The sequence below is a fragment of the uncultured Leifsonia sp. genome, assembly GCF_945957465.1.
GTDB lineage: Bacteria > Actinomycetota > Actinomycetes > Actinomycetales > Microbacteriaceae > Leifsonia.
In genome coordinates this window covers 1-57,671 of sequence record NZ_CAMFLC010000011.1, presented here as the reverse complement: position 1 = coordinate 57,671, position 57,671 = coordinate 1, and the positions used below count along the sequence as shown (strand labels likewise).

32 protein-coding genes and 1 tRNA gene (1 of these 33 running past the window's edge) are annotated in these 57,671 nt (G+C 70.6%); 13 read left to right on the top strand and 20 right to left on the bottom strand.

Features of this window, described 5'->3' with window-relative positions; translation table 11 throughout:
* Positions 1–22,946 carry the 5' portion of a hypothetical protein gene (locus tag Q0Q23_RS07600; RefSeq protein ID WP_295121639.1) on the bottom strand. 7,735 nt of this gene lie to the left of the window's left edge, so only the first 22,946 of its 30,681 coding nucleotides appear in the window; its start codon is at positions 22,944–22,946; the stop codon falls past the left edge of the window.
* Positions 22,947–22,965: 19 nt separating this feature from the next.
* On the opposite strand from Q0Q23_RS07600, the gene Q0Q23_RS07595 reads away from it, so the two are divergent.
* Positions 22,966–23,946: a hypothetical protein gene (locus Q0Q23_RS07595; protein ID WP_295121637.1), complete on the top strand. Its 981-nt coding sequence runs from the start codon at positions 22,966–22,968 to the stop codon at positions 23,944–23,946.
* A gap of 942 nt (positions 23,947–24,888) precedes the next feature.
* On the opposite strand, the gene Q0Q23_RS07590 is transcribed toward Q0Q23_RS07595, so the two are convergent.
* A complete protein-coding gene (locus tag Q0Q23_RS07590; protein ID WP_295121635.1) occupies positions 24,889–25,764 on the bottom strand; it encodes a YDG/SRA domain-containing protein in 876 nt (291 codons plus the stop codon).
* 229 nt (positions 25,765–25,993) lie between these two features.
* Here Q0Q23_RS07590 and Q0Q23_RS07585 point away from each other — a divergent pair, with 229 nt between their 5' ends.
* Together Q0Q23_RS07585 and Q0Q23_RS07580 are read left to right on the top strand one after the other, a co-directional pair.
* Complete coding sequence (locus Q0Q23_RS07585) at positions 25,994–26,314, top strand: nucleotide pyrophosphohydrolase (protein ID WP_295121633.1); 321 nt, start codon at positions 25,994–25,996, stop codon at positions 26,312–26,314.
* Positions 26,301–28,019, top strand: a complete 1,719-nt coding sequence (locus tag Q0Q23_RS07580; protein ID WP_295121631.1) for a DNA/RNA helicase domain-containing protein — start codon at positions 26,301–26,303, stop codon at positions 28,017–28,019. The genes Q0Q23_RS07585 and Q0Q23_RS07580 overlap by 14 nt, the downstream gene beginning before the upstream one ends.
* A 100-nt stretch (positions 28,020–28,119) precedes the next feature.
* Here the strand turns inward: Q0Q23_RS07580 and Q0Q23_RS07575 are convergent, their stop codons facing one another.
* Positions 28,120–28,485, bottom strand: coding sequence for a hypothetical protein (locus tag Q0Q23_RS07575; protein ID WP_295121629.1), 366 nt, complete (start codon positions 28,483–28,485; stop codon positions 28,120–28,122).
* 323 nt (positions 28,486–28,808) lie between these two features.
* Between Q0Q23_RS07575 and Q0Q23_RS07570 the strand changes: the two genes are divergently transcribed.
* The gene (locus Q0Q23_RS07570) at positions 28,809–31,091 is read left to right on the top strand and encodes an HAD-IC family P-type ATPase (protein WP_295121627.1); all 2,283 of its coding nucleotides are present in this window, start codon (positions 28,809–28,811) and stop codon (positions 31,089–31,091) included.
* Here the strand turns inward: Q0Q23_RS07570 and Q0Q23_RS07565 are convergent.
* Positions 31,049–31,735, bottom strand: a complete 687-nt coding sequence (locus Q0Q23_RS07565) for a DUF805 domain-containing protein (protein ID WP_295121624.1) — start codon at positions 31,733–31,735, stop codon at positions 31,049–31,051. The two genes, Q0Q23_RS07570 and Q0Q23_RS07565, sit on opposite strands and share 43 nt — an antisense overlap.
* Positions 31,736–31,854: 119 nt before the next feature.
* On the opposite strand from Q0Q23_RS07565, the gene Q0Q23_RS07560 reads away from it, so the two are divergent.
* Positions 31,855–32,343 carry a GyrI-like domain-containing protein gene (locus tag Q0Q23_RS07560; RefSeq protein WP_295121622.1) on the top strand — a complete coding sequence of 163 codons (489 nt, stop codon included), beginning with the start codon at positions 31,855–31,857 and terminating at the stop codon, positions 32,341–32,343.
* A gap of 314 nt (positions 32,344–32,657) precedes the next feature.
* Here the strand turns inward: Q0Q23_RS07560 and Q0Q23_RS07555 are convergent, their stop codons facing one another.
* A complete protein-coding gene (locus Q0Q23_RS07555) occupies positions 32,658–33,362 on the bottom strand; it encodes a hypothetical protein (RefSeq protein WP_295121620.1) in 705 nt (234 codons plus the stop codon).
* A gap of 271 nt (positions 33,363–33,633) precedes the next feature.
* Between Q0Q23_RS07555 and Q0Q23_RS07550 the strand changes: the two genes are divergently transcribed.
* Both Q0Q23_RS07550 and Q0Q23_RS07545 read left to right on the top strand, forming a co-directional pair.
* Positions 33,634–34,209, top strand: coding sequence for a helix-turn-helix transcriptional regulator (locus tag Q0Q23_RS07550; protein WP_295121617.1), 576 nt, complete (start codon positions 33,634–33,636; stop codon positions 34,207–34,209).
* Positions 34,202–34,801 (top strand): hypothetical protein, encoded by a 600-nt coding sequence (locus Q0Q23_RS07545; protein ID WP_295121615.1) that lies wholly within the window; start codon positions 34,202–34,204, stop codon positions 34,799–34,801. Before Q0Q23_RS07550 ends, Q0Q23_RS07545 begins: the two co-directional genes overlap by 8 nt.
* A 119-nt stretch (positions 34,802–34,920) precedes the next feature.
* Here Q0Q23_RS07545 and Q0Q23_RS07540 read toward each other — a convergent pair whose 3' ends face one another.
* From Q0Q23_RS07540 to Q0Q23_RS07510, 7 genes are all read right to left on the bottom strand, one after another.
* Positions 34,921–36,165, bottom strand: coding sequence for a TIGR02679 family protein (locus Q0Q23_RS07540; protein ID WP_295121613.1), 1,245 nt, complete (start codon positions 36,163–36,165; stop codon positions 34,921–34,923).
* Positions 36,162–40,274 carry a TIGR02680 family protein gene (locus Q0Q23_RS07535; protein WP_295121611.1) on the bottom strand — a complete coding sequence of 1,371 codons (4,113 nt, stop codon included), beginning with the start codon at positions 40,272–40,274 and terminating at the stop codon, positions 36,162–36,164. The genes Q0Q23_RS07540 and Q0Q23_RS07535 overlap by 4 nt, the downstream gene beginning before the upstream one ends.
* The gene (locus Q0Q23_RS07530) at positions 40,271–41,443 is read right to left on the bottom strand and encodes a TIGR02678 family protein (RefSeq protein WP_295121609.1); all 1,173 of its coding nucleotides are present in this window, start codon (positions 41,441–41,443) and stop codon (positions 40,271–40,273) included. The genes Q0Q23_RS07535 and Q0Q23_RS07530 overlap by 4 nt, the downstream gene beginning before the upstream one ends.
* Positions 41,440–43,032, bottom strand: a complete 1,593-nt coding sequence (locus Q0Q23_RS07525) for a TIGR02677 family protein (protein ID WP_295121607.1) — start codon at positions 43,030–43,032, stop codon at positions 41,440–41,442. The genes Q0Q23_RS07530 and Q0Q23_RS07525 overlap by 4 nt, the downstream gene beginning before the upstream one ends.
* Positions 43,033–43,105: 73 nt before the next feature.
* Positions 43,106–44,128, bottom strand: coding sequence for a restriction endonuclease (locus tag Q0Q23_RS07520; RefSeq protein WP_295121605.1), 1,023 nt, complete (start codon positions 44,126–44,128; stop codon positions 43,106–43,108).
* 369 nt (positions 44,129–44,497) lie between these two features.
* Positions 44,498–44,572, bottom strand: a tRNA-Arg gene (locus tag Q0Q23_RS07515).
* A 53-nt stretch (positions 44,573–44,625) separates the two neighbouring features.
* Positions 44,626–45,123: an HNH endonuclease gene (locus tag Q0Q23_RS07510; RefSeq protein ID WP_295121603.1), complete on the bottom strand. Its 498-nt coding sequence runs from the start codon at positions 45,121–45,123 to the stop codon at positions 44,626–44,628.
* Positions 45,124–45,197: 74 nt separating this feature from the next.
* On the opposite strand from Q0Q23_RS07510, the gene Q0Q23_RS07505 reads away from it, so the two are divergent.
* Complete coding sequence (locus tag Q0Q23_RS07505; RefSeq protein WP_295121602.1) at positions 45,198–45,338, top strand: hypothetical protein; 141 nt, start codon at positions 45,198–45,200, stop codon at positions 45,336–45,338.
* A gap of 172 nt (positions 45,339–45,510) precedes the next feature.
* Here Q0Q23_RS07505 and Q0Q23_RS07500 read toward each other — a convergent pair whose 3' ends face one another.
* Both Q0Q23_RS07500 and Q0Q23_RS07495 read right to left on the bottom strand, forming a co-directional pair.
* Positions 45,511–46,440, bottom strand: coding sequence for a C40 family peptidase (locus tag Q0Q23_RS07500; RefSeq protein WP_295121600.1), 930 nt, complete (start codon positions 46,438–46,440; stop codon positions 45,511–45,513).
* A 223-nt stretch (positions 46,441–46,663) separates the two neighbouring features.
* On the bottom strand, positions 46,664–47,353 hold the full coding sequence (locus Q0Q23_RS07495; RefSeq protein WP_295121598.1) for a metal-dependent transcriptional regulator: 690 nt from the start codon (positions 47,351–47,353) through the stop codon (positions 46,664–46,666).
* 129 nt (positions 47,354–47,482) lie between these two features.
* Here Q0Q23_RS07495 and serC point away from each other — a divergent pair, with 129 nt between their 5' ends.
* The gene (serC, locus tag Q0Q23_RS07490) at positions 47,483–48,598 is read left to right on the top strand and encodes a phosphoserine transaminase (RefSeq protein ID WP_295121596.1); all 1,116 of its coding nucleotides are present in this window, start codon (positions 47,483–47,485) and stop codon (positions 48,596–48,598) included.
* A 12-nt stretch (positions 48,599–48,610) separates the two neighbouring features.
* The gene (locus Q0Q23_RS07485; RefSeq protein WP_295121594.1) at positions 48,611–48,856 is read left to right on the top strand and encodes a DUF2530 domain-containing protein; all 246 of its coding nucleotides are present in this window, start codon (positions 48,611–48,613) and stop codon (positions 48,854–48,856) included.
* On the opposite strand, the gene Q0Q23_RS07480 is transcribed toward Q0Q23_RS07485, so the two are convergent.
* Positions 48,806–49,813: a DUF3027 domain-containing protein gene (locus Q0Q23_RS07480; protein ID WP_295121592.1), complete on the bottom strand. Its 1,008-nt coding sequence runs from the start codon at positions 49,811–49,813 to the stop codon at positions 48,806–48,808. The genes Q0Q23_RS07485 and Q0Q23_RS07480 overlap by 51 nt on opposite strands.
* Positions 49,806–50,186 (bottom strand): cold-shock protein, encoded by a 381-nt coding sequence (locus Q0Q23_RS07475; protein ID WP_295121590.1) that lies wholly within the window; start codon positions 50,184–50,186, stop codon positions 49,806–49,808. Before Q0Q23_RS07475 ends, Q0Q23_RS07480 begins: the two co-directional genes overlap by 8 nt.
* 56 nt (positions 50,187–50,242) lie before the next feature.
* Here Q0Q23_RS07475 and Q0Q23_RS07470 point away from each other — a divergent pair, with 56 nt between their 5' ends.
* Genes Q0Q23_RS07470 through Q0Q23_RS07460 form a run of 3 tightly spaced genes read left to right on the top strand, consistent with a single transcriptional unit; the run spans position 50,243 to position 54,209 of the window.
* Positions 50,243–50,569, top strand: coding sequence for a hypothetical protein (locus tag Q0Q23_RS07470; protein WP_295121588.1), 327 nt, complete (start codon positions 50,243–50,245; stop codon positions 50,567–50,569).
* 22 nt (positions 50,570–50,591) lie between these two features.
* A complete protein-coding gene (locus Q0Q23_RS07465; protein WP_295121585.1) occupies positions 50,592–52,559 on the top strand; it encodes a helicase-associated domain-containing protein in 1,968 nt (655 codons plus the stop codon).
* 6 nt (positions 52,560–52,565) lie between these two features.
* Positions 52,566–54,209 (top strand): DNA repair helicase XPB, encoded by a 1,644-nt coding sequence (locus tag Q0Q23_RS07460; protein WP_295121584.1) that lies wholly within the window; start codon positions 52,566–52,568, stop codon positions 54,207–54,209.
* A gap of 645 nt (positions 54,210–54,854) precedes the next feature.
* Here the strand turns inward: Q0Q23_RS07460 and Q0Q23_RS07455 are convergent.
* The 4 genes from Q0Q23_RS07455 to Q0Q23_RS07440 form a co-directional block, all read right to left on the bottom strand.
* Complete coding sequence (locus Q0Q23_RS07455; protein WP_295121583.1) at positions 54,855–55,727, bottom strand: aminoglycoside phosphotransferase family protein; 873 nt, start codon at positions 55,725–55,727, stop codon at positions 54,855–54,857.
* Complete coding sequence (locus tag Q0Q23_RS07450; RefSeq protein WP_295121582.1) at positions 55,724–56,479, bottom strand: pyrimidine reductase family protein; 756 nt, start codon at positions 56,477–56,479, stop codon at positions 55,724–55,726. The genes Q0Q23_RS07455 and Q0Q23_RS07450 overlap by 4 nt, the downstream gene beginning before the upstream one ends.
* A complete protein-coding gene (gene folP, locus Q0Q23_RS07445; protein ID WP_295121691.1) occupies positions 56,472–57,368 on the bottom strand; it encodes a dihydropteroate synthase in 897 nt (298 codons plus the stop codon). The genes Q0Q23_RS07450 and folP overlap by 8 nt, the downstream gene beginning before the upstream one ends.
* 31 nt (positions 57,369–57,399) lie before the next feature.
* Positions 57,400–57,671, bottom strand: a 272-nt coding sequence (locus Q0Q23_RS07440) for an oxidoreductase C-terminal domain-containing protein (RefSeq protein WP_295121581.1), incomplete at its 5' end; no start/stop codon positions are given.

Below are 57,671 nucleotides of genomic sequence, written 5' to 3'. Positions count from 1 at the left end.
TCCGCGGTGACCGAGAGTCCCTGGCTGTGGACGGAGTCGGCCAGTTCGGCGCGGGTCTCGTCGGCGACCAGCGCGGTGGAGGCGTTCGCCGCTCCCGCGTACAGACCGATGCTGGCGGCATCGGTGCGGGTCGTCGCGCTGTTCGCACCGGTGGCGACGACCTGCACGGTGCCGTTGGAGGTGAGGCTGCCGCCGGTCGCGATGGCCACGACACCGGCGGTCGACTGGACCTCCGCGTCGACGAGCGCGAGCGTGACGGTGAGGAGCCCGAGGCCGGCGCTCGTGCTGGAGGCGTCGGCCGTGCTGTCCCCCGCCGCCTTCACGAGCACGGAGCCGGAGGCGAGGACCGGGGCGCGCAGTTCGGCCGTCGTGGCGCCCGCCAGCAGCGCGCTCGCGACGAACGCGCCGGCGCTGATGAGCCCGCCGCCGCCGCTGGTGACGGTCGCCTTCGCGTAGTCGCCGTGGCTGCCGTCCGAGACGATGGTCGCGGTGACCGACACCGCGCCGACGCTGCTGAGGCTCGCGGTCGAGCCGACGCTCGCGAGCACATCAGCGGCCTGGGTGACCGAGGCGAGAGCGCTGACGCCCTGGCCGCCGCCGAGCAGGCTGACCGTGACGACGAACGCGTCGGCGATCGCCTGGTTCTGGCCGCTCGCGGCGACCGTGATGGATCCGGAGGCGCTGACCACGCCGTCCAGGTGCGCCTCGGTGGCTCCGGTGACCGTCGCGATGGGCAGCAGGAGGCTGAAGCCGATCAGGCTGAGCGCCGCACTCGGGGTCTGGGCGCTCGCGTGGTTGGTGGATGCGGCGCTCACCGTCACCGCGCCTCCCGCGGAGACGCTCGACCCGCCGGCGAACCGCGCCGTCGTCGTGCGGTTCGTGATCGCCCGGGCGACGTTGATCCCGGAGGTGATCGCGCCGGTGGCGACGCTCAGCGTGGAGGTGGTCGGGGTGTTCACTCCCACCGCCGAGATGGACGCGCCGCCGCTCAGGGTGGCGTGCCCGCTGTAGGCCGCGGACGTGGCTCCGTCGATCGTGGCCACCGCCACGGCGCCCGAGATGCCGCCGCCGATCCCCGCCGCGACCGAGTACGCCTGCACCGGCGCCACGATGGTCGACTGCGCCCGCTCGACGATGCCGCCGGCCGGGGCCAGCGAGCCGATCGCGACGTTCCCGATGGTGGCCGTGGTGTCGCCGTCGATGGTCGCCACGGCGACGGAGGCTCCGGCGGCCACGGCGCCGATCGAGCCGCCGATCGAGAGCGGCGAGACGGTGCGGGTGGCGAGCGCCTCGACGTCGACGACACCGCCGGCGGTCGGGATGACCGCGCCGGAGTCGATGTGCGCGTTCTGCGTGGCGTGGCTGGTGATCAGCACGACCTGGCCGAACACGGCAACCAGGCCGCCGACGCCGGCGAAGCCGAGGCCGTCGTCCGTCTCGGTGAGTGCGGTGGCGACCCGGACGCCCCCGCCTGCGGTGACGCTGACGCCGGTCTGGATCGACGCCTCGACGTTGCTGGTGATCCGCGCGATCAGGATGGACCCGCCGACCGCGACGGCCCCGCCCGCGGCCGTTCCCGCGACGCCGGCGAAGCCGAGGTCCTCGGCCGCGCCGACGTTCAGGCCGCCGCCGATGACGATGACCGTGTTCGCGCCGATCGTGGCCACGGTCCCGGCGGCGACGCTGTTGCTGAACTCGCTGCTGACGATGTTCGAGCCGGGTGCCGCTGCGTGCACCGTCTGGTTGGCCGCGACCAGCGAGGGCTGCATCCGGCCGTTGGTGTTGTCGGAGGTGTTGTGCATGTTCGCGGTGCCGTCGAGGATGCCCTGGAAGCCGCCCTGCCCGGCGCCGTTGGCGTGGCCGCCCGCCTCCGTCGCCGCATCCGGGCTGCTCGAGGAGGTGTTCAGGGAGTCGGTCGAGCCCTCCCAGGTGCCGCTCGCGTCGCCGACCGGGTTCACGCCGGTGTTGTTGCTCGTGGCGCCATAGCGCTTGCCGTCGGAGCCGGTGACGACGTCCCCCTGCTTGTAGGCGGTCGAGCCCGACCAGGTGCCCCTGTCGGTGCCGTAGCTCCCCTCGTTGTACGACCCGGTCGGCTGGGTGCCGACGCCCCAGACCGAGACGGAGCCGGCCGCGCCGACGAACCCGCCCCCGACGCTGATCGCGTAGGTCTGGATCTGCTTGCTCGTCAGCGCGAAGAACGAGACGTCCTTCGCCGCGTGCACGGTGGCGTACGACCCGATGTAGGCCTGAGCCGTGACGTCGGCCACGCCGATGTCGATGCCGCCGGCGACACCGACGAAACCTGCCGCGAGGCCGCCGCCGATGGTGAAGGTGGTCACCAGGTCCGCCGCCGAGACGTTGATCGATTGGAGGGAGCCGGCGCCGGGCAGGAGGTCGATGCGCGTGCGGTTCAGCGCGTTGCTGTCGATGAAGGCGAGCGTCGTCGTGTGCACCAGCGTGACGTTGAGCGCTCCGGCCACCCCGACGAATCCGCCGCCGGCCGTGACGGCCATCCCGAACACGTTCTCGCTCGAGCCGGCCTGCACGGCCAGGCCGTGGAAGGCCGGGAGCACCCCGAACCCGGTGGCGCCGACCGTTCCGTCGAAGACGCCCGCGAGCGCGACGCCGGGCTGCTGCGCGAGCGCGTCGACGGAGCTGCCCGCGCCGACGAACGCCCGGGTGTCCTTGCTGAGGGAGGTGACCGCCACGCCGATGCCGACGCCGACGGCGCCGACGGCGAGACCACCGGAGACCACGGTCAGCTTCGAGGCATCGTGCGCCGCGATCAGGACGTTGTTGCCGGCGACGACGGTCACCCCGGCGCCGGTGTCGGCGTAGGTGTGCAGCGCGAGCACGATCACGGCCGCGACACCGGCGACCCCTACGGCTCCGCCCGCGGCGGCTGCGGCCACGGCGGTGACCCGGTCGGAGGCCGTGGCGGAGACGATCACGTCGCGCGCCGCATCCACCACCGCTCCCGCGCCGATGGTGCTGTCCGTGTTGACCGTGACGATGCCGACCGCGGCGTTGGCGCCGACGCCGACCGCTCCGGCGGCGACGGAGGCGGCGACCATGAGGAGCTGGAAGGCGTTGCCCGCGCCGACGATCACGCTCTGCGCCGACGACGCACCGGCGTTGCCGGTGTTGACTTGGGCGATCCGCCCGATCGAGGCGGAGGTGTTCGCCGTGACGATGTTGACGCTGCCGCTGACCGAGACCCCGACCGTGCCGAAGCCGGCCGCGACACCGTAGCCGCCGATGGTGTCGCTGTTGTTCGCCGTGACCGCGACCCCGCGGAAACCGGCGACGGTGTTCGGCGTCACGACGCTGATGCCGGTCACCGACGCTGCGTCGCCCGGAGGCTGGTCGCCCTGGCGGAGGATGCTGTGGGCGCGGTCGGCTCCGGCGGTCGCCGCGTCGAGCGTGATCGGCGTCTGGACGGCGCCGCTGCAGGTGCTGCCGGACGGGTCGGCCTGGCAGGCTGTGGCGGCGAGCTCAAACGAGTGCGGGCCGGTGACGATGGCGTAGTAGGTGCGCCCGTCCACCAGTCCCCCGATGGCGGTGCCGCCGCCCGCCCGGTAGACGACCGGATCGCCGGTGGCGAGGGTCAGGTCGTAGGGCAGCGTGATCACGTTGCCCGACACGTCCAGCGACGGGGTGAAGTACTGACCGGCCGCGACCGGCGCCGCGGCCCGGTCCGTCGGGAGGATGCGCTGCGATTCGCCGCCGCGCACCGGCTGCGTCAGCGCGATGATCGCGCCGCCCTGCGTGGCCGACAGCTGCACCTCGTGCGCCGAGATCACGTGGACGTAGTAGACGCCGCCCTGGGTGAGGCCGCCGATGGAGGCGCCGCCGCCGTTGTCGTACAGCACCTGCTGGCCCTCGGTGAAGCCGTGCGCGTAGCCGAGGTCGATCGTGCGACCGTCCGCTTCGATCGCCGTGGCCGGCGTGAACCGGGTGTCGACGGCCGTGACGGTGAAGCCTCCGGTGCCCGTCGTGATGCCCGCGCCGTTGCCCAGCGCGTTCACGATCGAGTTGTCGCCGATGAAGGCTGTCGTCGTCTTGGTCACCACGGGGACCGCGGCGGAGGCCCCGACGCCCACCTCCCCGCCGATCGCCAGGCTGCCCGCGATGACGCTCAGGGTGAGCTGCTCGTTCGCCGCGATGCGGGCGCTGCCGCCGGCCAGGATGGTGGTGCGGGAGGTCGCGCAGGCGGCGGCCGTGATCGTCCCGGCCGTGCACACCTCGCCGACGAACGCCTCGGTCACGATGGTGAAGACCGGCACCGCCGCGTTGAGTGCGACGCCGACGGCCCCGCCTGCGGAGGCGCCGGCCGAGATCGAGGTGACGTCCTCCTTCGAGGTGGCGTCGACGGTCACCGAGCCGTTCGCCGCCACGAGCACCTGCGGGGCGATCCAGGCCTGGGTGTCCTTGCTCAGCACCTCCACGTCCGCGCCCGCTCCGACTCCGGCGGAGCCGCCGACGGCGAGCTGCCCGGCGATGCCGCGGATGGTGGTCGTGTCGGTCGCGTACAGGGCGACGCCCTCGGTCGCGGAGGCGCCGGTGTTGACGCCGTTGACGGTGACACCGCGGTCGATGTGGGCGTGCGTGGTGTGGTTCAGCACATCCACCGTCGCCGAGCCCGCGACGCCGGCGGAGCCGCCGACCGAGCCGCCGACGGCGATCAGCTCGATGCTCGCGCTCTGCGTGGCGCCGATGGTCAGCCCGGTCGCCCCGTGCGCCCAGATGTCGTCGCCCGCGGCGATGTAGGCGTCCACGATGCTGCTGCGCGAGAGCACCGCCGACGAGATCCCGACACCCGCCGAGCCGCCGACGCTGATCTGCCCGGCGTACAGGCGGAACGAGCCGCCGTCGTCGGAGGCGAGAACGGTGACGTCGCCGCCCGCGTGTACCGTCGTGGAGCGTCCCGCGCCGCCGTCGATGTAGGCGCGCGTTCCCGGCGCGCTCGAGCCCGGGTTCAGCACGAGCACGATGATCGACCCGGTGACTCCGGCGCTCTGCGAGGCCGCCGCGCCGATCGCGATCTCGGTGTAGCTCTCCGGGTCGGTCGCCCGCAGGCTGACGCCTCCGCCGACCGTGGCGTTCACCGACGAGCCGAGGTAGGCCCGCACATCCTTGTTGATGACTCCGACGATGACGCTGATCCCGACGCCGACACTGCCGAGGCTCAGTCCCAGCGAGCCGGCGAGCTCGAACAGCCGGACGTCGTCGGAGGCGGCGATCGTGATCGACTGGCCGGGCGAGGAGGCGATGGTCTGGTTGATCGACGCGTGGTCGGCGATGTAGGCCTGCGTGGTCAGGTCGAAGACGTCGATGACGAAGGCGCCGCCGACCGCGACCCCGCTGGTGCCCGCACCGCCCGCGACGGCGACGCCGCTCACATCCGGCAGCTGCACGGCCGGGATGAGGCTGATGCCGAGCGGGACGATCGAGGCCGTCGCGCTCAGCGAGATGGCGCCGCCGGCGTCGATGACGGTCGGCTGCTGGGCGCTGGAGTCGATGTGGGCGAGCGTGCTGACCGCGAGCACGTTGACGACGATCGCCGCGCCGACGCCGGACCCGTCGAGCGACAGTCCGCCCGCACCGGCGATGGACTGCAGACCCATCGGGTCGCTCGCCGCGAGGACGAGCGCGCCGGCCGCGGCGAGACGCGATCCGGCGCCGACCACGGCCGTGTTCGCGAGCGTGAGCACCTGCACGCCGACCGAGCCGGCCACGCCGACATCCCCGGCGCCGCCCGCCGCCGAGATGCCCCAGACCGTGAAGTCGTTCTCCGCACCGGCCGCCGTGATGCCCTGGACCAGGATGCTGCCGCCGGCGATGGTCGCACCGGCGCCGATCGAGCCCGCGTTGGTCACCGTGGCGACGTTGAGCGCGATGCCCGCGCCGATGTTGTTGCTGTTGATCGCGGTGGAGGTCCCGACCGCCTTGGCGAGCGCATCCGTCGAGTTGACGGCGCTGACGCCGATCGCGCCCGCCGCCGTGATGGTCAGGCCCGCGGCGACGCTCGCGGTGTTGGTGTCGGTGACCACGTTCACGCTGACCGCGGCGCCCACGCCGACGCCCTGGCCCGAGGACTGGCCGGACTGGCCGCTCGATTCGGTGTTCGCGCCGCCGACCGCGCCGCCCGCGGAGGAACTACCGGTCGGCAGCAGACCCTCGTTGCCGCTGGTGCTCGGGGTGTTCTGCACCGCATCCTTCGACTGGCCGTCGGCGCTGCCCCCGGTGCCGGGTGTGGTGCCCTGCGCGCTCGCCGTGACGTCGGCGCTTCCGGAGGTGGTGGTCGTCGCGGTGAGGATGACGGAGGCGCCGGCGATGTTGCGCGCGGTGGCCGCGGTGGTGGTGACGAGGAGGACGTTCACCGCGATGATCGCGCCGACGGCCACGCTGCTGCTCGCCGCCTTCGCGTCGCCGGTGATCGACGCCGAGCCCGTGTGCGTCGCCGTGATCAGCACGGCGCCGGCGGCGGTGAGCCCGCCTGCGGCCGGGGTTCCGGCAGCGCTCGGCGTGCCGAGCCGCGCCGTGGTGACGGGCGTGACGATGTTGATGCCGACGGCCGGGCTGACCGCGACCGACGACCCGGCGGAACCCGCCGTGACCTGGTTGACGACCGGATCGGCGGAGGTGGCGCTCAGGGTCACGGCGCGGCCTCCGGTGAGGACGGCGCCGTCCTCGACCTCGGCCCGGGTCACGTTCGTCGTGAGCACGTTGATGGCGATGGACGCGCCGACTCCGACGGTGCCCCCGCCGCCGATCGACGCGTCGGCGAGCGCCTTCGCCGAGTCGGAGCGGAGGTTCTCCGCGATGAACGCGACGTCGCCCGTCCCGGCGGCCACCGTCGCGGTGCCCGGGATGAACGCCTCGGTCGTGTCGGTGACGATGTTCAGCGCGAGCGCGCCGGCGACGCCGATCTTCTTCGAGCCGGCCCCGGCATCCGCCTCGACTGTGAACGTGTGGGTGGAGTCGGCGCCGAGCGCGGTCATCGTCGCCTGCACCTGCAAGCCGTTGCCGGTGACGCGCGTGCGCTGGCCGAGGAACGAGCGGTTGGTGATGTGGACGAGGTTGAGCGCGACGGCGGCGCCGACGCCCACGTTCGCCGCCTTGACGGCGGTGCCGTCGGCCTTCACCGCGCCGTCGACGTTCTCCGAGCTCTTCAGGCTGACGACGCCGCCCGCGGTGAGGGCCAGGCCGTCCGGAAGGGTGGAGGTCGCGGTGACGTCGGCGATGTTCACCGCGATGGCGGCGGCCACCGAGACCTTGCCGTCGGAGCTGGCGGCCGACGGGCTGGCGCTGGCCGTCGATCCCGAACCGCCGTTCGCCGTGTCGGTGCCGATCGCATTGTCGCGCTCCTTCTGCGCCTGCCCGTCGACGCCTCCCGACGGCGCTCCGGCGTCGCCCTGCTGCGGGGCGCCGCTGGCCGAGGCGCTCGCGGTCGCGCCGTCGACCGACGAGCCGAAGGCGCCGAAAGCGATGCCACCCGCCGCCGTGATGTTGCGGCCGGTGGTGGACGTGACGGTGTGGGTGACGAGGGTGAGGGCGAGCCCGACGCCGATGGAGGCGCTGGAGCCGCCCGTCGCCACGGACCCGGCGCTCGTGGTGGCGCCCGCCGTCTGGCGCGCGATCGCGGAGAACGAGCCGGTCAGCACGATCGTGCCGTTCGCGGCGAGGGTGCCGATGCTCGCGCTGGTCCGGACGTTCGAGATCGTGACGGCGATGGCCGGCGAGACGTCGACCTTTCCGCCGGCGGCGCCCATCTTCGCGTCGGTGGTCGCGATGTCCCCCGCGGTGGCGCTCAGCGCGAAGTCGTGGGCCCCGATCACCGCGATGCCGTCATCGAGGAGTGCCACGGTGGTGTCGGTGATGAGGTTGAGGGCGACGGAGGCGCCGACGCCGACGTTCGTGGCGGTCACCCCGCCGGGGGTGGGCTCGGCGCTGACGGTGGAGGTCGCGTTGCTGGCCGCGGTGACCGCGACATCCCCTCCGGTCAGCGTCACGGTGCCCGAGAGCTCGGCGAGCGTCGCCTGGTTCACGATCGCAAGGGCGACGGATCCGGCGACCGAGATCTTGCCCTGCCCGGCGCCCGAGACGGCCTGCGCACCGTAGGTGGAGGTGGTGTCCGCCCCGTTGGGAGTCACCGTCGCCGAGACGGTGAGGGCGTGCGCGTGGATCGTGTCGCCGACCGGCAGGATCGCCTGGTCGGTGACATTCGCCAGGGTGATGGCGACCCCGGCGCCGATCGTGGCGGTCGCCCCGTGCGACGCGGAGCCGTCGGCCGCACTGGCCGCGTCGGTGTTCGCGCGCGAGGCAAGGGTGACGAGTCCGCCGGCGGTGAGGTCCAGGCCGGTGCGCTCCAGGGTGGCGCGGGCGACGATCGTGGCGAGGTCGATACCGACCGCTGCGGCGACGTTGACCTTGCCGTCGGAGGTGGATGCGCTCGGCGTCGACGCAGCACCGGAGGTTTTGCCGCCGTTCGCCGTCGAGGTCGCATCCGCGTTGTCGCGCTGCGTCTTGACCTGCTGATCGACCCCGTCACCGGCGCCGCCGCCTCCGCCGCTGCCGGACCCGGTCGCACCGTTCTCCGGAGCACCCGACGCGGATGCGGCGGCCGACGCGGACGAGCCGCTGATTCCGGAGGCGACCAGGGCGACGTCGCCGCCCGCGGTGATGCTGCGTGCGGTCGTGGCGGTGACGGTGTGGTTCGCGATCGTCAGCGCCAGTCCGACGCCGACCGCGGCCGTCGTGCCGCCGGAGACGACGGCTCCGGCCGTCGAGGCGGCACCGGCGACCTGCGCCGCGCTCGCCGAGAACGATCCGGTGAGGACGATCGCCGAGCCCAGGACGCCCAGCCGGGCCGAGGTCGTGACGTTCGACAGGGTGACGGCGACCGCGGGGGCGATGTCGACCTTGCCGCCCGCCGCGCCCATCTTGGCCTCGGTGACGGCCGCGTCCCCCGCCGTCGCGGTCAGGGTGACGTCGGCGGCGCCGGTGAGGCTGATGCCGTCATCGAGCGTGGCCGTAGTGGTGTCGGTGATGAGGTTCAGGGCGACGGATGCGCCGACGCCGACGTTCGTGGCGGTGACGCCGCCCGGCGTGGGCTCGGCCTTCACGGTGGATGCGGCGTTGCTTGCGGCGGTGATCGTCGCGTCGCCGCCGGTCAGCACGACATTCCCGGCCAACTCGGCCGTGGTCGTCTGGTTGACCACCGCCAGCGCCAGGGACCCGGCGACGGAGATCTTGCCGCCGCCCGCACCGGAGGTCGCCTGCGCTCCGTAGGTCGAGGTGACATCGGCGCCGTTCACCGTCTCGGTCGCCGACACGGTCAACGCGTGCGCGTGAACGGTGTCCCCGGTCGGCAGCAGCGCCTGGTTCGTCACGTTCGCCAGCGTGATCGCGACCGCCGCACCGATCGTCGCCGTCGCCCCCTGCGACGCGGAGCCGTCGGCGGTGGTGCCCGCGTCCGTGTTCGCCGAGGATGCGAGGGTCACGAGCCCGCCCGCGGCCAACGTGAGACCCGTGCCCACGATCGTCGCCTGCGAGACCGTGGTCGCCAGGTCCAGAGCGATCGCCGCCGCGACGTTCACCTTGCCGTCGGATGTGGATGCACTCGGCGTCGACGCAGCACCAGACGTCTTGCCGCCGTTCGCGGTCGAGGTCGCGTCGGCGTTGCTCCGCTGCGCCGCGACCTGCTGATCGACGCCGTCACCGGCTCCGCCGCCACCCCCGCTGCCCGACCCGGTCGCCCCGTTCTCCGGAGCACCCGACGCCGACGCGCTCGCCGACGCCGACGACCCGCTGATGCCCGACGCCGTCAACGTGAGCGTCGTACCGGCCGAGATACTCCGCGCCGTCGTCGCCGTCACGGTGTGGTTCGCGATCGTCAGCGCCAGCCCCACACCGACCGCCGCCGTCGACCCACCGGAGACGACCGCACCCGCGGTCGTGGAAGCACTGGCGACCTGGGTCGCCGTCCCGGAGAACGCGCCCGACAGGGCGAGACCGGTGCCGAGCGTCCCGACCTTCGCGGTCGTCGTGACGTTCGACAGCGTCACCGCGACCGCAGGGGCGACATCGACCTTGCCACCCGCCGCGCCCATCTTGGCCTCGGTGACCGCTGCATCCCCCGCCGTCGCGCTGAGCGTGACGTCGGTGGCGCCCGTCAGGCTGATGCCGTCGTCGAGGACTGCGGTGGTCGTGTCGGTGATCAGGTTCAGGGCGACCGACGCCCCGACACCGACGTTCGTGGCCGTCACGCCGCCCGGCGTGGGCTCGGCCTTCACGGTGGATGCCGCGTTGCTTGCGGCGATGATCGTCGCGTCGCCGCCGGTCAGCACGACGTTCCCGGCCAGCTCGGCCGTGGTCGTCTGGTTGACCACCGCCAGCGCCAGGGACCCGGCGACCGAGATCTTCCCGCCGCCCGCACCGGAGGTCGCCTCGGCGCCGTAGGTGGCGATCGCATCCGCGCCGTTCGCCGTCACGGTGGCGGAGACCGTCAGCGCCTTCGCGTGCACGGTGTCCCCGGCCGGCAGCAGCGCCTGGTTCGTCACGTTCGCCAGAGTGATCGCCACCGCCGCGCCGATCGTCGCCGTCGCACCCTGCGACGCGGAGCCGTCCGCGGTCGTGGTCGCGTCGGTGTTCGCGCTGGAAGCGAGGGTGACCTCGCCGCCGGCGGTCAGAGCGAGGCCGGTGCCGACGATGGTCGCCTGCGAGATCGTGGTCGCGACATCGAGAGCGATGGCCGCTGCGACGTTCACCTTGCCGTCGGAGGTGGACGCGCTCGGCGTCGTGGCCGCCCCGGAAGTTTTGCCGCCGTTCGCGGCCGAGGTCGCGTCCGCGTTGTCGCGCTGCGTCTTGACCTGCTGATCGACGCCGTCACCGGCTCCGCCGCCACCCCCGCTGCCGGACCCGGTCGCCCCGTTCTCCGGAGCACCCGACGCCGACGCGCTGGCGCCGGCCGACGACCCGCTGATGCCGGAGGCGACCAGGGCGATGCCGCCGCTCGCAGTGATGCTGCGTGCGGTCGTGGCGGTGACGGCGTGGTTCGCGATCGTCAGCGCCAGTCCGACGCCGACCGCGGCCGTCGACCCACCCGAGACGACCGCTCCGGCCGTCGAGGAGGCGCTCGCCACCTGCGTCGCCATCCCGGAGAAGGAGCCGGTCAGGCCGAGCCCTGCGCCGAGGGTTCCGACCTTGGCGGTCGTCGTGACGTTCGACAGCGTCACCGCGACCGCCGGGGCGATGTCGACCTTGCCGCCCGCCGCGCCCATCTTCGCCTCGGTGACCGCCGCATCCCCCGCCGTCGCGGTCAGCGTGACGTCGGCGGCGCCCGTCAGGCTGATCCCGTCATCCAGCACCGCGGTGGTCGTATCCGTGATCAGGTTCAGCGCGACGGATGCGCCCACGCCGACGTTCGTCGAGGTCACGCCGCCCGCGGTCGGCTCGGCCTTCACGGTGGATGCGGCGTTACTCGCGGCGGTGACAAGCGCGTCGCCCCCAGTGAGGACCACCCCGCCCGCGAGCTCCGCCGTCGTCGTCTGGTTCACCACCGCGAGCGCCAGGGACCCGGCGACCGAGATCTTGCCGCCACCCGCGCCGGAGGTCGCCTCGGCGCCGTAGGTCGAGGTGACGTCGGCGCCGTTCACGGTCTCCGTTGCGGAGACCGTCAGCGCCTTCGCGCGCACGGTGTCGCCGGTCGGCAGCAGCGCCTGGTTCGTCACGTTCGCGAGTGTGATGGCAACCGCCGCGCCGATGGTCGCTGTCGCTCCTTGCGACGCCGACCCGTCGGCGGTGGTGGCCGCGTCCGTGTTCGCCGAGGATGCGAGTGTCACGAGTCCCCCCGCGGTCAGCGTGAGACCGGTGCCGACGACCGTCGCCTGCGACACAGTCGTCGCCAGATCCAGAGCGATCGCCGCCGCGACGTTCACCTTGCCATCGGAGGTGGATGCGCTCGGCGTCGTCGCCGCACCGGAGGTCTTGCCGCCATTCGCGGCCGACGTCGCGTCGGCGTTGCTCCGCTGCGCCGCGACCTGCTGATCCACGCCGTCACCCGCACCGCCGCCACCGCCACTGCCCGACCCGGTCGCACCGTTCTCCGGAGCACCCGACGCGGATGCGGCGGCCGACGCCGACGACCCGCTGACCCCCGACGCCGTCAACGTCAGCGTCGTACCGGCGGTGATGCTGCGTGCGGTCGTGGCGGTGACGGTGTGGTTCGCGATCGTCAGCGCCAGCCCCACACCGACCGCCGCCGTCGACCCACCGGAGACGACCGCGCCCGCGGTCGTGGAGGCGCTCGCGACCTGGGTCGCTGTCCCGGAGAACGCACCCGACAGCGTGAGCCCCCCACCGGTGGTCCCAACCCGGGAGGTCGTCGTCACGTTGGACAGGGTCACCGCGACGGCGGGCGCGATGTCGACTTTGCCGCCCGCGGCGCCCATCTTCGCCTCGGTCGTGGCCGTGTCGGTCGCGGTGGACTCCAGGGCCACGTTGGCGGCGCCGGTGAGGCTGATACCGTCATCGAGCGTGGCCGTGGTGGTGTCGGTGATGAGGTTGAGGGCGACGGATGCGCCGACGCCGATACTTGTCGAGGTCACGCCGCCCGCGGTCGGTTCAGCCTTGACCGTCGATGCCGCACTGCTCGCCGCGACGATGCTCGCATCCCCGCCGGTGAGCACCACATTCCCCGCCAGCTCCGCGGTGGTCGTCTGGTTGACCACCGCCAGCGCCAGGGACCCGGCGACGGAGATCTTCCCGCCGCCCGCGCCCGAGGTCGCCTGCGCGCCGTAGGTCGAGGTGACGTCGGCGCCGTTCACCGTCTCGGTCGCGGACACGGTGAGAGCCTTGGCGTGCACGGTGTCATCGGTCGGCAGCAGCGCCTGGTCGGTCACGTTCGCGAGGGTGATCGCGACGGCTGCGCCGATCGTCGCGGTTGCGCCTTGCGACGCGGAGCCGTCCGCGGTGGTCGCCGCATCCGTGTTCGCCGACGACGCCAGCGTCACGAGTCCGCCCGCGGTCAGCGTGAGACCCGTGCCGACGATCGTCGCCTGCGACACGGTCGTAGCGAGGTCGAGGGCAATGGCCGCTGCGACGTTCACCTTGCCGTCGGAGGTGGATGCGCTCGGCGTCGTGGCCGCCCCGGAGGTCGTGCCGCCGTTCGCCGCCGAGGTCGCATCCGCGTTGTCTCGCTGCGTCTTGACCTGCTGATCCACGCCGTCACCGGCTCCGCCGCCACCACCACTGCCCGACCCGGTCGCGCCGTTCTCGGGAGCACCGGACGCGGACGCGCTCGCCGACGCATCCGACGAGCTCACCCCCGACGCTCGAAGGCTGAGGTCGCCACCGGCCGTGATGCTCCGCGCGGTCGTCGCCGTCACGGTGTGGTTCGCGATCGTGAGCGCCAGCCCGACTCCGACGGCGGCCGTCGACCCACCGGAGACGACCGCACCCGCGGTCGTGGAGGCGCTCGCCACCTGGGTCGCCGTCCCGGCGAAGGATCCCGTCAGGCTCAGCCCGGCGCCGAGCGTCCCGACCGTCGCCGTTGTCGTTACGTTCGACAAGGTGACCGCGACCGCCGGGGCGATGTCGACCTTGCCGCCCGCCGCGCCCATCTTCGCCTCGGTGGTCGCCGCATCCGCAGCGCTGGAAGCGAGGGTCACGTTCGCCGCTCCGGTCACGCTGATCCCGTCATCCAGGACGGCGGTCGTCGTATCGGTGATCAGGTTCAGGGCGACGGAGGCGCCCACGCCGACGTTCGTCGAGGTCACGCCGCCCGCGGTCGGCTCAGCCTTCACGGTCGATGTCGCCGCGCTCGCGGCGGTGACGGTCAGGTCGCCGCCGGTCAGGACGACGTTCCCGGCCAGCTCCGCCGTGGTCGTCTGGTTCACCACCGCCAGCGCCAGGGACCCTGCGACCGAGATCTTCCCGCCGCCCGCGCCGGAGGTCGCCTGCGCTCCGTAGGTCGAGGTGACATCGGCGCCGTTCACCGTCTCGGTCGCCGACACGGTCAACGCGTGCGCGTGAACGGTGTCCCCGGTCGGCAGCAGCGCCTGGTTCGTCACGTTCGCCAGCGTGATCGCGACCGCCGCACCGATCGTCGCCGTCGCCCCCTGCGACGCGGAGCCGTCGGCGGTGGTGCCCGCGTCCGTGTTCGCCGAGGATGCGAGGGTCACGAGCCCGCCCGCGGCCAACGTGAGACCCGTGCCCACGATCGTCGCCTGCGAGACCGTGGTCGCCAGGTCCAGAGCGATCGCCGCCGCGACGTTCACCTTGCCGTCGGATGTGGATGCACTCGGCGTCGACGCAGCACCAGACGTCTTGCCGCCGTTCGCGGTCGAGGTCGCGTCGGCGTTGCTCCGCTGCGCCGCGACCTGCTGATCGACGCCGTCACCGGCTCCGCCGCCACCCCCGCTGCCCGACCCGGTCGCCCCGTTCTCCGGAGCACCCGACGCCGACGCGCTCGCCGACGCATCCGACGAGCTCACCCCCGACGCCGTCAAAGTCAGCGTCGTGCCCGCGGTGATCGAGCGGGCCGTCGTGGCCGTAACCGTGTGGTTCGCGATCGTCAGCGCCAGCCCGACACCGACGGCCGCCGTCGTTCCGCCCGAGACGACCGCGCCCGCGGTCGTGGAGGCGCTCGCGACCTGGGTCGCCGTCCCGGAGAACGCGCCCGACAGGGCGAGACCTCCACCGGTGGTCCCCACCCGCGAGGTGGTCGTCACGTTCGACAGTGTGACGGCAATCGCCGGTGCGACATCGACCGTGCCGCCCGCCGCGCCCATCTTCGCCTCGGTCGTCGCCGTGTCGGTCGCCGTGGATGCCAGCGTCACGTTCGCCGCCCCGGTCAGGGTGATCCCGTCGTCCAGCACCGCGGTCGTCGTGTCCGTGATCAGGTTCAGCGCCACCGACGCGCCCACTCCGACGCTCGTCGAGGTCACGCCGCCGGCGGTCGGCTCGGCCTTCACCGTGGATGCGGCGATGCTCGCGGCGGTGACAAGCGCGTCGCCCCCGGTGAGGACCACCCCGCCCGCGAGCTCCGCCGTCGTCGTCTGGTTGACCACCGCCAGCGCCAGGGACCCGGCCACCGAGATCTTCCCGCCGCCGGCGCCCGACGTCGCCTGTGCGCCATACGTGGAGGTCGTATCCGTGCCGTCCGCGGTCTCCGTCGCCGACACCGTGAGCGCGTGCGCGTGAACCGTGTCCCCGGCGGGCAGCAGCGCCTGGTTGGTCACGTTCGCCAGCGTGATCGCGACCGCCGCGCCGATCGTCGCCGTCGCACCCTGCGACGCCGATCCGTCCGCCGTCGTCGCCGCATCCGTGTTGGCCGACGACGACAGCGTCACCAGCCCACCGGCCGTGAGCGCCACGCCCGTCCCCTCCACCGTCGCACGCGAGCCGGTGGTCGCCAGGTCGATCGCGACCGCTGCGGCGGCGTTGACTTTGCCGTCGGAGGTCGACGCGCTCGGGGTGCTGGTCGTGCCCGATCCCGAACCGCCGTTCGCCGCAGCGGTCGCGTCGGCGTTGCTCCGCTGCGCTGCGACCTGCTGGTCGACGCCGTCGCCCGCGCCGCCTCCGCCGCCGCTGCCCGACCCGGTCGCCCCGTTCTCCGGCGCGCCTGAGGCGGACGCCGTCGCCGACGCCGACGACCCGGAGATCCCGGATGCGTTCAGCGTGAGCGTGGTCCCGGCGGTGATCGAGCGGGCGGTGCGCGCGCTGACCGCGTCGGTCGCCAGCGTCAGCGCCAGCCCGATGCCGACCGCGGCCGTCGAGCCGCCGGTCACCACGGCCCCGGCGACGGACGTCGCGGTCGCCCGCTGTGTGGCCGTTGCGGCGAACGCGCCGCTGACGGTGAGTGCCGCGCCGGTTCCGACGCGGGCCGTCGTGGTCACCGTCGCCAGGGTCACGGCGACGGCCGGTGCGACGTCGACTTTCCCGCCGGCCGCGCCCATCCTCGCCTCGGTCGCGGCCGCATCCGCGGCTGTCGCGACCATGGTCAGGTCGGCCGCGCCGGTGACGGCCGCGGCATCGTCGATGGCTGCGCTCGTCGTATCGGTGACGATCGCCAGCGCGACCGATGCGCCCACCCCCACGCCGGTGGAGGAGACGCCGCCCGCGGTCGGCTGCGCCGTGGCGGTCGTCGCCAGGTTCGACACGGCCGTCAGGGCGAGGTCGCCTCCGCTGAGCGCGACGTTCCCGGTGAGCTCGGCGTTCGTGCGCTGATTGACGATGGCGAGCGCGAGCGACCCGGCGACCGAGACCTTTCCGCCGCCTGCGCCGGAGGTCGCCTGGGCCCCGATGCTCGAACCGGTGTCTGCGCCATCGGGGGTCACCGTCGCGCTGAGGGTGAGAGAACGCGCGTCGATGGTGTCTCCGACCGGCAGCACCGCCTCGTTGGTCACGTTCGCGAGCGTGACCGCGACCGCCGCGCCGATCGTCGCCGTCGTGCCCTGCGACGCCGAACCGTCGGCCGTGGTCGCCGCATCGGTGTTCGCCGACGACGACAGGGTGACGGCTCCGCCCGAGCTCAGCACCGCCCCGCTGCCGACCACCGTGGCCCGGGATGTCGTGCTCGCGAGCACGATGGCGACCGCCGCCGCCGCGTTGACCGAGCCGTCGGAGGTGGACGCGCTCGGCGTGCTCGTCGTGCCCGACGTCGCTCCGCCGTTGGCCGCGGCCGTCGCATCCGCGTTGCTCCGCTGAGCCGCGACCTGCTGGTCGACGCCGTCGCCTGCGCCGCCGCCTCCCGAGCCGCCGGCGGTCACGCCGTTCTCGGGAGCGCCGGATGCGCTGGCCGTCGAGTTCGCGTTCGAGCTGCTGGTCCCCGCGGCAGCGAGGGTCAGGGTCCCGGCGGTCAGCGAGCGGGCGGTGGACGCGAGCACGGAATCGGTTGCGATGGCGAGTGCCAGTGCGATGCCGACGGCCGCCGTCGAGCCGCCCGCGACGACGGCGCCCGCGGTGGAGCCGGCCGTCGCGACCTGCGTCGCGGTCGCCGCGAAGGCGCCGCTCACCGCGATCGCACCGCCGCCTCCCGCGACACCGACCCGAACCGCGGTCGTCACCGTCGCGAGGGTGACCGCGACCGCGGGCGCGACGTCGACCTTGCCGCCGGCTGCGCCCATCCGGGCCTCCGTCGTGGCCGCATCCGTCGCCGTCGCCGTGAGGCTCGCACCGGCCGCGCCGGTGAGTGCGGCGCCGTCGTCGATGGTCGCCGTCGTCGTGTCGGTGACGATCGCCAGCGCGACCGACGCACCGACGCCGAGGTTCGTGGAGCTGACGCCGGCCGCCGAGGGCAGCGCGGCTGCCGTCGTCGTCGCCGCCGATCCTGCCGTCAGCGTCAGGTCGCCGCCGGTGAGGTGCGCCGCCCCGGCCAGGAGGGCGCCGGTCGTCTGGTTCACGATCGCCAGGGCGAGCGATCCCGCGACCGAGACCTTTCCGCCGCCCGCGCCCGATACGGCATGGGCTCCGTAGGCGGACGTCGTGTCCGCGCCGTTTGCCGTCTCCGTCGCCGACACGGTCAGCGCGTGTGCTGCCACCGTGTCGCCGGCCGGCAGCGTCGCCGTGTTCGTCGCGTCCGCCAGCGTCACGGCGACGGCGGCGCCGATCGTCGCATCCGTCCCCTGCGAGGCCGACCCGTCGGCGGAGGTCGACGCGTCGGTGTTCGCCGACGATGCGATGGTGACGAGCCCGCCGGACGTGAGCGTCAGTCCCGTCCCTTCGAGCGTCGCACGGGAGGCGGTGGTCGCCACGGCGACGGCGACGGCCGCGGCCGCGTTGACCTTCCCGTCGGAGGTGGATGCGCTCGGCGTCGCCGTCGATCCCGCTCCCGCTCCTCCGTTGGCGGTCGAGACCGCGGACGCGTTGCTCCGTTGCGCGGCCACCTGGTCGTCGACTCCCGAGCCCGCTCCGCCACCGCCTCCGCCGCCGGAGCCTGCGGCTGCGTTCTCGGGCGCGCCGCCCGCCGAGGCCGTGGCGGTCGCCGTGCTCGTGTCCGCGCCGGACGCCGTGAGTAGGATCGCGCCGCCGGCCGTGATCGAGCGGGCGGTCGTCGCGGTCGCCGTGTCGTTCACGATCACCAGGGCGAGGCCGATGCCGACCCCGGCCGTTCCCGCACCGACGGCCGTGGCGCCCGCGGTGGACGTCGCGACCGCGGTCTGCGTCGCCGACACGAGCACCGCTCCGGTCGTGACGAGCGCGGCGGCCCCCGTCCCGATCCGTGCCGCCGTCGTGAGCGTCGCGAGGGTGACGGCGACCGCGGGCACCACGGCGACCTGGCCGCCGGCGGCTCCCATCTTCGCCTCGGCCGTCACCGTGCTGCCCGCCGTCGCCGTGAGGGTCACCGTCGCCGCGCCGGTCACGGTGCCGCCGTCGGCGATCTCCGCCCGAGTGGATGCGGTGACCAGGTCGAGCCCGACCGACGCCCCCACGCCCACGGTGCCCGAGGCCACGCCCGAGCCGTCGGTCGGGTCGGCCGCGACGGTGGCGGAAAGGCTCGATCCGGCGCTGATCGTCAGGCCGCCTCCCGTGAGCGTCACGGTCCCGGCGGCCCGGGCGAGCGTGGAGGCGTTGACGACGGCGAGCGCGAACGACCCGGCCACCGACACCTTCGCGTCGGGAGCCCCGGCTCCGCTCGTCGCCTGTGCGCCGATGGTCGAGGTGTGATCGCCCGCGTCGTCGGCGACGGTCGCCGACACGGTGAGCGCCGACGCGGCGACGGTGTCCCCGACCGGGACGAGCGCCTCGTTCGTCGTGTTGGCCAGCGTGATCGCGACCGCCGCGCCGATCGTCGCGGTGCCGCCGTGCGCGGCCGAGCCGTCTGCGGTGGTGCCCGCGTCCGTGTTCGCCGCGGACGCGATGGTGACCGGCCCGGTCGCAGTGAGGACCACTCCCGTGCCGACGATCGTCGCGCGCGCGACGGTGTTCGCGACGATGACCGCGACCGCCGCCGCGACGTTGATCTTCCCGTCGGAGGTGGACGCGCTGGGCGTCGCCGTCGAACCGGACCCGTTCGCCCCGGTGCCGGCCGCGAGCCCGTCGGCGTTCGATCGCGCCCCCGCCACCTGGTCGTCGACGCCCGAGCCTGCGGCGCCGCCGCCCGCGCCCTGGCCGGAGTCGGCCGGGTTCTGCGGTGCGCCTGCGGACGACGCGGTGGATGCCGCCGCCGTGACGCTGATCCCGGAGGCGCTCAGCCCGATCCCCCCGCCGGCCGTGACCGACCGTGCGGCGGTCGCGACCGCGGTGTGCGTTGCCAGGGTGAGTGCGAGCCCGAGGCCGACCGCGCCCGAACCGCCTGCGACGGCTCCGGTCGCGGAGGTCGCCGCCGTGGCCTTCTGGGTCGCCGCGAGCGTGAGGGTCCCGCTCAGCGCGAGCAGCGTCCCGGTGCCCAGCCCCGCGCTCGTGCTGATGTCGGAGACCGCGACCGCCGCGTACGGCGCCACCGCGACGTTCGCGGCTGCGGCGCCGCCCTTCGCGACGACGCTGAGCGCGTCCTGCGCATCGGCGGTGAACCGGATGTCGCGCGCCCCGGTGACGACCGTGCCGTCGCCGAGCGACGCATCCGTCGTGTCGTTCACGATGCCGACCGCGGAGGCCGCGCCGATCCCGGTGGTCGGTGTCCCGGATCCGCTGTCGGCCATCAGGGCGGAGGTGGTGGTGGCCACGTCGGAGGATGCTGCGGCGATGAGGTCCGCGCTCGCACCGGAGAGGTTCACGGTGATGGCGGTGCCGCTGAGGGAGGCGGTCGTCGTCAGGACAACGGTGGACACGGCCACCGCTCCGGCGACTCCGAGTGTCCCGCCGCCGCCGGCGCCTGCCGTCGCGGTGGTGGTGAAGCGATCAGTGCTGTCGGTGACCCCGGCGGCGTTGCTGGGGTTCACTCCTGCGAAGAGGGCGAGGGACTTCGCGTGGATGGTGGTCTGCGGGCCGACGTTCGCACGGACGGTTGCGTCGGCCAGGGTGAGGGCGATTGCTGCGGCGATGGTGGCGGTGCTCGGTGGGCCGCGGTTCGCCGGGGTCCCGGTGGCGGTCGAGGTCGCCGAGTCGTTGAGGGTGGCGCGCAGGCTGACGTTGCCCGCGGTGATCGCGACCCCGGTGACGGACGCGTCGGCCGACGCCGTGTGGATGGTCAGGGCCAGCGCAGCGGCGGCGGTCACCATGCCCGCCGGGGTGCTCGGCTGCGGCGGGGTCGCTCCGCCGCTGCCTCCGCCGCCGCCCGGCAGCGCGCCGCCCGTGGTCGGGGCCGCGTTGTCGGCGAAGGTGCGCGCGTCCGTGGCCTGCGCCGACGGCGTCGCCTGCGCGCCGTCGCTCGGTGCTCCGGATGCGGAGGCCGACGCGGTCGTCGTGGTCGACGACGCTCCCGTCGCCGTGAAGGACACGTCGCCCGTCGCGGTCACATCCCGCAGCGTCGTCGCCTGCACCAGGTGGTTCGCGAAGGTCAGCGCGATGGCGATGCCGACGGCCGCACCAGACGCATCCACTTCGCCGGTCGCCGTCGTCGAGACCGGAGCCTGCTGGGTGGCCGTCGCCGTGAACGTGCCGGTGAGCACCAGCGGCGTGCCCGTCCCGACGAGTGCGGTCGTCGTGATGTTGGAGGTGGTGATCGCGATGACCGGGGCGATGGCGATGTCCGGGGAGGCCGCTCCGCCGTGCGCCTCCGTGGTCGCCGGCGAGCTCGCGCTCGAGGCGAGCGTCAGATCGTTTGCCCCGCTCAGCACCGCCCCGTTCTGGAGGCCCGCCGACGTGGAGTCGTTGACGATGTTCAACGCGACCGCCGCGCCGATGCCGACCGTCGTGCCGGACACCGTCCCCGGCAGCGCCTGCGCGTTGTTCGCGTTGTTGGACCGTGCGCCGATCGTGACGTTCGACCCGCCGACGTCGACCGCGCCGCCCGGTGCGACGCCGGCACGCGTGTTCAGCGTGACGACGTTGACCGCGAGCGACCCGGCCACCCCGACGCTCGCGGACCCGCCGGCTCCGGAGGTCGAGGTCGCCCCGTAGGTGTTCGCCGTCCCGGTCGTCGGCTGCTGCGCCGTGGCGTCGATGGACACGGTCGCCGGCGTCGGGGCGTTCGGTGCGTCGAGCGTGACGTTGCCCACGTACGACGAGGTGTCGACCCCGGCCACGGTCACCGCGACCGCCGTGCCGACACCGGCCGAGCTGCCGCCCACCCCGCTGCCGTCGGCCGCGCTGGTGGCCGTGCCGGACGATCCGGCGTGCACCGAGATCGGAGCCGAGCCCGCGGTCGGGCCGCTGCTGCCGGAGACCGCGATGACCAGTCCGCCGCCGACCGGCGCGATGTACGCGGTGGTCTGCTGCGACACGTCCGTGAACGCCAGCGCGCCGGCGACGAGGATCGCGCCTCCGGGGGCGTTCGCGTAGCCGCCCGGGTGCGACGCGGTGGATGTGCTGTCGCTGGGGCTGGCGTTGTTGCCGGTCGAGCCGCCCGGGCTCGCCTTGGCGATGGTCACCGCGGTGGTGTCGGAGTCGGCCGCGACGACCAGGCTCCCGGCGTTCACTCCGCTGCTGCTGTGCGTGTCGATGTACGCCGCCGTGTTCGTCGTCACGTGCGAGACGGCGATCCCGGCTCCCGCCGTCGCCGCTGTCGCGTCGCCGGTCGTGGTGACCTGTGTCTGGTTCTTGGCGACCACCATCAGCACGCCGCCGGCGGAGACGGCGGAGGCGTCCGACACGTGGGTGATCGCGGTGCTGTCGATGTCCGCGGTCGCGACGGCCGCATCCACGTTCGTGCTGGCGCCCGTGCCGCTCGACGTGACGTCCGCCTGCATCGTGGACGAGCTGCGCAGCGTGACATCGCCGGTCGCGTCGAGCAGCGACGCGCCGAGCACCGCGACGGTCGCCGCCGATGAGGCGCTGACCGTGTTGATGCCCGGGATGGATCCCGCGCCGGGCGTCTGCGACGCTGTCGCCTCCAGGTCGATCGTCTTCGCGTGGATGGTCGCCCCGTCGATCGTCACGGATGCCGTCGCGGGCGAGGCGCCGGTCTGCGTGTCCGCCGCGGCGAGGGTCACGGTGCCCGTGCCTCCCGCACTGCGGGTGTCGATGGTCACGCCGGAGTCGACGACGATCGTCGGTGCGTCGATCTCGAGGTTCGCGCCGGCGAGGATCAGGTCGCCGATCACGACCACGGTCACCCCGCTCGCCGTGTCGACGATCTTCAGCGACCCGGTCGGGGCCGTGAACGACACCGACTCCATCGCGCCGATCAGGCTCGACACCGTGAGCTGGCCGCCGGTGCCCGGTCCGACCTGCAACGTGTCGTTCGCCGTGTTGCCGGTGACCACGAGGTCGGCGGTGCCGGTGACCGTGATCGGCTCCAGCCCCGCATACGAGATCGTGTGTCCCTCGAAGGTGATCGCGCCGGAGTGGGCGCCGCTCGGCGTGCTGACCACCTGGCCGCTGACACCGTGGAGCACGAGGCTGTCGAAGCCGCTGCTGCCGCCGTCGACCGTGCCGCTGATGCTGCCGCCGTGCTCGAACGTGAAGGTGTCCTTGTTGCCCGCCGCACCGTCCAGGTTCGCGAAGCCGCTGAACTGCTGACCGGCGACCGCTCCCGCGTCGGCGCCGTCGACGGTCCAGGCGGTGTCGCTGCCCGGCCCGCGGAGCGTGCTGCCACTGCCCGCCGCCGTGATGGTCGCCGCCCCCGTGTAGTCGAGAGATGCGAGGCCGGAGCCGCTGACGCTGCCCGCGCCCGCCGCTCCGACGGTCCACTGCAGCTGGTCGCCGATCACCTTCAGCAGGTCGGCGCCCGTGCCCGCGTACGTGACGGGAACCGTGATCGGACCGGCCGACGTGTCGAACGTGATCGCGATCACCTGCCCGCCGACCGTCGTCACGCTGAGCGCCGTCAGGTCGGCCAGCGCCCGCCGCGTCTCGACGCCGTTGTCGGTCACGACGAGGTCGGTGCCGTCGACGCGCACCGAGATGGTGTGTGCGGACGTGCCCGCATCGGGTGCGTACGTCCACTGCGCCGGCGTCGCCGCCGGGGCGGCGAGGGCCGCGAAGGTCGCCGGAGCGGATGCGCTGGCGGGGGCCGACGTGGATGCGGTGGCCGGGTCGGTGGAGCTGGTGGCCGGGTCGGTCGGTGCTGCGGCAGTCGTCGCCGGAGCGGTGGCCGCGGGGTCTGTGGTCGAGGGGGTCGTTGGATCCGTCGTGGTCGGGGTGGTGGTTGCCGGAGCGGCGGTGGTGGCCGGGTCGGTCGCGGCCGGAACGGGATCGGAGGTCGGGGCCGGGGTGGGCGTCGCATCCGTCGCCGGCGCGGGGGCCGGGCTCGTCGTATTCGTCGCCGTGCTCGGGTCGGTCGAGGCACCGGAGTCCGCCGGAGCGCTCGTGGCTCCCGCGGTGGTGTCGGCGGGTGCCGCGGCATCCGCGGGCAGGGCCGTCGCGACGCCGAGCGACGCGAGCGTCACCGTGGACGGCGCGCGCGACAGTCCACGCGAGCCGAGGATGACGCCCGTCGCCGCGCCGGCGTCGTTCGACACCGGGGCCGATGTGTCCGTCGGCGCCGGGGTCGGGGTGGGCGTGGGAGTCGGGGGCGGTGTAGGCGTGGGAGTCGGCGTCGGCGTGGGAGTCGGCGTCGGCGTCGGCGAGGACGTCGGCGTCGGAGTCGACGTGCTGCCGCCCAGCTGCGTCGGCCCGGTCGTGCCCGGCCCGCAGGTCAGGGTGCTGCTCGAGGTCGACGTGCTGGTCGAGCTGGTAACGGTCCCGTTCCCGCTGGTGGATGTCGGCGCCTGCGACGGCGCCGAGCTCGGCGTGCTCCCACTGCTGACGCAATTGGTCCCGCCCGGCGTCGGCGTAGTCCGCGGTGCCGTCGTCGTGGTGCTCGCTGCCGCGCTCCGCTGCCGCGCGAGCTCCGCCGCCGCTGCCGCCACGATCGCCGCGAGCAGCTTCGGATCGACCTTCATGACTCGCCGAACCTGAGTCGTCGGCTGGCCCGGAACCGGCGGCTGGACCGGCGTCCCCGGCACGGTGACCGTGGTCGTCCGGACGACCGCGTACGGGGGCCCGGCAAGCGGCACCAGCCGCAGCTGCTGCGTCGTGGAGTGCGCGCTCACGCTGGGCGAATCAGCCGCGACCGCTGCCCCGGAAACCCCGAGAACGGCCGCCTGCGACACGGCCAACGCGACCGCCGCGAGCATCGCCACGGGCATCCACACGGCCCGGTGCCACAGCCTCAGCGGTGAATCCCCACGACTAGCGCGACCGGCCTCCGGAGCGCGCTCGGTCCCGGCGTCGCGGACGTCACGTCCATTCGAAAGCCGGGACACGTGGCACCCCCAAAAGCCGTCGCTGCGCGGTACCACGACCATCTGGAACGTCTGCGTCGGAAAAACACGCGGCCGTTGGAGGCGCCCGAAAAACCGTGTCTTGAAACCTGTTGAATGGCTACCGGGTGAAGTGCGAGACCCCCGTTTCGCCGAGGCTGAAGATACGCCCGCGCTGTCCGACCGCGCAACAAGAACGTGACGGGTTCTCAGGATCAGGTCGCGGGCGGGTTCGGCTTCATTTCCCCTGATCCAGGCCGAATCGCAGGGTGTTTGATCGCTGGCTCGGTTGCCGTGGAGGCCCCCAAATTGGGGGTAGGACACCGCGGGTTCCGTGGTGTCGATGGTCCGTATGCCTGTCCGGGCATGGACCCATCCACGCCGCCTCGTTCACTGCCCCAGCCAGCCGAGACCGCAGAGCTCTATCGATGCGGCTCCGTCAGGGATGTCCTTATGGATTCGGCTAAATCCGAAACATAATCTGCTGGCCTTCACGCCGACCCGACGCAATGCCGCCGTGCTGGTTCCGCACGACGTGAAAGACGACTCCACTTGATGCCTTCATGCCTTGCGAGCGCGACCACAAGCTGTCACCCCGTTACCCCGCTCCTGAACCTCGAGCCGTAACCCACAGCGTTCGCTGATAACTCAGGTTGGGTGGATCGAGCCGATGCGAGCCGCGGAAGGTTAGCTTTCCAGCCTCGACGCCATCCACCGTAATCACGCGCATGTCATCCATGATGACAATGCCGCCAATGTCCAGTTGAGTGTGATGGTTGGGACAAAGACACAGCAAATTGGACTCCGTGTCGGGGCCGAGGTGCGGGCGACCCAGCGGGCGAACGTGCGCTCCTTCCGAGTAGCTGCGCCCTTGCGATCCAATGATTCGCGTTCCGCAGATCTGACACGAGTCGTCGTACAGTCGTTTCACTCGACGAACCGCGGCCGAGTCCCGAATGCGTCGCGAAATGGTCGTGGTTGAGAAGGAGGGATCCGCTTCGAGGACACCGCCAGCCTCGTGATCGTAATTTCCGTCTAGCGCATCAAGTCGGAATCGCTGAATCACGAAACCATCCGCGCCCGCCTGGGGCCAGTGTCCAGTCACAGTGAAGAGGCCTGCATATAGATAGCCCGAGTCGGGAGCAAAAGACGAATCCTTGTTTGACCCTCTGGTCACTCTGACTGGCAGGCCTTCGAGCCAGCTAGTGATGAGCCCGGCGTTGCCGGGGGCGTCGGGCGACTGGTCCTTGATCTGCCGACCCGTCCGCTGATCCCGTCCACCGTGCCCGGTATAGATGATGTAGTCACCGAAGTCTTCGTCATCGACATAACCTCCCGAAACTACGATGGAGTCTGCTCCGTCAGCCTTCGTTCCGGAAATGCCCGCGTGGACGCCTGCGGCACGCAGAGCCTCGCGGGAGGCAAACCAGTGTCCTTCAAGCACACCGTCAGGCGTTCCGAAAAACCTAGTCACGCGGCCCCCTCGAATGGCAGCATACCGAAATGCATTCATTCTTCCGCGATACGCGTTATGGGGCAGCGGCCACTCAATGCCAGCCCTAAGGGCAGCCAAAGCGGCTGAATCTGTATCGCGGAGGGTCTTGCTCTCTCGACGCGGGCGCGGAGGTAGCCGCCCCCGTAGCTCGCTTGAGAGAAACAGGCCAAGGGCCCGCTGCGACCCGGAGGATTGCTAGCGTGGCCCTGTGACGAACGAGTCTGTGCTGGCAGCGCTGCGCGCCTTCGTGGCGGAACGGGATTGGGCGCAGTTCCACTCCGCCGAGAACCTCGCGAAGAGCGTCTCCATTGAGGCGGGTGAGCTTTTGGAGTGCTTCCAGTGGAGCCCGGACGGTGACCCGGAACGCGTGCGTGAGGAACTCGCCGACGTCCTCACCTATTGCCTGCTGCTCGCGGACAGGCTCGGTGAGGATCCCGACCGGATCGTCCTGGACAAACTCGCCCGAACCCAAGCCAAGTACCCGGTTGATAAGTCGCGCGGCCGGAGCACCAAGTATGACCGGCTTTGACATAGTCCCCTTCGACCGTTCGGGCAGCGCTCTCGACGAAGTCGTGGACCCCCGACTGAAGAACTGGCCGGTGGTCTACGTCATGGACGGTAAACACCAGGTCTATGTGGGCGAGACGCTCAGCCTGGTCTCGAGGATGCGGCAGCACGGCGGCGACCGCCGCAAGGATGCGCTCACTTCCGTTCGGGTCGTCATGCACGACGAGTTCAACAAATCGGCTTGCTTAGACCTTGAGTCGTATCTCATCCGGATGTTCGCGGGTGATGGCCGATACGAGGTGGTCAACGTCGTAGCGGGCATTAGGGATGCGGCCTACTACGACCGAGAGCGTTACCAAGCGCACTTCGATCAGATCTTCGATGAGCTCCGGGAGCGGGGGCTCTTCGAGCGCACCGTCCCGGAGATTATCAACAGCGACCTCTTCAAATTCTCGCCGTTCAAGGCGCTCTCACTCGACCAGGCCGTCGCAGTCGAGAACGTCCTCGAAGCGCTCTTCGATGACATCCAGATCGGATCATCCGAGCCGATCGTTGTTCAAGGCGACCCCGGTACCGGCAAGACCGTCGTCGCCGTGTACCTCATCAAGCTCCTACGAGATATCGCGACTGCATCATTGCAGGATGACCCCGACGTGGAGACGGTGTTTGCCGAGTTCTTCGTACCCGAGAACGCGGCACTGCTGGCCGATTTTCGGATCGGGCTCGCTGTCCCGCAACAATCGCTCCGCGCCACCCTTCAGAAGGTCTTCGCGCGCACGCCTGGCCTCAAGCACGTGTCGGTCCTCACTCCGTTCGAAGTGGGCAAGTCGAGCGAGCACTTCGACCTCCTCGTCGTGGACGAAGCGCACCGCCTCAACCACCGCGCCAACCAGCCCGCTGGCCCGTTGAACGCCGCCTTCGCCACCATCAACGCGGCTCTGTTCGGGCACGACGACGACGAACGCACACAGCTCGATTGGGTGCGCGCCCGAAGTACTCATCAGATCCTTCTCGTTGACCCCGCCCAGAGTGTGCGTCCAGCCGACCTACCTGCACCTGTGGTCAAGGCCCTGGTCGAGAGCGCGAAATCTGCATATCGCTACTTTCCGCTGCGGTCCCAACTGCGCGTGCGAGCCGGCGACGACTACACGTCTTACGTGCGCAGTGTCCTCCGCGGTGAAGGCACCACGGCCAGAGCCTTTCCCGGCTATGACCTTCGGTTCTTCGACGACCTCGGAACGATGCGCAGGGAGATCGAGCACCGCGATGCGGAGACGGGTCTCGCCCGACTGGTTGCCGGCTACGCCTGGAAGTGGGTGAGCAAGAAGGATCGCGACGCGTACGACATCGAGCTCGACGGTATTCGTATGCGCTGGAACGGCACGCAAACCGACTGGGTGTCGTCGCCCGCGTCACTCTCGGAGGTCGGTTCAATCCACACCATCCAGGGGTACGACCTCAACTACGCCGGTGTCATCATCGGGCCTGACCTTCGCTTCGATTCCACTGACCGCCGCCTCTGGTTCGATCGCTCCAACTACTTCGACACCAAGGGCATGGAGAACAACAAGCGTCGGGGCATCGAGTACACCGACACCGACATCCTCGAATACGTGACGAACATCTACGGGGTGCTCCTCACGCGCGGCATCAGCGGCACCTACGTCTACGTGTGCGATCCCGAGCTGCGGCGGTACCTGCGGCCCTATTTCTCCAACGCCATCTGAGCCGCAACGGCCTGACCCAACTCGAACGCCCCAACGTGCGGAGCAGCGATAAGGGGAAAGCCGAGACCAACCATCCCAGCGCGTGCCGATCGGAACGGCCCTACTCGCCGAAGACCTGAGCCTTCACGGCTTCCGGATCGGCGAGCCCGATCACAACGCGGCGATAAGGCTCCCCCGCCAACTCGATCTGAAGCCCACGGGGCGTGTCGGAGTGCACGAGAGCGAGTGTGACCCCGCCGTCCTCCCCGTTTCGGAAGGTTCCAACGGCGGTCGTGTTGGGGACATATCGCCCGGCGATCTTGAAGTCGCTTCCCCATCCTTTGATCTGTTGGTGGGCGTCGTCCAGCACCTGCACGGACGCGACGTGGGCGAGCGGGAAGCGAGTCGAGGCGAGCAGTCCTTCGATCTTCTCGAACGTCGAGAGTGTGATCACGGCGTCGGAACCATCACGGGTCAGTTGAGCCATGCGACCACACTAACGACGGCGGTCATCAACCGAGCCCGCCGGCTCAGATCACCTCCCTGTCCACAGGGACCGGATCGCCCTCGATCCGCCGGGCCGCGACGGACGAGCCGGGCCCGCGTGACTTTCGGCCCGGGTCTCCCAGCCACGTGGCGGCAGTGTGTGCGCATGGAGTGTGAAACGTCTTCGGTCCGGAGCACGGCCGAATCGGACCGCGGAGGTGCGCCGTCCTGACGGGGTTGTCGAGCGCCGACGTCGCCGGGCGTACGGCGGCGGGCCGGAGCAACCGGTACCGGCCGAGGACGAGCCGCAGCCTCGCCGGTATCGTGCGCGCCAACGTGCTGACGCTGTTCAACGCGATCATCGGCGGCTGCTTCGCCGTGCTGCTCGTGATCGGCGACTGGCAGGACGCCCTGTTCGGTCTCTCGGCCCTCGCGAACCTGATCATCGGCACGTGGCAGGAGGTGCACGCGAAGGTCACGCTCGACCGGCTCGCGCTTCCGACGGCGTCATCGGTTCGCGCCGTCAGGGACGGGCGGGAGGTCGCACTGGACGCGGACGATGTCGTCATCGACGACCTGCTCGTGCTGCGGGTCGGGGACCGAGTGGCCGCGGATGCGCGAGTCGTCGTGTCGGACGGTCTGCAAGTCGACGAGTCGCTGCTGACCGGCGAATCCGACCCGGTGGACAAGCCTGCCGGTGAGGCGCTGCTCGGTGGGTCCGTGATCGTCGGAGGCGAGGGCAGGGCGCAGATCGTACGGGTCGGTGCCGAGACCTTCGCCAACGGGCTGGCGGCTCAGGCACGCCGGTTCTCGCTGGTGTCGAGCGAGTTGCACTCGGGAGTCCAGACGGTGCTGCGCTGGGTGGCCTGGGCGATCGGCCCCCTCGCGATCCTGGTCTTCAACGCGCAGGTGGTCGCACTCGGCGGCTGGTCGACCGTGTTCCGTGGGGAGGAGTGGCGCGACGCCGCCGTCTACACCATCGCTGCCGTGGTGGCCATGATCCCGCTGGGCCTGGTACTGATGACGAGCATCGCCTTCGCGGTCGGTGCGGTGCGGCTCGCCCGCCGGCACGTGCTCGTCCAAGAACTCGCCGCGGTCGAAGTCCTGGCGCGCGTCGACGTGATCTGCTTCGACAAGACCGGGACGCTGACCGAGGGCGACATCCGCCTCGACACGGAGCTCCCCCTGCGTCCCGCCTCGCAGCTCCCGCACGGCTGGCGTGAGGCCCTCGGCTGGTTCGGCTCGGCCGCCGACGCGAACGCGACGGCACGTGCCCTCGTGGAACGGTATCCCGCACCGGCGGACGCCGTGCCCACGGGGCGGATACCGTTCTCGTCCACGCGGAAGTGGAGCGGTGTGTCCTTGAGCGGCCGGTCGGCCCCCGGCACCTGGATCCTCGGCGCAGCGGAGGTTCTCTTCCCCGATCGCCGACTCGACGAGACGGTGCGGTCGTCGACCGCGGGCGGCCGGCGAGTCCTGGTGCTCGCGCACGCCGACGCCCCGTTGCGCAGCGACGACGGGCTTCCACCGTCGAGACGCCCTGTCGCGGTCGTGACGTTCCGCGAACGCGTGCGAGAGGACGCCGCGCAGACCCTCTCGTTCTTCGCACGTGAGGGCGTCGACATCCGTGTGCTCTCGGGCGACGACCCCCGCACGGCGGCGGCCATCGCCGCGGAGGTCGGGCTCGGCGGGCATGCGGGCTTCGACGCGGGCGACCTCCCCGACGACCCGCGTCGCTTGGTCGAGGTCGTGGACGAGCAGGTCGTGATCGGCCGGGTCACCCCCGACCGCAAGCGCGACATCGTGGCCGCCCTGCAAGCCGCCGGCCGCACGGTGGCGGTGACGGGCGACGGCGTGAACGACATCCCGGCGCTCAAACAGGCCCACATCGGGATCGCGATGTCCTCCGGCACGGCCGCGACGAAGGCGATCGCCCGCATGGTGCTGCTCGACGGGCGATTCGCCGAGCTCCCGGCGGCGGTCGCCGAAGGGCGGCGGGTCATGGCGAACATCGAACGGGTCTCGATGCTCTTCCTGGCCAAGACCGTCTACGCGGCCGTACTCGCCTTCGTGTTCGGCGCCTTCCTGCTCGCCTTCCCGTTCCTTCCGCGGCAGCTGTCCGTCATCGACGGGTTGACGATCGGGCTGCCGTCGTTCTTCCTCGCCCTTCTCCCGAACCTCCGGCCGTACCGGCGCGGCTTTCTGACGCGCTCTCTCCGTTTCGCCGTTCCGGTCGGGTGCATCATCGCCCTGGTGATCTTCGCGTACTCGTGGTCCGCGACGACGGCCGCGCTGGACGAAGCGGAACTTCGGACGGGGTCGACATTGATCCTCGGGGTCGTCGCCCTGTGGGTGCTCGCTGTCGTCTCACGGCCTTTCGATCTGCGCAGACTCCTGGTGCTCGCCGCAATGGTCACGGGGCTGGCGGCCGTGTTCACACTCCCGTTGCTCCGCCGCTTCCTGGTCTTCGTCGAACTGTCGCCCCCGGCGTGGTTTCTGGTCGCCGGATTCTCGATCGTCGGGATCGTGCTCGTCGAGTCGGTCACATCGGTGCTGAGCCGCGGCTACCCCTCGGGGGGCGGACTCTGGGGAGGCACGGGAGGCTGAGCCGGAGGCTCGCCGGGTGGCTGCTCGGGCGACGTCCCGGGCGCTCGCGGCTCCGGGGGCGCTGCGTAGAGGGGCTGGCCGCCGGCCGGACCCGCGTAAGGGAGCGGCGGCGCAGGAGGCCAGCCGTAATCCCGCGGCACGGCGCCCGCGCCGGGGACGATCACCGTGTACCCCGGCACCTCGTTGTCCGGGCGGTCGAAGCGGGCTCCACGCGGGTTCGGGGGAAGAAGGGTCAACACGAAGATCGCGAATCCGCCCAGGCTCGGGATGAGCAGCAGAAGCAGCAGCAGACCGCTCAGATCGACGTCGTGCAAGCGGCGCGCCGCGAGCGCGAGACCGGGGATCAGCGTCGCGAACCACCATGCGACGAGCAGAACGGTGCCGACGGCGATCCCGGGCCCCGGCGTGAGGCTCCCCTCCGCATCGCTGGACGATCCGACCACCGCGCCGAGCAGCACGATCCCGTACAGGACGAGAGGGACCAGCGCACCCACCAACGCCCACCACCAGTACTCGCTTCGACTGGCTCGCCCATCGAAGCGTGCGTACTTCTTCCAGAAGCGCACGAAGGCCTCCGCGAATGAGGCGCCATAGCAGGGCGCCCACAGAGGCACGCGCTGCCGCTGCGATCCCGGTGCGTTCATCAGTGACCCCCTGGCTCGGCGCACGTCGGCCGGCGACGGTCAGCCTAGTAGCCGGCGCTTCGGCCGATGAGGGTCTTTCGGCCCTGCTGCCCGAACGCGAGCGCCTCCACACTGACGTCATGACCACGATCTCGATTTCCGAGCGCACCGAGCAGCCGTCCGCTGTGGTCCGCGAGCGGGTGCGGATGGACGAGCTCCCGGCGTTCTTCTCGCGAGCCTTCCACGACACCATGGCCGCGCTGACCACGCAGGGCCGGCACCCGGCCGGACCACCCTTCGGCAAGTACTACGGGATGCCGACCGACACGGTCGACGTCGAGGCCGGGTTCCCCGCATCGCAACCGATCGAACCGTCCGGCTCGGTCGTCCCCGGCGTCCTCCCGGGTGGACGGATCGTCGAAGCGATCCACGTCGGTTCCTACGACACCCTCCAGGAGGCGTATGCAGACGTGCAGCGGTACTTCCGCGACCACGACCTCACGCCGGGCGAGGCGATGTGGGAGTCCTATCTCTCCGATCCGGGCGCGGAACCCGACCCGGCCCGCTGGCGCACACAGATCAGCTGGCCGGTAGCCGACGACCCGCACGCCCCGACGTCGACGCGGTGAGGCGGCCCCGCCGGCGACCGCGAGTGGCCGCGAGCCGGGCCGCGGCCCGGTGCTGCCGCGTGGCCCCTGCGTCCTCATCGTCGGGTTCCGTCTGCGGTTCATCCGGGGGCGCGCACATCGACTCTTCGAGGTCGAAAGCACCCTGAACACGTCACTGTGCGTCGGCTTCCCCGGCATGTGTCCACGCTCTGGGTCGCCCCCGACCGGTCCGGCGTCTGCCGGGGCGTCCACGAATGGGACACCTCCGCCGTGTATGCGGAGCGCGAGCGATTCGCGATCGTCAGGAGCGGTCTGCGCTCACGAACGATCTGCGCTCACGAACGATCCGCGGTCCCGGGCGACGTCGCGCCGGACCCGGCATCGGCGCCGTCCCCGGGTCGCCTCCGCCGCCGGACCGCCCGCCCGATCAGGAACGCCCCCGCCCCGATCACGGCGATCGGCCAGAGCACGTTCACCAGCGCGAACCATTCCGCCACGCTGGCGAGCACCGCGACCGCTGCCAGAGCCAGCACACCGGCCGGGATCCAGGCCCACCAGCGCGGGGACGTTCCTCCCGGGAGCACGGCGACCAGGACGAAGGTGAGGGCCGCCCCCAACAGGAAGGCCACACCCGTTCCCGCACCGCCCACCGTGCCGGCCAGGGCGGTGACGATCGAGAGCGTCAGCAGGATTCCGCCCGGGATCAGCGCCCACCAGTGACGTCGATCGCGCAGATAGATGGCCCAGAAGCCCAAACTGAGCACGCCGAGCATCGGCACCGCGGTCCACTGGCCGAGCCCGCGCGGGTCGAGATCCATGAGCGTGACGATCGCTGCGCCGATCAGCGCAGCACTCGGGATGGCCGCCCACCAGGACCGTCGCTCCGCGAAGAACACGAACCCGAACGTCACGCCAGCAGCCACCAGCACCAGCGCCCACAAGACCGGCGTGACGATCACGCCGAGAGCTTCGAGCAGCAGGAGGACCCCCGCGGCCAGCACAAGTGCCCCGAGAACGACCTGAACAGGCAACCGCTTCATGAGTTCCGGCCCCTTCCATCCGCAGGGCGAGCCCGATTGATCGAACACCCCGGACAATCATGCAGCGTAGGAGGCGATGATCCGCGGGACCATGGTCCTTCGAATCGCGACCGGACGGGATGGTAGGACAGTCGCCATCTCCAGGTACGAGCGCCGGCTCAACGAGCGCGTCTTGGGGGAGAGCGGGGACGCTCTGGAGCGATTGAGTCGCCCATTGGCGCAAGCTGGAGTTATACTGAATTGAGTATAAATGGGATCGGAGGTGAGTGGCATGGCATTCGCGGATCTCATCCGGGCGGCGCGCAGAGCCGCAGGATTCAGTCAGGCCGAAATCGCGGACCGCGCGGACACCTACCAACCGATCGTCTCGGGCGTCGAACGTGGCAGGCGAGACACCGGCGTCGCGTCTGCAGCGCACCTCGCGCGCGCCGCGCAGCACCGCCTGCTTCTCATCCCGACGACGCACCCAAGCGCGGTCGAAACGGCGGCGAGAATCGCGACCGCGCTCCACGAAGACAGCAGAGACGGCGCGTTCCGGGCCCTTCTCGACTTCTCCGATGGACTTGCCAAGGAAGCGCCCTTGGTCGTCGCCGCGCTGGTGGTCGCTGAGCCGGAGAGCACCGGTAGTCGAGAGTGGGACGCCGCCCTGTCCGGAGTAGTCGCTTACCGGCTTCATCAGGCGCGTTTGCCCGAAGCGGCCTGGACGAGCCACGCGATCACCGACAACGCAGAGCTGCGGGCCCCGCATCTGCATCCGCTGGACGATGCGCCAGACATTTCCCAAGTGCCGCCGGAGTTCCTCGAACGCGGTGTCCTGATCGAGGAAGGAACGCTGGCCAGTGTCTGATCCGAGCCCGCAGCTCGATCGTGGCTCACTGATCGAAGCACTCAACGACCTCATCGAACGTGTATATAGCGCCAACATCGGGCCCGTCCGGATCAGCATCGTCGGCGGTGCCGCGCTCGCGCTCTCCCATGTGGACCGCCGGCGAACAGTCGATGTCGATGCGCGGCTTGACCCCCACGACGCGCTCCTTCCCATCGCAGAACGCATCGCGATCGAGCGGGATTGGCCGACCGATTGGCTGAACGCGAATGCGTCCCAGTTCTTCCCAGACTGGGGCAAGTCCGTGAACTGGCGACCGCTGTACGACCGCGATGGCATCCTCGTCGAGGTCGCGCCGGCTGACGCGCTCCTCGCCATGAAGCTCCGAGCCGCGATGAGCCGGCCTGGACGCGACACGGCCGACATTGTCAGCCTCGTCACCGAACTCGACATCGAGAGTGCCGACGAGGCCGAATCAATCTTTTCGTCCTACTACCCCGGCGATGCGCTGAACGACCGCGTCTACGCGCTCGTCGAACGCGCCGTCGCGCATCGAGCGGACTACCCGACGACGCTGCTTCCGGACGTCGAGCTGAATCCCAAGACACCCTGACTCAACGCGACGTTTGCGTTCGTTCGACGGATCGCAATCGAAAATCGGTTGGCGGACAGAGTTTGTCTGCACTTCCCCATCCACTCCGCCAGAGTGCGAGCATGTGCATCGCTTCCGAGTCACCCCGCAGCGAGATCTCCCAAGAGCTCCCGCAGAACCGACTCCTCTTCGACGCGGAAACGGAGTTCGTCCATCGCGGCTGTCAGACCCGGATCCCAGGGGGTCTCCCCCACCGTTCCCGTGAACGCCGAGAACGTCTCTCCAGAGGCGCACGCAGCACGGTAGTGCTCTTCGTCGAAGCGCCAGGGCAACCAGGGCACCCGACGTGCCAACGTGCGAGCGATCGAGATCCCGCCCGCGTCGAAGTCCCCGTGATATCGAAGGCTCGAACCGCCTTCGAGCAGTCGCGTAAGCAAGCGGACGACCGCAGCCCCCGGCTGTCCGTTGACGCACACCAGCGCTGGTGCGGCCGCCCCGAAACGGACTGCCGCAGATGCGACCACCGCAGGGTTCTCGCACACCCAGACGACCTGCGGACAGGTGCCGATGTCGTCGACGGCGAGCTGGCGATAGGTCAAGACCGCCGGCTGGCCCGACTCCGACAGTGCGGCGAGCGCTCGGGCCGTCGGCGACGTGGCGCCGCCCGGAAGCCCGAGAGCGATGACCGTCGATGAAAGCTCGTCCACAACGACGCCGCAGGAGAGCCACGCCTCCCGTCGATCGTGTGCGCTCGAAGGGCTGGGGCTGCCGCCGATCGCCGCAGCTAGCCCGACCGCCAGTGCGCCGAGCGTCGTCTTCGAGTCCAGCGCGTGCGCATCCCCGAAGAGTCGCGCGGCGAGCACGCCGAGTACCTCTCCTTCCGTTGGAAGAGCGCTGGCAAGCGTCACGAGCTGGGCCGCTAGACGGCGCGCTTCAGCCGTTGTCCGGACAGCGCGTTTCAATGCCCCTGTGCGCCCTGCTTGGTCTGTCCACTCCGCCAGGTCAGGGTGAACGGCTGTCACCTGGCGGAGTGTGGCGGCGGCTTCCAGCCAGGCTTCGCGCTCGGCCCGTCGGACCTCCGGGCCGACAACCGGACCCGTGAGGGCGATGACGGCAGATTCCAGGCCCTCCGGCCACGCTCCCCGCCGCAGTAGCGCGTCGAGCGCCTCGAGCGAGACCGTTGCGCTCGAGCCCGAGCGAACGGGCTTGCCGAAAAACCTGGAGGCTGCGACCCGCTCCGCAGTGGTCGCCGCCTGCTTCGTCACGGTCCCGGCAAGAATGCCCCTCTGCTCGAGGCGGGCCCGCAAGCGAGAGAGCAACCAGGCGGTGTCCGGAGTGCCCAGGATCCGTCGAAGCTGAGCGAGCTGCGCGCCGTCTTCGCTCACCAGAGTTCGCCCGCGCGGGCGGCGTCGGCGACCACGTCACATTCAGCGACCTCCGTGCGCTTGCGGCCGTCCCAGCGCCAACGCTGCACATGCACCGCGTTCGCACCGTCGAAGCGAGTGAGCTGAGCGATCGAAAGTCCTGGCACCTCCGGGTAGCATCCCCACTCGCGCTCGCTCGTCATCACGACGTCCAGGTCGAACTCCGCCAGCAGACCGAGACAATCGGCCCGCGCGCTGTCATCAACGCCGGCGAACGCTTCGTCGAGCATGATGAGACGCGGCGCATACGGATTCGCTGCTGTTCGATAGTGCGATGACGCCGCGGCAAAGAGCGGAATGCTCGCTGCCAGCACACGCTCCCCGCCGGATGCGGGCCCCGTCGCGGGCTTCCACTTTCCGCCCTGCTGCCGCTCGACCGTGAAACGGTGCCAGCGACGGTAGTCGAGCGCTTCGCCGAGATGGTCGTACCAGTTGCCGGCCTCATCCGCGTCGCGGACTTCCGCGATCCGCGCCTGCAGGAACGCGCCGAGGGCGGTGCGGTCGTCTTCGCCCCAGACATCTGCGGTCGTGCCGAGGATCCGTCGCGCATCAGTCAGCCCCGCCGGACCATCCGAGCGTGGCTTCCACAGCACGCGTAGTGTCATGCCGGTCGAGGTGGGGCGGGTGCGCAATTCGTTGTTCAGCTGAACGCTCTGGTGGTCGGCCTCACCGATCAACTCGGACAGCTGGGCGCCGACCTCGGCGACGAGGTGGGTCTGTATGATCTCGCGCTCTTTCGCGTTGAGCAAGCGCTCGTGCTCTTCGATCCGATCGCCCAACTGGACGGCGAGGTCGACGAGGAGCAGCTCACGGCCCGAGATCGACACGACGACCCGCACACCGTCGTCGCTCGGGATGTACGCCGCCTCGTGACCGTGACGACCCAGCGAACGCTGGAGGTCGGTGAACTCGCTATGGACCTGCGAGAGCAGCCGGTTGTAACGCTCGATCGACGCGTCGACACTCGCGAGCTCGGCGTCGAGAGCACGCGCGAACCGCACGCCGGAGGTGACGGCCCACTCGTCCATTCCCTCCGGTTCTTCGGCTTCCAGCTCGGCGACGCGCGCCAACCCCAGCATTGTGGTGCGGCGCAGCGCGTCGACGGCCTCCACCCGGGCTTCGTGGCTTCGTTCCTGGTCTGAGCGCATGCCGTTGAGCTTCTCGCTTAGCCCACCCCGGATCTCGCCGAGGTTCTTCTCCTCGCGGCTGAGCCGAGAAAGCTCCCGGTCCACCTGCTTCGTTCTGGCAGCATTCACCGCTACGCGTTCGCGGTGATGCTCCACGTCGGTCCCGACGGAGACCCGCAACCCGTCGGCGTGCGCCCGTTTCACGATCAGCTCGGTGACGGCCGCTTCCTTCTCTTCGGACGCACGTTCGGCATCCCCCTGAGCCTGACGCAGTTGTTCGCTCGAGCGCACCAACACCCTTAGCGCGTCGGCAACACGAGAGAGGCTATTCCAAGCACCCTCGACGAGCCGCTCGTACGAGGACAGGGCGATGCCGAGCGCCCGGATACCCTCCACTGCGGCCGGTAACCCGAGAACCTCCGCATCGGCACGAAGCTCCTCCACCGCAGACCGGGCGCGCCTTGCCGCGACAGATGCCGACTCCCGCGCCTTGACGAGTTCGGCCTCACGCTGCCGGACGCGTTCGGCCGCGGAGCGCGCAGCATCATCTGCGTTCTGGAGCGCGTGCGGATACGGCACCGCTCCTCGCTCCCGCTCGACGGTCGCCACGCGCTCGGCAATTGTCGCGAGAAGCCTGTGCAGGTCGGATTCTTCGCTGGCGAGTTGGTCGAGTTGGGCTCGCGCCTGACGCAACCGTTGTTCGCGAGCCGCCGCTCGAGCGCTCTCGCCGATGAACCGGGCGGAGTCCGCCGACCAGGCACCATACGCCGATCCGAGACGGTACCGGCCGGATGTGCCCACCCACACCGGTGCGGGATCGTCGTCGGGAGCTTCGCTGAGGGCAATACCGCGAAGGACCCCCGTGATGGTCGACTCCATGACGGCAGTGCCGGCCGGCGGCTCGGCGATGAGCACATCCGCGAGGGTGCGACCCGACACGGGAACGTCGGTCGCAAGCAGGATGAGTTGTCCGTCGTCGACGCGTCGAACCGATCCATCGGAGACGACCGCTGCGGTGAGCAATCCGCTCCCCTCCAGCCCTGCCTCGATTCCGGCTCGGGCGGCCTCGTCGAGATCGTCCCGGAAGCTCACTGCCCGCCAGAGCGGGATCGACTCTCCCGGTGCTGCAGCGCGCGTGGGCGCCATGTCAGGCTCAACGGATTCACCGTTTTGGAGAGCATCGATCTCCGTCTGGAGGTCGAGGATGCGACGCGCAAGCTCCTCCAGTTGCAGCGTCTTGGAGGCACGCTGACCGCGCAAATCGTCCAGTACCCCGTCAGCCGATAAGCGAAGCGCCATCGCCGCTGGGTTCTCACCGGCGCGAAGCCTGACCCAGTCAGTGAAATCCTCGAAAGCAGCGTCCGAAATCGACAACTCGGTCAGCGCGGCCAGGGCGATCTCGACGTCGGAGAGATAGGCATCGACCGCGTCATCGACCGCAGCGTCGGCAGCGACGCGTTCTTCCATGGCATCCGCGCGGCGACTTTCGGCTTCAGCCTCCCTCAGTGCAGCCTGTCCCACGGCTGCCTCCGCACTCACAACGGCGTCGAGCAGGGCTGTTACACGGGTGACCCCTTCGCGCTTGCGGCCGATTTCAGCTCCGGTCGCCGCTCGATCGGCGGCGACGGCAGCCTCCATCTGCTCGCTCGGAGTGTCGAGCAACGCGTCGTGACGATGCGCGATTCCGGCCCTCCCGGCAGCGTCAGCCGCGGCAGTGATCGCCTCCAGCGCGGTACGGCGGGCCTGGTCGGCGCGATCGTTGTCGGCGCCGGCCTCGGCTCGAGCGGCCTCCAGGCGATCGTCGGCCCGCTTCTTCGCGTCGTTTGCCCGATCTTCGCGCTCGTCCGCTTCGTGGGCTGCCCTTTCGGCCATCTCCAGCAAACGCTCGCTCTCGGCGTTTTCGCTGTCGCGCAATGCTTCGCGTTCCCCCTCGAGCTCAACGCGTTCCGCACGCATCACGGCGAGCTGAGCACCCAGCTCCGCCAACGTTCGCTGCAACGTGTCGAGTTCGGCCGTCGTCTCGATGATCGCGCGACCGTAGCGTTCGTACTCAGCCTGGTCCTTGCGCGGCGCCTCCGCCTGACGCTTCAGCATCACCCTGGCGTACTCGCGATAGTGATCGAGGAATCCGTGCACCGCCTTCTGGTCGGCGATGAGCTGCTTGACCTGATCGCGCTCCTCATCCAGCGATCGCAACCCGTCGGCCACCGACTTGATCACGTCGTCACCGACCGGGGTGAGCGCGCGGGTGAGCGCCTCCGACAGTGCCGCTTCGCTCGGCTTCTTCGACAGCTGAGGAGCGCGAATCTGAAGCAGCAACTCGATCAGCTCCGCGTACCGACGCTCCCCCAGCCCGAACAGGCGCTGATCGACCGCATGCCGGTACTCGGCCTTACTGTCATAGACGCGCCCGGAGTCCTCCAGAGCGGAGGCCAGCCGATCCCTGCCGAGCACCAGTCGTCCCTTGTCGATGAGGTGCAACTGGTCACCGACACGCTGATCCGTCACGAAGAACCAGTGCTTGGTGATGGCGCGACCTCTCGCAGCCTTCAACCCCAGCCCGATCGTCGTGAAGTGCGGCTCACCGTCGTCGTCGAGGCGGCCGAATTCCAGCCAGCTGTACCCGACGCGCTCATTGTTCGGGTGTTCGTCACCGAGCAGGAGGTTCAGCTCCATGCGCTTCTGCCGGTCACCATCCGGCTCGACACGTTGGGGCGACAAATCGCCGTCGAACAGCAACGGCAGCGTCAGCGCCAAGACCTTCGACTTACCAGCGCCGTTGTTACCGCGCAGGAGCAAGCGGCCGTCGACGAACGGGAACACTTCGTTCTCGTAGTAGAAGAGGTCGACGATGCCCAGCCGGAGGGGCTGCCAACGCACGCTGGTCGGCGAAGGGAGTCCGGAAGACACGTCGGACGCGAGGGCAGTTGTTTCGATGGTCACGATTTCGGGTCTCCCAGAATGGTGGGTTCGGCAACGGCGAAGCGGCTGAGAGCAGGGAGCGCCACGACGGTCTTTTCGTCGCGGGCCACAAGCCGGAGGGCCGCAAGTCGCGTGAGCGCGACCTCCACCAGCTCAGGTGCAGCGGCCGGCTCCCGCGCGCCCGCCCGCCAGTACTTGGCGAAGGCGGGAGCCCAGTCCCGCACAGCGGCGACAAGGCTGTCCACGTCGTGTTCAGTCTCACCCGAGCGTGCGAGGTGTTCGGCGATGAGCAGGGTCACATGGCCCTCGGTGCCCTTCTCGGGCATCCGCACATCGCTGAGGTCGTCGTCGAAGTCCACCATCGCGAGGCCCTCCTCGCGGAGCTCCGCGACCAGCCCGGTCAGTTCGGTGATGCGTCGGCAGATCGCGGCGCGCTGGCTGCGGAGGTAGGCGTTCTCTTCGTCGGAGAGTTCGGCGAAATAGAGCACTGGATCATCGAGCAGCCGCCGGGTCAGGCTTTGCCGCAGTCGAAGGTTGCGCAGATCGTCCGTCGGAGCAGTTCCGCGGTCACGCATCCCGCGCAATCTTTCGTCGAGCGTCGCCCCTTTAACCGTGGAGGGGCCACGGCGGGTCACCAGCAGCTGGGATAGAACACGACGGGAGACGTCGTAGAGGGCATCGCCGGTCTCGCGGACGAAGTCCTGTTCGTCGCCGGCTACCTTCGTGAGCACTCCCCAGTGCAGGAGCATCTGGACAGCAGCGACCAGGTCACCGCGCTCCTCCCGGCTGGTCAGCCCGAACGAGAATCCGCCCGACACCAGCTCGTCGGCGCTCCCCGCCAGGATCGCCTGCTCCGCCAGGCGGCCCAGGGCGATCTGACTGTCGCTGCGCTCCAGCACCGAGAGACACAGCATCAACAAGACATAACGTCGCCTCGAGAACGGAGCTGCGGACGACTTCGTCGCGAAAGGATGCGTCGCATCGGTATCGATCGCCGGCTCACGGTCGAGCCGGACGACTTCGCTGTCCCGGTGCAGCGCCCAGCCGGTGTTGATCTCGAACCACTCGGCCAGCTCACCCGCGTACCGGCGGACCAGCCGGAACCGCTCCGCGTCCGCGGAACGGATGAGGGGATGGCGCAGCAGCACCCGCGCCGCGCGCTGCCTGTCATCGATGCTCGTGGCGCTCACGACGCCTCCTCGAGCGCTGCCGAGGCGAGCTGATCCGTGTTCAGCTGGCTGAGGTCGGTGATTCTGACCCGGTGATCGGGCCCGCACAATGTGCCCGAAGCCGTTTGCAGGGCCACCAGCTCGCTCGAGTCGAGTTGCGTGAGTTCGATGTGCATCATGCCGTCGGTGGAGGCGGTGCTCACCGTCCGCTCACCGGGCTTCTTCGCCACGAGCGCATCCCCGAGCAGAGAGAGGAACAAGCCGAACGCCGTGCGGTCGAGGCCCGCCAGTTCGCTCAGCGCGACCTCCCCGTTCGTCGTGAGCCGCCGCCGGGCCAGCGCGATCTGCTCCGCCTCCTGGCGCACGCGCAGAGCGAGCAGCGCACGCTCCGCAGAGCGGTCGATGACTTGGTTGGGGCGCCCCTTGCGCTCGTAACTGCCGGTGCGCCGAAGCTGCGGGGAGATCTCTACCGGCGGAGCGTCCGCCCACGGCGCCCCTGACCACGACTGATCCTCGTTCCACCGCTGCCACGTCTCCGGATCGACGGTCAGGTGCCGGGCCGAATAGAGACCGAAGGCCGCACGCGCGAGTCGATGACGGTCTTCATCGGTCGGAGCCTCCTGAAACCACAGCGCCAGCCGCAGGTAGTCAGTGGAACGATCCGAGCGGCCGGACCGGCGGGCGTGCACCGCCTGAACCGCATTCAGGAGCGTCGGAATCGCAGCGAGCGCCGCCATCCGCAACAGCTTCGCCTGACTATCGCGGCGCCCGTCGGAGAGGAACCATCCGTTGAGCCCCTCCCATCGGTTCGTCCACACCGACAGGTAACGGTCAGCCTGTTGGGCGGTGTCGCCGTCGAGCGCCGGCGCGTCACCGGAGTCTCTGTCCGCAAGTGCTCGCAGCGCACGCTCAACCAGGGCGGGATCAGCGTCGTTGAGCATCGACGCGATCTGGGGCCCGCGCACGGTCAGGTCGCGGATGAACCGCTCCAGGTACTCAACCAGTCGCGACTTGTAGGCGACGAACGCATCCTCATCGGTGTCGGTGAGATCGATCGTCCGCTGCAGAGACCCCATGAACGCGCTGGCGTTCTCGGCAAGCTCGGTGAAGCGCGTCGTCAGAGCGGTGAGGCTCGTCTGAATGACCGCGACGTCCAGCTCCTCAGCACCGATGAGCGCAAGGAACTGTCCCAGCGTCGCCGCGATGTCCTCGAGCGCGACCGTCTGCAACGATCCGCGCCTCCCCAACGCGTCATCGAACCGCTGCAACGCCAATTCGGCGGCGTCACCCGCCCTGCTCAGTTGGAAGAGCTGCCGCTTCGAATAGAAGTCCTCGACATGGACCACCCTCCCCGTGTCCGGAGTCGCAACGAGATTGCCCCACTCCACAAGCGAGTCGAGCGCTGCCGTCGCCGCCTCGATCGTCGGGACGCTCTCCTCCTTCCCGGCCGAGCGCCGGAGCTGCGCCAGCACATCGTCCGGGCGCAGGTGCACCTGGAAGCGTTCCTTCGCCACCACGAACGCGCCGAGCACCTTCCGGTAAAGTTCGGCGTTCGGCGCGTTCAGATGACTGAACACGCCGAACTCGCTCGGCAGCGAGTCGGGATTCATACCGAGTTGTCTATCACGATGTGGCGACACGCGAATCGTCCCCCAATGAAAGCGGTCAGCTCGGACGATTCCTCTAGCCGATGGCAGGATCTTCGTCCACGACGAAAACGCGCCGGAGGGGGATTACCTCCCTCCACCGGCGAGGGAGGTCGTCGTAGTGCCGAAGGATCAAGTCGATGAATTCGTCTCCGGTCAGCAGCCTCAGCCTGGGATTGTTTCGCTCCTGGGCAATCGCATCAGACGTGTAGGTACCCAGCGAGACGAACAGCCCAGTTTCTGTGGCGCCGATTCGCCCCACGAGCTGCGCCACGACGGGTCCGCCGATACTCTTCGCGCTGTGCTTGCACTGGATCTTCACAATGGGCGGCTCGAGCCCGAACGGGTCGCGGTGTGCGATGACGTCCACACCGCCGTCCCCAGAGAACTGTGTCACGCGAGCCTCGTACCCAAGAGTCCGCATGATGTCACCAGTGAGCTCTTCGAACTCGCGCTCGCTGATACCCGTGAGAAGCCTCTTCGTGATGAAGTCCCGCGTGTACTGATCAATCCGGTCGGCATTGACAGCCTCATCTGCGCGTTCAGCCGCGACCTCGGGAGCCTGCTGCTCGGATGCAGTCGTCGACTCGAATTCCGCCTCCGAACGGGAGTCGAGGTACGCCCGGAACTCTTCAGCGTTCCTGCGTACCCGGAAGAGTGTGATGGCGCTGCCAATCTCGTTCAGTGCCGACAACGAGAAGACCGCCCTGCTGACGCCTGTCTTCAGCCACCGAACGGGTCGGCGGTGCCTGTGGAAGGAAGCTGACCGCTCGAAATAGTAGTCGCCGCTCACCACTCCGATGTTCACGGTTCGGTCGCTCTTATTGGGAGCGATGATCACGTCGCCTGCGGCCATGTCTAGTGAAAACGAGTAGAGCACACCCGCCTGGACTGGGTACGATCCCGGCTTCCTGCCTGGGTAGGCCTCGCGCAGCGCGATCTTGAGCGCCTCTCGGCCGTCGTACTCACGCAGATCCGTGAGCAAGTCCCAACCGATCGAAACGAAGCCGCCGCCGATCAAATCGATATCGGTGTCGTTGTGTATACCCCAAGTGGTCAAAGCTGCCTCCACCGTGAGTTTGGCAGAATTGGGAGAGTCTCGAAAACGCGTCAACCGCGACGGAAGCGTACTGCGCAGCCAACCCTGAGAAGTAAAGCCACGGCACCGATCAGAACCGAACCGCCGTACAGCTCGGCACTCCCCCGTCGGCCGCCTGAAAAGATGGCGCCGACGATCACGACGATCTCGATCGCCCAGAGCGGTCAAGTCCCTGCTAGTTGTGGCCGGCGATGACGCTTGCTCGAGCCGGTTGAGTCCGAGGATGGCGCGAGGCTCGGCCGGCCATATGTCGGCCAAAGTCAATCCGGGGCGGTGAGCGTCATCTAGAAGTCGAAGTTGCCACCTGGTCAACTAGTTTGATCCTTGCAATGGTGCCCCTGGAGGGACTCGAACCCCCAACCGTTTCCTTAGGACGGAACTGCTCTTCCATTGAGCTACAGAGGCTGGCCCGACAAGCCTACTAGAGGCCGCGTCGGCAACACGTCGGCCGCACGTCGTCAGGCGGCCACCCCCAGGTAGTCGCGCCACTCCTCTTGGCCGCCCTCGACGCCGCGCACCACCCACGAACTGTCGTGCGGGGCGCGCGGGGTGAGCTTGAGGGTCCAGCCCATCTCGGCGGGGGTCCGGTCGCCCTTGACGTTGTTGCAGCGCAGGCAGCAGGCGACGAGGTTCTCCCAGCTGTCGGCGCCTCCGCGGGAGCGCGGGAGGACATGGTCGATCGTGGTCGCCGTCTTGCCGCAGTAGCCGCAATGGTGGCCGTCCCGCCGCAGCACCCCGCGTCGGGAGACCGGCACCGCGCGGCCGTGCGGGATGCGCACGTAGCGGGTGAGCAGGATCACCGACGGGCGATCGTAACGGCCGGAGATGCTCCAGACGGGGTGATCCGCGTCGCTCGCGAGCACGGTCGCCTTCTGATTCATGACCAGCACGATCGCGCGCTTGAAGGAGACGACCGCGAGGGGCTCGTAGCCGGCGTTGAGGACCAGTGTCTTCATCTGCGACCTTTCGGGTGTGCGAGGCAAACAAAAAGGGCACTGTCCGAACGGACAGCGCCCTGGAAGACGGCGGCATGGTGGCGGCACACCACATGGTGGCGGTGGCAGGCCTCGACATGGTGGCGGCAGGCGAGGAAGTCGCGGCGCGGCTGCAGACGGCTCACGCGACGCTCCGCGTGGAGGCCGCGCTCGACCCCGGTGGCCACCTGCGGTGACCGCACTCGGGTCGACTCGGCCATCGGAAACTCCGATCTGCACGGCTGCCTGGCACTGCGCCAGGGCAACAGAGTAACGCAGAATCGGCGCGCCACCTATTCGTGGCACGCCGATCCGGACGCGCGACCCGCAGTGTTCACCGCGGGTTGGGGCACCGGAAACCCGCGCGGCTCAGATGCCCAGGCGGACGATGTAGAAGTCGCTGGTCCAGATCGGGCGGATCGAGATCGAGCGGCCGGAGTCCGGCGCATCCATGATGTTGCCGTTGCCCGCATAGAAGCCGTCGTGGCCCGGCATGATGACGATGTCGCCGGGCTGAGCATCCTGGATCGAGATGCGCTTGCCCATCGCGGCCTGACCCGACACCGAGTGCGGCAGGGAGATGCCGAACTGGGCGTACACGTACATGACGTAACCGGAGCAGTCGAAGCCGGCGGGCGACGCGCCTCCATAAACGTACGGGGTGCCGATGTACTGCTTCGCCACCGAGAAGACCTGCGACAGGCTGAAGCTCGGGTAGGGCGGGTTGGCGAGGAAGTCGGAGACGCTCGGGCCGCTGTAGGCGGCATAACTCGCGAACGAGACGGCCGCGCGCTGGCGGGCGGCCTCCGCAGCGGCGGCGGCCTTCTGCGCGTCGAGCTGCTGCTGGCTGGTCGCCGTGGCGGCATCGCGGCTGACAGCGGACTCGGCAACCCCGCCGCTCACCTCGACGGACTGCGCCTGCGCCTTCTTCATGCTGTCGGCCGCGCTCGGGCCGAACGCCGACGACTCCGCGCCGGCGGGATTGAACGCGAAAGCCGGGATCGACATCGTGGCGATGATCCCGGTCGCCACGGTCATGACGGCGACGTTGAGAGCCCAACCGCCCTTCCGCTTCTTCGCGGCCGGCTTGGACTGCTCGGTCGCGGCAGCGACGGAGGTCGACGGAGGGGTCTGGCGCTTCGGTGCACGCGGCGCCGAAGAGGAGGCCTTCACGGTGCGCAGCGACCGTCGCGAGACGAGATCGGGTGCCGTGGACCGGGTGGACGAGGTCGAGGGGGTGATGTCCGGGTCCTGAGGGGCCTGGTCCTGAGCAGGATCGGGCGTACCAGAGTGTGCCAAAGTGCATCCTCCTGCGCTCCGGCAGCACTAGGGAGCTGCCCCCGTCCGATGCGTTCGCTTTCGGCTTCACCGGCCGGGAGACGGGCTCAAGGGGGGTTTGGAGCGTCCCGGTCGGGGTCCTGATGGGCCGGCTTCTGGCCCGTTCGGACTCGTTAGAGACTACGGGACGACCCGCGATTTGTCACATTGTTTAATGCGCTTTTTAACAAATCGGTAACGGAGATCAAGCGTCGACGAAGATGTGCGCAGCGAGTTCGTTCGGCAGTTCCAGGCCGGTCTCGAAACCGTCGATCTGCACGGACACGTACGAACCGGCGGCAGAGAAAGTGCCGGTCGACCCGGGAAACACACCCGCTTGCTTCAGCTGCAGGAGCAGTTCGGGATCGACCTGCGCCGGTTCGCCGAGGCGACGGATCCTGGCAGTCACCTCGGAATCCCCGCCGCGGACGACGTCGACGAGGTTGACCAGGTTCGCGGTGGAGGCCGCATCGGGCGCCCCGAGCTCGCCGAGTCCGGGAATGGGATTGCCGTACGGCGACTCGGTGGGGTGGCCGAGCATCGTCAGCAGCTTGCGCTCCACCTGCTCGCTCATCACGTGCTCCCAGCGGCAGGCCTCCTCGTGCACGTACTCCCACTCGAGTTCGATGACGTCGCTGAGCAGCCGTTCGGCGAGACGGTGCTTGCGCATGACGTGCACCGCCTTGCGGCGGCCGTCGTCGGTGAGCTCGAGATGGCGGTCGCCCGAGACGACGACGAGACCGTCGCGCTCCATCCGACCGACCGTCTGCGAGACGGTCGGTCCGGAGTGCCCCAGCCGCTCGGAGATGCGTGCGCGCAGCGGGACGATGTTGTCCTCCTCCAGCTCCAGGATGGTGCGAAGGTACATCTCGGTCGTGTCGATCAGGTCGGTCATGAACCCCTCCACGTGCGGGCGCGCGAATCTCGCGTACGAGCCTACTTGCTGCAGGTGACGGCCCGGTGACGCCGCCCCGCACGACGGCGGCCGGCCACGTGAGGATTCAACAGCCAATACACTGCAGTTATGCCGGACGTGACGATCCCCACCGACCTCCTGCCCGCCGACGGACGATTCGGCTGCGGCCCGTCCAAGGTCCGCCCCGAGCAGGTGGCCTACCTCGCCGGCCCCGGCGCCGAGCTGCTCGGCACCTCCCACCGGCAAGCTCCGGTGAAGAACCTGGTGGGACGCGTCCGCTCCGGTCTGAGCGACCTCTTCCGGCTGCCCGACGGCTACGAGGTGGTCATCGGCAACGGCGGATCGACGGCGTTCTGGGACGCCGCGGCGTTCGGCCTCATCGAGAACCGCAGCGAGAACCTCGTGTTCGGCGAGTTCGGCGGCAAGTTCGCCAAGGCGGCGAAGACGCCGTGGCTGCAGGCGCCCCGGGTCATCGAGGCGCCCGCCGGCTCCCGCGCCGAGGCCGAGGTGGAGGCCGGCGTCGACCTCTACGCCTGGCCCCACAACGAGACCTCCACCGGCGTCATGGCTCCCGTTCGGCGCGTGAACGGCGACGCGGGCGCGCTCACCGTCATCGACGCGACGAGCGCCGCGGGCGGCGTCGACTTCGACGTGACGGAGACCGATGTCTACTACTTCGCGCCGCAGAAGAACTTCGCGTCCGACGGCGGCCTCTGGCTGGCCCTGTTCTCGCCGGCGGCGATCGAGCGCGTCGAGCGCATCGCCGCGAGCGACCGCTACATCCCCGAGTTCCTCAGCATCAAGAACGCGATCGACAACTCGCGTCTCGACCAGACGCTGAACACTCCGGCCGTGGCCACCCTCGTGCTGCTCGAGAACCAGATCGAGTGGATGAACTCCAACGGCGGTCTCGCCTGGGCCGACGCGCGCACCACGGAGTCGTCCGGCGCGCTCTACACCTGGGCGGAGAGCGTCGACTACGCGACGCCGTTCGTCGCCGACCCCGCGCACCGCTCGCAGGTCGTCGTCACCATCGACTTCGACGAGCAGATCGACGCCGCCGCCGTGGCCAAGACGCTGCGCGCCAACGGGATCGTCGACACCGAGCCGTACCGCAAGCTCGGCCGCAACCAGCTCCGCATCGCCACCTTCACCGCCATCGAGCCGGCGGACGTCCGCGCGCTCATCGGCTGCGTCGAGTACGTCGTCGAGCGTCTGGGCTGATCGGGGCCGACCGTGCGGCTGTGGCTGCGTGACGACGAGCGCCGACCCGATCCGGTCCCCGTTCCGACGGACGACCGGCGGGCGGTGCTCGTCGGCCTCGGCATCTGGGTGCTCGCGCTGATCCCGACGCTCATCTTCGCCGCGCCGATCACCGCCGCGGGAGGCGGCTGGTGGATCGGGACGGTGATCGTCGGGATCGCGCTCGGCCTACTCGGCTTCGCCTACCTCAGCATCAGCCGCGCCCGGCGTCACCGCTGAGGCGTCGCCCGCCCCGCCGTCGTCAGCCTGGGCGGCCTCGATCTCCGCGTCGGCGTCGTCGTCGCTGTCGTCACCATCGACCTCGTCTGCCGTGACCTCGTCCTCAGCCGTGACCTCGTCATCGGCCGCGACCTCGTCATCCGCCGCGACCTCGTCATCCGCCGCGACCTCGTCATCCGCCAGTGCCGCGGCCTCCTCCGAAGCCAGGTCGAGCTCCGAGTCGACATCGGTGTCCTCGTCGAAGGCGACGTCGACGGAGTCGATGTCGACGCCGTCGAGGTCGTCGTCGCCGTGGAGGTCGTGGATGTCGTGGTCGTCGTCGAGCTCCGCGGACTCGTCGTCCTCGTCGTCGTCATCGTCGTCGTATTCGTCGTCCGCGCCTTCGTCGTCGGAATCGACGTCGTCCTCACCGTCGCCCTCGGCGCCGGTCTCGTCGGCCTCGGCCGCGAGCGCCTCCTGGGCGGCCTGGTACTCGGCGAGACGCTCGGACCACGGCACCCAGTCGGGAGCGAGGAGCGCATCGTCGCCAGGCATCAGCTCGGCCTCCAGCACGGTCGGCTCGGCGTCGTCGTCGGCGCGGCCGACCGTGACGGTCCAGTGCCAGCCGGGGTAGCCGGCGAGCGTGGCGGCGAACAGCAGGGAGACGGCGCCGCCGGGCTCCACGACGTGCCCGAGCGGCTCGCCGATGGTGCTTTCGGGCGTGATCTCGAGCAGCGCCGAACGTGCGAGCGGCACGGCCGCGATGAGGTCGCTGAGGTCCTCCTCGGTGCGCGGCTCGCTCGCGCGTGCGTCGTCGTTCGCCTCGTCGCCGATCGCGTCGTCGCCCGTCGCGTCGTCGCCCGTCACATCGACGACGCCGGCGCTCACCGCTTCGCCGATCGCGGTCTCGGCATGCGCGTTGCCGTCGACGGTCTCTTCGCCGCCGAACGCTCCGTCCGTCGCGCGGTCGTCAGGCATCCAGGTCGTCCGCAACCCGGCGCAGCACCGCCGCGATCTTGGCGCCGTGCGCCTTGTCCGGGTACTTGCCACGGCGCAGGTTGGCGCCGATGCCGTCGAGGAGCTTCACGAGGTCTTCGACGATGATCGCCATGTCGTCTGCCGACTTGCGCTTCATCTTCACCAGGCTGGGCGGCGCCTCCAGCACGCGCACCGAGAGCGCCTGCGCGCCGCGCTTGCCGTCGGCGATGCCGAACTCGAGTCGCGATCCCGCCTTCACCACGGCACCAGCGGGCAGCGCCGAGGCGTGCAAGAAGACCTCCTGGCCGTCATCGGAGCTGATGAAGCCGAAGCCCTTCTCCTCGTCGTAGAACTTGACCTTGCCGGTAGGCATGGGAACCTCACTTCACATGGGGGATCGAATGACCAACCTCAATTATCCTTGATTTCGTGACCCAGCAGACCCCGCCACCCGTTTCGCGCGCTCAGCGGACCCTCTCGTACATCGCCGCGGCCCTCGTCGTGGTCTCCCTGGTCTGCATCGCGGCCGTGCTCATCGGCTCCGCGGTGGGCGGGATGCCGGAACAGGGCTCCGGCGAAGGGCTGTGGCCGGCCGTCTTCCTGTTCCCCTTGATCGCGTTCCCGATCGCCTTCGTGCTCATCATCGTGGTGATCGTCATCGCCGGGCGGCAGCGGAGCAGAGCGGCCAAAGCGGCGGCGGAGGCCACGGCCACGCCGCCCGCCACGCCGAAGACCGGGCCCAAGGGCCGACGCTGAGCCGGCTCGCCGGGCAGGCGCGATGACGACGACGCTCGCTCTGGCCGCGCGGCTCCGCGCGATGCCGGACGATGAGCTCGTCGCCGCAGTGCGCGCGCGCCCCGTGCGGCGATCGGGCGTCTCCGACTTCTTCGATCTCGCGGAGGCCCTGCTCGACCCGGAGGCCGTCCAGCGTGCGCTCGTCCCGCTCGACCGGCTGCAGCTCGCCGTGCTGGTCGTGCTCGGGCGCGCCGACGGCCCGCACACGCCGGCGTGGGTCGCCGAACAGCTGCGAGCTCACCCGGCGACGGCGGCCGCCGACCCCCGCGACGTGGACGGGGCCGTCCGTGCGCTCATCGCGCTGCTGCTCCTCCACCCGGTGAGCGCCGACCATGCGGTGAGCGCCGACGCAACGGCGGAGCCCGGTGCGTCCCCGAACTCCGGCACCCCGGCGAACCCCGGTGCGTCCCCGAACCACGGCACCCCGGCGAACCCCGGCACCCCGGCACCGGCGGTCGCACCGTACGACGCCGTCACCGCCGTGCTCCACGCCGGTGCCCGCAGCGGCCTCCCCCGCCCCGACGCCGTGCTCGACACTCCCCCTCCCGCCGTCCGGCCCGCGACGACCGACGCGTCGTCCGTCGACCGGCTGGCGGCCGAGCGGGCGTTCGAGGCGGTCGCGAGCGTCTCGGAGCTGCTCGCCGAGCTCGCCCGCGAGGGTGCGCGCGAGCTGCAGAAGGGCGGTCTCGCCCTCCCGGCCGCCAAGCGGCTCGCAGACGCGCTGGCGATCGAGCCCGCTGTCGTGCCGACCGTCCTCTCCGTCGCCGCCCGCGCCGGCCTGGCCGCCGTCGCCGACGGTGTGTGGCTGCCCACCGCCGAAGCCGCGGGCTGGCAGCACGCGACGACCGCCGACCGGTGGCGCGCGCTCGCGGCCGGCTGGCTCGACGCCCTGCCCGCCGACCTGACGGCCCTCTTCGGCTCGCGCACCCGCGCGCCCTGGGACGACAGCCTCGGCGCCCACGTCGCGTGGCTCTACCCGGCTTCCGCCTCCGACGCCCGGGGGCGCGTCGCCGAACGGGTCGACGAGGCCGAGCTGCTCGGGATCACCGGGCGCCGCGTGCCGAGCAGCGCGGGCGCGGCCCTGCTCGAAACCGGGCCGACCGCGGCCGCTGCCGCGATGGCGGCGCAGTTCCCCGCCGAGGTCTCGAAGGTCTACCTCCAGCACGACCTGACGGTGATCTCCCCCGGTCCGCTCGCCCCGGACGTCGAGTCTCGACTGCGGACGATGGCCGACCTGGAGAGCCGCGCACTGGCCTCGACGTTCCGGTTCTCGGCCGCCTCGGTCGACCGCGCGGTGACGTCCGGCGAGACGGCGGCGAGCATCCATGACTTCCTCGCGTCCGTCTCGCTCACCGGGGTGCCGCAGCCGCTCGACTACCTCATCTCCGAAGCGGTCGCACGTCACGGCCGGGTCCGGGTGCGGGCGGCGGCCGACGGGCACGGACTGGTGCACTCCGACGACACGACCCTGCTCGGCACCATCGCCGTCGACCAGGCGCTGTCGTCCCTGCGGCTGCAGCCCGTGGACGACTCGACGCTGTCGAGCCGGTTCCCCCGGGACGTCGTGTACTGGGCACTGAGCGACGCCCGCTATCCGGTAGTCGCCGAAGACGCCTCCGGAGCCGTGGTGACCCCGCAGCGCCGCACCGTCGCAGCCCGGCCGGCCGCGGAGGTACGAGACACCGCCGCCGAACTGGTCGCCCGACTGCGACTGGAGGACACCGCCGACGAGGACACCGGTGAGCAGTGGCTCGCCCGCCAGCTCGACCAGGCCGTGCGCGGGCGACAGACGGTCGTCGTCCAGGTGGCGATGCCCGACGGCCGGCTGGTCGACTATCTGCTCGAGCCGACGGGCATCGGCGGCGGCCGGCTCCGCGGCCGGGACCGTGCTGCGGACATCGAGCGGACCCTGCCCCTCTCCAGCGTCAAGGGTCTGCGCAGCGTAGACTGAGCGGTCATGTCCGATGGCCCCCTGATCGTCCAGAGCGACCGCACCGTCCTGCTCGAGGTCGCACACCCCGCGGCGGAGGACGCCCGCCACGACCTCGCCGTCTTCGCCGAGTTGGAGCGGGCGCCCGAGCACATCCACACCTATCGGATCACGCGCCTGGGGCTGTGGAACGCACGAGCCGCCGGGCACAGCGCCGAGGACATGCTCGGCACGCTGGAGAAGTATTCGAAGTTCCCCATCCCGCAGACGGTGTCGGTCGACGTCTCCGAGACGGTCGCGCGCTACGGCCGGCTGGTGATCGAACGCGACGACGACGGCACGCTGCTGCTGCGCTCGCACGACCGGCCGGTGCTGCTGGAGGTCGCGACCGCCAAGCGCATCGCCCCGCTGCTGGTGGAGCGCCGCGACGAGACGACCTTCACGGTGGAGGCCTGGGCACGCGGGCAGCTCAAGCAGGAGCTCGTGAAGCTCGGCTGGCCCGCAGAGGACCTCGCCGGCTACACCCCCGGCACACCGCACCCGATCGAGCTCGACGAGAGCGGCTGGGCGCTGCGCGACTACCAGCGCAAGGCGGTCTCCAACTTCTTCGACGGCGGCTCGGGGGTCGTCGTGCTGCCGTGCGGCGCGGGCAAGACCCTGGTGGGGGCCGGCGCGATGGCGACCGCGAAGACCACCACCCTCATCCTCGTCACCAACACGGTGTCGGCCCGGCAGTGGCGCGACGAACTGCTCAAGCGCACCTCCCTCACCGCCGAGGAGATCGGCGAATACTCCGGGCAGGTGAAGGAGGTCAAGCCGGTCACGATCGCGACATACCAGATCCTGACGGCCAAGCGGAAAGGCGAGTATGCCCATCTCGCGCTGCTCGACGCGCTGGACTGGGGCCTGGTCGTGTACGACGAGGTACATCTGCTTCCCGCGCCGGTGTTCAAGCTGACGGCGGAGCTGCAGGCGCGGCGCCGTCTGGGCCTCACGGCCACGCTGGTGCGCGAGGACGGCCGCGAGGGCGACGTCTTCAGCCTGATCGGCCCCAAGCGGTTCGACGCACCATGGAAGGAGATCGAGTCGCAGGGCTTCATCTCCCCCGCCGCGTGCTTCGAGGTGCGCATCGACCTCCCCGCGTCCGACCGGCTGAGCTATGCGGCGGCGGCCGACGACGAGCGGTACCGGCTGGCCGCCACAGCCCCGGCCAAGCTGGAGGTCGTGCAGCAGCTGGTCGAGCGGCACGCGGGCGAGCGCATCCTGGTGATCGGCCAATACCTGGACCAGATCGACGAACTCGCCGAAACCCTCGGCGCTCCACAGCTCACGGGCGCCACACCCGTGGACGAGCGGGAACGGCTGTTCCAGGAGTTCCGCGACGGGACGACACCGGTCCTGGTGGTCAGCAAGGTCGCGAACTTCTCGGTCGACCTCCCCGAGGCGACCGTGGCCATCCAGGTCTCCGGGTCGTACGGGTCGCGTCAGGAGGAGGCCCAGCGTCTCGGACGGCTGCTGCGGCCCAAGCAGTCGGGCCTGTCCGCGAACTTCTACACCCTGGTGTCACGCGACACCGTCGACCAGGACTTCGCGCAGAACCGTCAGCGTTTCCTGGCCGAGCAGGGCTACTCGTACACGATCCTCGACGCGCACACCCTGGCTGCCGCCTGACCGCTGCGGGCGCTTCGCGTGCTGCCGCCGAAGGGCGCCTCAAGGCCCCGAACCGGCCCGCCTACGGGCGCTTACGCGCCCCTCGCGCGCCCCTCGCGTGCCCCTCGCGTGCCCCTCACGCGCCTCACGTGCGAAGGGCGAGTCGATGCCCATAAATGGCCGTTTTAGGGGCGCTTACGCACCCCTCGCGCACCCTTCGCGCGCTGCGCGTGCGAAGGGCGAGTCGATGCCCTTAAGGAGCTCTCTTAGGGGCACTTGGGCGCCCCTCGCACGCCCTTCGCGCGCCTCTCGCGCGCACTCGCACGCCCTTCGCGCGCCCCTCGCGCACCTCATCTGCGAAGGGCGTGTCGATGCCCTTATGGTGCCCGCTTGGGGGCATTTAGGCGCCCCTCGCACGCCCTTCGCGCACCCCTCCGCACGCCTCATCTGCGAAGGGCGAGTCGATGCCCTTATGGCGCCCGCTTAGGGGCGTTTAGGCGCCCCTCGCGCGCCCCTCGCGCCCCTCGCGCTCCCCTCGCGCGCCCCTCGCGCCCCTCGCGCTCCCCTCGCGCGCCCCTCGCGCTCCCCTCGCACGCCCCTCGCGCGCCCCTCGCGCACCCCTCGCGCGCCCCTCGCACGCCCCTCGCACGCCCCTCGCGCGCCGCGCTACGCGCCGGGGTCGGCGGCGAGGCGCGCCAGGGTTCGGCGGGCGGGGAGGTCGTCCGGGGTGTCGCGCACGGTGATGAGCGCCTTCCAGAGCGCCCAGCCGCGAGCCCGTGCCCAGGTCGCCTCATCTAGCGCGACGGCGTCGCGGAACGCGGCGCGCGCCTCCCCGTCGAACATCGTCCACGCCGGCACCAGGTCGCAGGCGGGATCCCCGACGCCGGACGTTCCGAAGTCGATGACGGCCGACAATCGGCCGTCGCGCACCAGGAGGTTGCCGGGGGCCGCATCCCCGTGGAACCACACCGGGGGCGCCGCCCAGCGCGACTGCTCGGCCGACGCCCAGATGGCTTGCGCGAGCCGCGGGTCGAGGTCGCGCGCTCCCGCGGGCATCGCGGCGAGCGCCTCGTCGCGGTAGACGCCGGGCGGGTCGCCGCGGAAGAAGTTGTGCGCGCCGGGGAGCGAACCCCCGCGGGCATCGACCTCCCGCAGCGCGGTGAGGAACAGCCCCAGGTCTTCGGCCAGCCTCGGCTCGTCCACTGCGCCGGCCAGCGCCAGCGGCGTTCCGGGCAGCCAGCGGTACACCGACCACGGCAACGGGTACTCCGCATCGGGCTCGCCCTGGGCGACGGGCACCGGGATCGGCAACGGGAGGTGCGGCGCGAGGCGCGGGAGCCACTCGTGCTCCTTCGCCACCTGCTCGCGGTAGCCGGGCGCGCTCGGCAGCCGCACGCTCAGCTCGTCGCCGAGCCGGAACGTGTGGTTGTCCCAGCCGTCCAGCTCCACCGGCCGGATGGGCAGGGCGCGATACGCGGGGAACTGCCTGTCGACCAGCCGGCGGACGAGCGCGACGTCGATGACGAGGCGGTCGGTCATCCGCGCCTGACGTAGCGCAGCAGCAGGGTGTCGCCGGATCGGAGGACGTGGGCGAGCCGCATGCCGACCGGGAGGATCGGCGCGGCTCCGGCGGAGATGCGGGACGCGACCCCGGCCTCCAGCGTGGCGCCGATCGTCACGCAGAGCTCGTCCACGGCCCCGGCGGCGATCAGGTCGCCGAACAGGTGCGGGCCGCCCTCGCAGTGGATGCGGTTCAGGCCACGGGCGACCAGCACGTCCACCAGCCGGTGCGGCTCGACGCGCTCCTCGCCGCAGATCACGACGTCGGCCACCTCGGCGAGCGCCTCCCGGGTGTCCGCTCGAGAGAGCTGAGTCGTGACGATGATGGGCCGCTCCGGCGCGTCGCGGAAGATCGGGCTCGCCGGGTCGAGGTCGAGGCTCGCCGAGACGATGGCGAAGACGGGGTGAGCGGTCATGCCCTTCTCGCGCCGGGCGCGCTGCGACACCTCATCGACCCGCATCGCGCCGTAGCCTTCGGCCCGCACGGTACCCGCGCCCACGACCACGACGTCGCACAGGCGCCGCAGGATCTCGAAGACACGACGGTCCGCGTCGTCCGACAGCCCGCCGGAGAGCCCCTGGCGGGTGGCCGCACCGTCGATGCTGGAGACGAAGTTGACCCGCAGCCAGGTCGCGGCGGCGTCGGCGGCGTACAAGTCGGCGATCCGCTGGTCACCGATGCCCTCCTCCGCCGGGAGCGGGAAGAGCACGTCGATCGCGGCCTCAGGCATTCACATCCCCCATGTTGTGCTTGAGGTAGGCGGGCGAGCGGAGGCCGAGGATGGCCTCCGTCATGCGGGCCGCGGCGACCGATCCCGCGACGTCGTGCATGCGGATGATCCTCGCCCCGTTGACGATCGAGACCACGGCCGCGGCGAGCGAGCCGTCCCGACGCTCGGTGCGCGGCGCGTCGAGCGTTTCGCCGATGAAATCCTTGTTGGAGACCGCGGCGAGCGTGGGGTAACCGAGGTCGGCGATCTCGGACAGCCGGCGGGTCAACTCCAGCGACTGCAGGGTGTTCTTGTTGAGGTCGTGCCCGGGGTCGAGGATGATCCGCTCCTCCGGCACCCCTGCTGCCGCTGCCCGCTCGACCCGTTCGAGCAGGAAGGCCGCGACCTCCGCTGCGATGTCGTCGTACGAGGGTCGCGGATAGAAGGTGCGCGGACTCGCGAGACTGTGCGTGAGCACGAGGGTCGCGTCGCTGTCGGCGACCACGCGCGCCAGGTCGGGATCGCTGAGACCCGTCGTGTCGTTGATGACCGTCGCACCGGCTGCGATGGCGTCGCGCGCCACCGCCGCGTGGAACGTGTCGACCGAGATGACCACGTCGGAGCCCGCGCGCAGCCGCGTGACCACGGGCACCACACGGGCGGCCTCCTCGGCGGCCGGGATCGGGGCGCCGGGCGCGAACGGCGCGCCGCCGATGTCCACCCAGTCGGCGCCGGCCCGCACCGCGTCGAAACAGGCCGCGACGGCTGCATCGAGCGCGAAGGTGCGCCCCTGGTCGAAGAAGGAGTCCGGCGTTCGGTTCACCACCGCCATCACGGCGACCTGGCGGGAGAAGTCGAACGTGCGGGCGCCGATGGTTCGCACGGGGATGCGGAGGGGTGGGAGGTACATCGCGACGCCGGTTCCGGGATTCTCGAAGATCTCAGAGGGCGGCAAGGTCGACGCTCTCGTCGGCGAGCCGCTCGCGGTCGACGGGCTCCGTCGAACGGATGAGCCGCTGGAGCTGCTCCTGCACGTCCCAGACGTTCACGTTCATCCCGGCGACCACCCGCTCATCGCGCACCCAGAACGCGATGAACTCCCGCGCCTCCACGTCACCGCGGAACACCACGTCCGCTCCGCGCGCCAGCGGCGCATAGCCCGAATACTCCATGCCCAGATCGTATTGGTCGGAGTAGAAGTACGGGATGTCGT

Bases quoted from the DNA above. Each gene is read 5' to 3' on its own strand.
- Q0Q23_RS07580 (WP_295121631.1), top strand. From the start codon at position 26,301: ATGACCGGCTTTGACATAGTCCCCTTCGACCGTTCGGGCAGCGCTCTC.
- Q0Q23_RS07575 (WP_295121629.1), bottom strand. From the start codon at position 28,485: ATGGCTCAACTGACCCGTGATGGTTCCGACGCCGTGATCACACTCTCG.
- Q0Q23_RS07565 (WP_295121624.1), bottom strand. From the start codon at position 31,735: ATGAACGCACCGGGATCGCAGCGGCAGCGCGTGCCTCTGTGGGCGCCC.
- Q0Q23_RS07560 (WP_295121622.1), top strand. From the start codon at position 31,855: ATGACCACGATCTCGATTTCCGAGCGCACCGAGCAGCCGTCCGCTGTG.
- Q0Q23_RS07555 (WP_295121620.1), bottom strand. From the start codon at position 33,362: ATGAAGCGGTTGCCTGTTCAGGTCGTTCTCGGGGCACTTGTGCTGGCC.
- Q0Q23_RS07550 (WP_295121617.1), top strand. From the start codon at position 33,634: ATGGCATTCGCGGATCTCATCCGGGCGGCGCGCAGAGCCGCAGGATTC.
- Q0Q23_RS07525 (WP_295121607.1), bottom strand. From the start codon at position 43,032: ATGAATCCCGACTCGCTGCCGAGCGAGTTCGGCGTGTTCAGTCATCTG.
- Q0Q23_RS07510 (WP_295121603.1), bottom strand. From the start codon at position 45,123: ATGAAGACACTGGTCCTCAACGCCGGCTACGAGCCCCTCGCGGTCGTC.
- Q0Q23_RS07505 (WP_295121602.1), top strand. From the start codon at position 45,198: ATGGTGGCGGCACACCACATGGTGGCGGTGGCAGGCCTCGACATGGTG.
- Q0Q23_RS07495 (WP_295121598.1), bottom strand. From the start codon at position 47,353: ATGACCGACCTGATCGACACGACCGAGATGTACCTTCGCACCATCCTG.
- serC (WP_295121596.1), top strand. From the start codon at position 47,483: ATGCCGGACGTGACGATCCCCACCGACCTCCTGCCCGCCGACGGACGA.
- Q0Q23_RS07480 (WP_295121592.1), bottom strand. From the start codon at position 49,813: ATGCCTGACGACCGCGCGACGGACGGAGCGTTCGGCGGCGAAGAGACC.
- Q0Q23_RS07475 (WP_295121590.1), bottom strand. From the start codon at position 50,186: ATGCCTACCGGCAAGGTCAAGTTCTACGACGAGGAGAAGGGCTTCGGC.
- Q0Q23_RS07465 (WP_295121585.1), top strand. From the start codon at position 50,592: ATGACGACGACGCTCGCTCTGGCCGCGCGGCTCCGCGCGATGCCGGAC.
- Q0Q23_RS07460 (WP_295121584.1), top strand. From the start codon at position 52,566: ATGTCCGATGGCCCCCTGATCGTCCAGAGCGACCGCACCGTCCTGCTC.
- Q0Q23_RS07455 (WP_295121583.1), bottom strand. From the start codon at position 55,727: ATGACCGACCGCCTCGTCATCGACGTCGCGCTCGTCCGCCGGCTGGTC.
- Q0Q23_RS07450 (WP_295121582.1), bottom strand. From the start codon at position 56,479: ATGCCTGAGGCCGCGATCGACGTGCTCTTCCCGCTCCCGGCGGAGGAG.
- folP (WP_295121691.1), bottom strand. From the start codon at position 57,368: ATGTACCTCCCACCCCTCCGCATCCCCGTGCGAACCATCGGCGCCCGC.